The 57,671-nt window shown below is 39.5% G+C and carries 48 protein-coding genes (2 of these 48 cut by a window edge); 23 read left to right on the forward strand and 25 right to left on the reverse strand.

The window, feature by feature from the left end; all coding sequences use genetic code 11:
- From I5M19_RS13040 to I5M19_RS13055, 4 genes are all read left to right on the forward strand, one after another.
- Nucleotides 1-171 carry the 3' end of a 6-pyruvoyl trahydropterin synthase family protein gene (locus tag I5M19_RS13040; protein ID WP_200066934.1) on the forward strand. The gene continues 246 nt to the left of window position 1, outside the view, so the window shows 171 of its 417 coding nt (coding positions 247-417); its start codon lies beyond the left edge, outside the window; the stop codon is at nt 169-171.
- A gap of 9 nt (nt 172-180) precedes the next feature.
- Nucleotides 181-819: a GTP cyclohydrolase I FolE gene (gene folE / locus I5M19_RS13045; protein ID WP_200066770.1), complete on the forward strand. Its 639-nt coding sequence runs from the start codon at nt 181-183 to the stop codon at nt 817-819.
- A gap of 76 nt (nt 820-895) precedes the next feature.
- Nucleotides 896-1,780 (forward strand): ACP S-malonyltransferase, encoded by an 885-nt coding sequence (gene fabD / locus I5M19_RS13050; RefSeq protein WP_200066771.1) that lies wholly within the window; start codon nt 896-898, stop codon nt 1,778-1,780.
- Nucleotides 1,781-1,834: 54 nt separating this feature from the next.
- Nucleotides 1,835-5,581 (forward strand): ATP-binding protein, encoded by a 3,747-nt coding sequence (locus I5M19_RS13055; RefSeq protein ID WP_200066772.1) that lies wholly within the window; start codon nt 1,835-1,837, stop codon nt 5,579-5,581.
- 4 nt (nt 5,582-5,585) lie between these two features.
- On the opposite strand, the gene I5M19_RS13060 is transcribed toward I5M19_RS13055, so the two are convergent.
- Nucleotides 5,586-6,497 carry a coiled-coil domain-containing protein gene (locus I5M19_RS13060; protein ID WP_200066773.1) on the reverse strand — a complete coding sequence of 304 codons (912 nt, stop codon included), beginning with the start codon at nt 6,495-6,497 and terminating at the stop codon, nt 5,586-5,588.
- 262 nt (nt 6,498-6,759) lie between these two features.
- On the opposite strand from I5M19_RS13060, the gene I5M19_RS13065 reads away from it, so the two are divergent.
- On the forward strand, nt 6,760-8,319 hold the full coding sequence (locus I5M19_RS13065; RefSeq protein WP_200066774.1) for a glycoside hydrolase family 10 protein: 1,560 nt from the start codon (nt 6,760-6,762) through the stop codon (nt 8,317-8,319).
- Here I5M19_RS13065 and I5M19_RS13070 read toward each other — a convergent pair.
- The 6 genes from I5M19_RS13070 to I5M19_RS13095 form a co-directional block, all read right to left on the reverse strand.
- Nucleotides 8,309-9,112, reverse strand: coding sequence for a DUF1835 domain-containing protein (locus tag I5M19_RS13070; RefSeq protein ID WP_200066775.1), 804 nt, complete (start codon nt 9,110-9,112; stop codon nt 8,309-8,311). The two genes, I5M19_RS13065 and I5M19_RS13070, sit on opposite strands and share 11 nt — an antisense overlap.
- Nucleotides 9,105-10,721, reverse strand: a complete 1,617-nt coding sequence (locus tag I5M19_RS13075) for an ATP-dependent DNA ligase (protein ID WP_200066776.1) — start codon at nt 10,719-10,721, stop codon at nt 9,105-9,107. The genes I5M19_RS13070 and I5M19_RS13075 overlap by 8 nt, the downstream gene beginning before the upstream one ends.
- Entirely contained in the window at nt 10,718-11,863 is a 1,146-nt protein-coding gene (locus tag I5M19_RS13080; RefSeq protein ID WP_200066777.1) for a ligase-associated DNA damage response exonuclease, read from the reverse strand. The genes I5M19_RS13075 and I5M19_RS13080 overlap by 4 nt, the downstream gene beginning before the upstream one ends.
- A 92-nt stretch (nt 11,864-11,955) precedes the next feature.
- Complete coding sequence (locus tag I5M19_RS13085) at nt 11,956-14,079, reverse strand: carboxy terminal-processing peptidase (RefSeq protein ID WP_200066778.1); 2,124 nt, start codon at nt 14,077-14,079, stop codon at nt 11,956-11,958.
- 195 nt (nt 14,080-14,274) lie between these two features.
- Complete coding sequence (locus tag I5M19_RS13090; protein ID WP_200066779.1) at nt 14,275-14,892, reverse strand: hypothetical protein; 618 nt, start codon at nt 14,890-14,892, stop codon at nt 14,275-14,277.
- Between the two features lie 202 nt (nt 14,893-15,094).
- The gene (locus tag I5M19_RS13095) at nt 15,095-15,772 is read right to left on the reverse strand and encodes a metal-dependent transcriptional regulator (protein WP_200066780.1); all 678 of its coding nucleotides are present in this window, start codon (nt 15,770-15,772) and stop codon (nt 15,095-15,097) included.
- A gap of 111 nt (nt 15,773-15,883) precedes the next feature.
- On the opposite strand from I5M19_RS13095, the gene I5M19_RS13100 reads away from it, so the two are divergent.
- On the forward strand, nt 15,884-18,340 hold the full coding sequence (locus I5M19_RS13100; protein WP_200066781.1) for a TonB-dependent receptor: 2,457 nt from the start codon (nt 15,884-15,886) through the stop codon (nt 18,338-18,340).
- Between the two features lies 1 nt (nt 18,341).
- On the opposite strand, the gene I5M19_RS13105 is transcribed toward I5M19_RS13100, so the two are convergent.
- Nucleotides 18,342-19,871, reverse strand: a complete 1,530-nt coding sequence (locus tag I5M19_RS13105) for a serine hydrolase (RefSeq protein ID WP_200066782.1) — start codon at nt 19,869-19,871, stop codon at nt 18,342-18,344.
- Nucleotides 19,872-19,964: 93 nt separating this feature from the next.
- On the opposite strand from I5M19_RS13105, the gene I5M19_RS13110 reads away from it, so the two are divergent.
- Entirely contained in the window at nt 19,965-22,184 is a 2,220-nt protein-coding gene (locus I5M19_RS13110) for a S9 family peptidase (protein ID WP_200066783.1), read from the forward strand.
- Nucleotides 22,185-22,251: 67 nt separating this feature from the next.
- On the opposite strand, the gene I5M19_RS13115 is transcribed toward I5M19_RS13110, so the two are convergent.
- Nucleotides 22,252-22,680: a single-stranded DNA-binding protein gene (locus I5M19_RS13115; RefSeq protein WP_200066784.1), complete on the reverse strand. Its 429-nt coding sequence runs from the start codon at nt 22,678-22,680 to the stop codon at nt 22,252-22,254.
- A gap of 23 nt (nt 22,681-22,703) precedes the next feature.
- Complete coding sequence (gene mutY, locus I5M19_RS13120) at nt 22,704-23,747, reverse strand: A/G-specific adenine glycosylase (RefSeq protein ID WP_200066785.1); 1,044 nt, start codon at nt 23,745-23,747, stop codon at nt 22,704-22,706.
- 174 nt (nt 23,748-23,921) lie between these two features.
- Here mutY and I5M19_RS13125 point away from each other — a divergent pair, with 174 nt between their 5' ends.
- From I5M19_RS13125 to radA, 4 genes are all read left to right on the forward strand, one after another.
- Entirely contained in the window at nt 23,922-24,224 is a 303-nt protein-coding gene (locus I5M19_RS13125; RefSeq protein ID WP_138806273.1) for an HU family DNA-binding protein, read from the forward strand.
- Nucleotides 24,225-24,226: 2 nt separating this feature from the next.
- The gene (locus I5M19_RS13130; RefSeq protein ID WP_200066786.1) at nt 24,227-25,069 is read left to right on the forward strand and encodes a tetratricopeptide repeat protein; all 843 of its coding nucleotides are present in this window, start codon (nt 24,227-24,229) and stop codon (nt 25,067-25,069) included.
- A gap of 228 nt (nt 25,070-25,297) precedes the next feature.
- Nucleotides 25,298-26,848 (forward strand): Rne/Rng family ribonuclease, encoded by a 1,551-nt coding sequence (locus tag I5M19_RS13135; protein ID WP_200066787.1) that lies wholly within the window; start codon nt 25,298-25,300, stop codon nt 26,846-26,848.
- 161 nt (nt 26,849-27,009) lie between these two features.
- On the forward strand, nt 27,010-28,437 hold the full coding sequence (gene radA / locus I5M19_RS13140; protein ID WP_200066788.1) for a DNA repair protein RadA: 1,428 nt from the start codon (nt 27,010-27,012) through the stop codon (nt 28,435-28,437).
- Here the strand turns inward: radA and I5M19_RS13145 are convergent.
- From I5M19_RS13145 to dapF, 5 genes are all read right to left on the reverse strand, one after another.
- Nucleotides 28,434-29,672 carry a PP2C family protein-serine/threonine phosphatase gene (locus I5M19_RS13145; protein WP_200066789.1) on the reverse strand — a complete coding sequence of 413 codons (1,239 nt, stop codon included), beginning with the start codon at nt 29,670-29,672 and terminating at the stop codon, nt 28,434-28,436. The genes radA and I5M19_RS13145 overlap by 4 nt on opposite strands.
- A gap of 92 nt (nt 29,673-29,764) precedes the next feature.
- Nucleotides 29,765-30,895, reverse strand: a complete 1,131-nt coding sequence (locus I5M19_RS13150; protein WP_200066790.1) for a glycosyltransferase family 2 protein — start codon at nt 30,893-30,895, stop codon at nt 29,765-29,767.
- Nucleotides 30,879-31,853 (reverse strand): lysylphosphatidylglycerol synthase domain-containing protein, encoded by a 975-nt coding sequence (locus I5M19_RS13155; RefSeq protein ID WP_200066791.1) that lies wholly within the window; start codon nt 31,851-31,853, stop codon nt 30,879-30,881. Before I5M19_RS13155 ends, I5M19_RS13150 begins: the two co-directional genes overlap by 17 nt.
- 198 nt (nt 31,854-32,051) lie before the next feature.
- The gene (locus I5M19_RS13160) at nt 32,052-34,946 is read right to left on the reverse strand and encodes a DEAD/DEAH box helicase (protein ID WP_200066792.1); all 2,895 of its coding nucleotides are present in this window, start codon (nt 34,944-34,946) and stop codon (nt 32,052-32,054) included.
- Nucleotides 34,947-35,079: 133 nt separating this feature from the next.
- Nucleotides 35,080-35,871 (reverse strand): diaminopimelate epimerase, encoded by a 792-nt coding sequence (dapF, locus tag I5M19_RS13165; protein WP_200066793.1) that lies wholly within the window; start codon nt 35,869-35,871, stop codon nt 35,080-35,082.
- A gap of 194 nt (nt 35,872-36,065) precedes the next feature.
- Here dapF and I5M19_RS13170 point away from each other — a divergent pair, with 194 nt between their 5' ends.
- A complete protein-coding gene (locus I5M19_RS13170) occupies nt 36,066-37,601 on the forward strand; it encodes a Do family serine endopeptidase (protein WP_200066794.1) in 1,536 nt (511 codons plus the stop codon).
- Nucleotides 37,602-37,706: 105 nt separating this feature from the next.
- Nucleotides 37,707-38,366, forward strand: coding sequence for a ligase-associated DNA damage response endonuclease PdeM (pdeM, locus tag I5M19_RS13175; protein WP_200066935.1), 660 nt, complete (start codon nt 37,707-37,709; stop codon nt 38,364-38,366).
- Here the strand turns inward: pdeM and I5M19_RS13180 are convergent.
- Nucleotides 38,363-39,505, reverse strand: coding sequence for a peroxiredoxin family protein (locus I5M19_RS13180; RefSeq protein ID WP_200066795.1), 1,143 nt, complete (start codon nt 39,503-39,505; stop codon nt 38,363-38,365). The genes pdeM and I5M19_RS13180 overlap by 4 nt on opposite strands.
- A gap of 161 nt (nt 39,506-39,666) precedes the next feature.
- Here I5M19_RS13180 and I5M19_RS13185 point away from each other — a divergent pair, with 161 nt between their 5' ends.
- The 3 genes from I5M19_RS13185 (at nt 39,667) to I5M19_RS13195 (ending at nt 43,350) form a co-directional block, all read left to right on the forward strand.
- Nucleotides 39,667-40,449 carry a succinate dehydrogenase cytochrome b subunit gene (locus tag I5M19_RS13185; RefSeq protein WP_200066796.1) on the forward strand — a complete coding sequence of 261 codons (783 nt, stop codon included), beginning with the start codon at nt 39,667-39,669 and terminating at the stop codon, nt 40,447-40,449.
- A 93-nt stretch (nt 40,450-40,542) separates the two neighbouring features.
- Nucleotides 40,543-42,477 (forward strand): fumarate reductase/succinate dehydrogenase flavoprotein subunit, encoded by a 1,935-nt coding sequence (locus tag I5M19_RS13190; protein ID WP_200066797.1) that lies wholly within the window; start codon nt 40,543-40,545, stop codon nt 42,475-42,477.
- Between the two features lie 87 nt (nt 42,478-42,564).
- Nucleotides 42,565-43,350 carry a succinate dehydrogenase/fumarate reductase iron-sulfur subunit gene (locus I5M19_RS13195; protein WP_200066798.1) on the forward strand — a complete coding sequence of 262 codons (786 nt, stop codon included), beginning with the start codon at nt 42,565-42,567 and terminating at the stop codon, nt 43,348-43,350.
- 74 nt (nt 43,351-43,424) lie between these two features.
- On the opposite strand, the gene I5M19_RS13200 is transcribed toward I5M19_RS13195, so the two are convergent.
- From I5M19_RS13200 to I5M19_RS13210, 3 genes are all read right to left on the reverse strand, one after another.
- Nucleotides 43,425-43,913: a TlpA family protein disulfide reductase gene (locus I5M19_RS13200; RefSeq protein ID WP_200066799.1), complete on the reverse strand. Its 489-nt coding sequence runs from the start codon at nt 43,911-43,913 to the stop codon at nt 43,425-43,427.
- Between the two features lie 24 nt (nt 43,914-43,937).
- Nucleotides 43,938-44,954 (reverse strand): Gfo/Idh/MocA family oxidoreductase, encoded by a 1,017-nt coding sequence (locus tag I5M19_RS13205; RefSeq protein WP_200066800.1) that lies wholly within the window; start codon nt 44,952-44,954, stop codon nt 43,938-43,940.
- 98 nt (nt 44,955-45,052) lie between these two features.
- Nucleotides 45,053-45,634, reverse strand: coding sequence for a DUF4142 domain-containing protein (locus I5M19_RS13210; RefSeq protein WP_200066801.1), 582 nt, complete (start codon nt 45,632-45,634; stop codon nt 45,053-45,055).
- Nucleotides 45,635-45,769: 135 nt separating this feature from the next.
- Here I5M19_RS13210 and gcvH point away from each other — a divergent pair, with 135 nt between their 5' ends.
- The 5 genes from gcvH to I5M19_RS13235 all read left to right on the forward strand — a co-directional run bounded on the left by gcvH (nt 45,770) and on the right by I5M19_RS13235 (nt 49,794).
- Complete coding sequence (gcvH, locus tag I5M19_RS13215; protein WP_200066802.1) at nt 45,770-46,150, forward strand: glycine cleavage system protein GcvH; 381 nt, start codon at nt 45,770-45,772, stop codon at nt 46,148-46,150.
- The gene (locus I5M19_RS13220; RefSeq protein ID WP_200066803.1) at nt 46,150-46,545 is read left to right on the forward strand and encodes a VanZ family protein; all 396 of its coding nucleotides are present in this window, start codon (nt 46,150-46,152) and stop codon (nt 46,543-46,545) included. Before gcvH ends, I5M19_RS13220 begins: the two co-directional genes overlap by 1 nt.
- 223 nt (nt 46,546-46,768) lie before the next feature.
- Nucleotides 46,769-46,984 (forward strand): FeoA family protein, encoded by a 216-nt coding sequence (locus tag I5M19_RS13225; protein WP_200066936.1) that lies wholly within the window; start codon nt 46,769-46,771, stop codon nt 46,982-46,984.
- A 14-nt stretch (nt 46,985-46,998) separates the two neighbouring features.
- Nucleotides 46,999-49,113, forward strand: coding sequence for a ferrous iron transport protein B (feoB, locus tag I5M19_RS13230; protein WP_200066804.1), 2,115 nt, complete (start codon nt 46,999-47,001; stop codon nt 49,111-49,113).
- A 69-nt stretch (nt 49,114-49,182) separates the two neighbouring features.
- Complete coding sequence (locus I5M19_RS13235; protein ID WP_200066805.1) at nt 49,183-49,794, forward strand: SprT-like domain-containing protein; 612 nt, start codon at nt 49,183-49,185, stop codon at nt 49,792-49,794.
- A 5-nt stretch (nt 49,795-49,799) separates the two neighbouring features.
- Here I5M19_RS13235 and I5M19_RS13240 read toward each other — a convergent pair whose 3' ends face one another.
- Nucleotides 49,800-51,776 (reverse strand): alpha-ketoacid dehydrogenase subunit alpha/beta, encoded by a 1,977-nt coding sequence (locus tag I5M19_RS13240; protein WP_200066806.1) that lies wholly within the window; start codon nt 51,774-51,776, stop codon nt 49,800-49,802.
- Between the two features lie 59 nt (nt 51,777-51,835).
- Between I5M19_RS13240 and I5M19_RS13245 the strand changes: the two genes are divergently transcribed.
- The gene (locus I5M19_RS13245; protein ID WP_200066807.1) at nt 51,836-52,690 is read left to right on the forward strand and encodes a DUF4198 domain-containing protein; all 855 of its coding nucleotides are present in this window, start codon (nt 51,836-51,838) and stop codon (nt 52,688-52,690) included.
- Here I5M19_RS13245 and I5M19_RS13250 read toward each other — a convergent pair.
- Both I5M19_RS13250 and I5M19_RS13255 read right to left on the reverse strand, forming a co-directional pair.
- Complete coding sequence (locus tag I5M19_RS13250) at nt 52,687-53,226, reverse strand: dihydrofolate reductase family protein (RefSeq protein WP_200066808.1); 540 nt, start codon at nt 53,224-53,226, stop codon at nt 52,687-52,689. The genes I5M19_RS13245 and I5M19_RS13250 overlap by 4 nt on opposite strands.
- 10 nt (nt 53,227-53,236) lie before the next feature.
- Complete coding sequence (locus I5M19_RS13255) at nt 53,237-54,625, reverse strand: LutB/LldF family L-lactate oxidation iron-sulfur protein (RefSeq protein WP_200066809.1); 1,389 nt, start codon at nt 54,623-54,625, stop codon at nt 53,237-53,239.
- Between the two features lie 111 nt (nt 54,626-54,736).
- Between I5M19_RS13255 and I5M19_RS13260 the strand changes: the two genes are divergently transcribed.
- On the forward strand, nt 54,737-55,435 hold the full coding sequence (locus I5M19_RS13260) for a hypothetical protein (RefSeq protein ID WP_200066810.1): 699 nt from the start codon (nt 54,737-54,739) through the stop codon (nt 55,433-55,435).
- Between the two features lie 68 nt (nt 55,436-55,503).
- Here the strand turns inward: I5M19_RS13260 and I5M19_RS13265 are convergent, their stop codons facing one another.
- From I5M19_RS13265 to tatC, 3 genes are all read right to left on the reverse strand, one after another.
- On the reverse strand, nt 55,504-57,060 hold the full coding sequence (locus I5M19_RS13265) for a M28 family peptidase (protein WP_200066811.1): 1,557 nt from the start codon (nt 57,058-57,060) through the stop codon (nt 55,504-55,506).
- A 25-nt stretch (nt 57,061-57,085) separates the two neighbouring features.
- Entirely contained in the window at nt 57,086-57,520 is a 435-nt protein-coding gene (locus tag I5M19_RS13270; protein ID WP_200066812.1) for an RpiB/LacA/LacB family sugar-phosphate isomerase, read from the reverse strand.
- An 84-nt stretch (nt 57,521-57,604) separates the two neighbouring features.
- Nucleotides 57,605-57,671, reverse strand: partial view of a twin-arginine translocase subunit TatC gene (tatC, locus tag I5M19_RS13275; RefSeq protein ID WP_200066813.1) — the final stretch only. 800 nt of this gene lie beyond the right edge of the window; only the last 67 of its 867 coding nucleotides appear in the window; the start codon falls outside the window, past its right edge; it ends in the stop codon at nt 57,605-57,607.

A 57,671-nucleotide genomic window follows, 5' to 3' on the forward strand; every position in this document is an offset into this window, starting at 1 on the left:
CTTAATCTGGATGTAGATTTTATGGCGGGAAAAATGGCATCAACGGAATTGCTTTGTATTGAGATTTTCAATCAGCTAAAAGCTCCTATCGAGGCTTATCCCGGTGTTTATTTGCATTCAGTTAAGCTTTACGAAACCGAAAATAACTCTGCTGAATACTTTGGTGGATAAAATTTAATAATGAAGAACGAAGACGAAATTCCTGATCGTGATGAGGGGATTAACGGATATCAAAAGATCGACCGTTATAACCCGGAACTGATCAGCAACTTATCCGCGCATTACCATGATGTGCTGAAGCAAATCGGCGAAAATCCTGAGCGGGAAGGACTTTTAAAAACACCTGAACGTATTGCTAAGGCAATGCTTTACCTTACCCATGGGTATGAACTTGATGCTAAAGAGATACTGAACTCCGCTATGTTTAAAGAGGAGTATAGCCAAATGGTTATTGTAAAAGACATTGAGGTTTATTCCATGTGCGAGCATCATATGTTGCCTTTTTTTGGGAAGGCCCATATTGCCTACATACCAAACGGATATGTGGTTGGCCTTAGTAAGATACCTCGTATAGTTGATGTGTTTGCCCGTCGACTGCAGGTTCAGGAACGTCTGACTAACGAGATTCGTGATTGTATACAGGAGACATTACAACCAATAGGTGTTGGTGTGGTAATTGAATGCCGCCATTTGTGCATGAGTATGCGCGGCGTGCAAAAACAAAACTCCGTTACTACAACGTCGGCCTTTACGGGCGAGTTTTTGAAAGAGAAAACACGTACAGAGTTTTTAAATCTAATATCATCCAGGCTAAGTTAAACCTTTGTCTGAATTTTTATATAAAATATAGCGACATCCGTTTGCTATAAATAAGTAACCTTAAAAATCAATATAAATGAAAGCATATGTATTTCCCGGGCAGGGAGCACAGTTTCCGGGAATGGGTAAAGACCTTTACGAACAATCTGAACAGGCCCGTGAATTATTTGAACAGGCTAATGAAATTTTAGGTTTCCGGATAACTGATATCATGTTTGATGGTACAGAGGAAGATCTGAAACAAACCAATGTAACACAACCGGCTATTTTTATTCACTCGGTAATTGTAGCTAAAGTTTTGGCTGACGATTTTCAGCCAGATATGGTTGCGGGGCATTCTTTGGGAGAATTCTCGGCGTTGGTGGCAACCGGTGCGATTTCATTTGAAGATGGGTTACGCCTGGTATCCGCGCGTGCTAATGCCATGCAAAAGGCCTGCGAAATTCAACCGTCAGCTATGGCAGCTATATTAGGACTGGATGATTTTACAGTAGAAGATATTTGCCAGCAAATAAGTGACATTGTAGTACCCGCAAATTATAATTGCCCCGGACAGTTAGTGATCTCAGGCACTATTGCCGGGGTAGATCTGGCTTGCGAAAAAATGACTGCTGCAGGTGCCAAAAGAGCGTTGAAACTTAACGTTGGGGGGGCTTTTCATTCACCGCTGATGGAAGCAGCCCGGGTGGAGTTAGAGACCGCAATTCTAAACACTTCTTTTAACAAACCGGTATGCCCTGTTTACCAAAATATTGATGCCAAACCATATACTGAGGTGGAAAAAATAAAGCATAACCTGATAGCCCAGCTAACAGGCCCGGTAAGGTGGACGCAAACCATTGAACATATGATTGATGATGGAGCTACTTTGTTTACCGAAGTTGGCCCCGGAAAAGTGTTGCAGGGATTGGTTAAAAAGATAAATAAAACAGCAACAACAGCAGCAGCGATAATATTTTAAACAATTACGTAGTTAAATGCTTTGGTAGATATAATTTACTTTTAAAAAATCAGTTTGACCACCGCAGGGAAAATTCGTGGATTACTGGCACTTCTATTCGTCAGTTTATTAATTACAGCAATAGTTGTTGAGAGAACCTACACACCTGCTAACAATTTGGCTCAATCGGCAGGATTATTAGAAAATAATCTGCATAAAAGTGAAGGTTATATTTATGATGTAATAAACAATAAAGCATCATTTAACGAAATTAAAAAACTCGACTCTAATAATGCCACGGCACTTAATTACATTGATGATTTTACTATAAAAAAAAGAATATGGATTGTTACTTATAAAAACAAACATGTTAATTTTTGGAGCGGCATCAAGTTTATTCCAGGTAATCCCGATAAAATAAAAGAAGGCTGTTCGTTTTTAAGTTTATCAAATGCTTATTATGAAGTAATAAAAAAAAGCGAGGGAGATTTTATTGCTATATTCTTTATACCTGTAAAAAACCATTTCGCTTTTCAGAATAAATATCTTCAAAATATTTTTACGCCAGAGTTAAGCCCTAACAATAATATTGAAATAGCCGATTTTACTGATAAAAATATTTACAGTATACACGATTTGAATGGCACTTATCTTTTTTCAGTTAAACTGATTAAAGACAGAGTAAACGTTCGGTTTTTTTATTTCGAGCTAACTGTTTGGTTGCTGGCAATATTATCATTATGCATACTTGTACATGTTATAATAACTTATTTAGCCAATAAGGGGCTGGTATACTTGGCTTTATTAACACTTGCAGTGTTTATAGTGGCATTCAGATACATTAATTTACATTACGACTGGCCGAATTTCACTCAACCTTTAAAACTTTTTAATCCCATTTTTTATGCCTCAAGCGCTGTATATCCTTCTCTTGGGGATTTCTGTTTAAACATATTATCAATTTGCTGGTTTGTTTCCTTTCTTTATACACAGCGTAATAAATTTATTAAAGCAACTCCGGGGAAAGTTGTCGGTTGGTTAATCTTTTTTGCTTGTTTAATTGGACTGTTTGTAGTTTCAACCAGCCTGCTTAACGTCTTTTATGGCTTGGTAGTTAATTCAAAGATCAGTTTTGATGTAAACAATATTCTTAACCTTACAGGCTTTAGTATGCTTGGGGTATTAATGCTCTGTTTTAGCTTTCTTATTTTTTTATTATTTAATGAAGTTGCTTTAACTATATGCTTTAAACTCCGGATACCGGCAATTACTCAATTAGCAATATTTACAGTTGTAGTTTTAGTAGTTACAGGTATTGTGGCCTACTATCAGGAGTTTACTATTTTTTACGTGCTTTGGGGGATATTGGTAATTATAAGAGGATGCGCGTATTTGTATTATGATAGAAAATATACAGCATTCTCATTTATAAGCATTGTATTACTGTGTGCGCTTATAACTTCCGTAAAATTGCACTATTTTCAGTCAGTACGAGAACGCGAAACACGTAAAGTGCTTATTCAAAGGTTGGAGATACCTGATGATGTTACTGCCGATGTTTTATTTAAAAGCATCGAAAAGAAAATAATCACCGATCCAAATATTTCGCAGTATTATAATAGTACTGATCGGGCGGCTGATTACTTAAAAATCAGGTTACAAAAGCTATATTTCGACCGTTACCTCTCTAAATACAATTTTCAGGTACATGCTTTTGACGAGTTTAACAATCCCATATCCGGCGATAAAAATTATTCGCTGGATGTATTTAAGGATATGGTACTCTATAGCTCAATTAAGGTTTCCAATTACTTTTATCGTGAAAATGAATCGTTTGGATTTCAAAGTTACTTTGCCATATTGCCGGTAATTGATAACCAAAAAAAGCTGGGCACTATAGTCATAGAGCTTAAATCTAAGCCGTTATTGTATACTGATACTTTTCCTGAGTTACTTATTGATGAAGATATAAAGCGCGAGGATGCCTTTAAAGATTACTCATATGCATTTTATACCGACGATAAGCTGGTTGGTCAAAGTGGTTCTTATGTTTACAAAATTATTAATAATGACTTTAGAGGGAAATTAAAAAAGTATGTTTTTACACGCACAAATGATGTTGTTAATTCCGGGCCGTTTCAAAGCTTTACAACTTATAGCCATTTATTATATAAGCCAAGTGAAAGGAATTTAATAGTTGTAACTAAGGAAAAAAACATTGTTTTAGATTATTTAACATCTCTTACCTTCTTTTTTGTGGTTTTGCTGGCATTTAGTGCGCTGGTGATTCTTATCAGATTGTTATGGATAAAGGTTAAGATATTTAATTTTAATAATAACCGTATCAACTGGAACTTTAAAATAGGATTTGATAAAATTCTGTATAAAACCCGTATCCAGTTTTCTATGATATTTGCGGTAGTTATAACTTTAATATTAGTTGGATTTATAACATTTATTTCCATAAGCACGCAATATCAGCAGCAACAGGATAATATTATCAGGTCAAAAATAATGCAGATTTCCGCAAAATTAGAAAATGGCCCAATAGATAATTACGTACAACACATTACCGAAGAAAGCCGGGTTGATTTTGACAAAATGGCCGATACGTATTCCGCCGATCTTACATTGTTTGATCTTCAAGGCATTCCGCTGATAACAACCCAGCCAAAAATTTACGAATATGGTTTGTTGGCAAGGCGTATGAATGCAAGAGCATATATTGCTTTAAATGATAAACAACAATCCGAATTTGTAAACGACGAACGTATTGGTGGTTTGAGTTATAAAGCTGCATATGCACCGTTGCGCAACTTAAAACATGAAACCATCGCCTACTTGCAATTACCTTATTTTGCTAACGCTGCAGATTATACAGAGCGTGTAGGGTCGTTGCTAAACATCATGATAAATGTATATGCGCTGGTTTTTATAGCCATAGGTTTATTTGCAGTGATAATTGCCAGGCAAATAACTGCGCCGTTAAATTTTATCCAGTATAATTTAAGCAAAACCATGTATGGCAAAAAGAATGAGCCTATAAAGTGGGAACGCGACGATGAAATTGGAGCACTGGTAAAAGAGTATAATAATATGATCGCAGCTCTTGAGAACAGCGCAAATAAATTAGCACAGTCTGAACGGGAAACGGCCTGGCGTGAGATGGCAAAGCAGGTAGCTCATGAAATTAAAAACCCTTTAACACCACTTAAGCTTGGACTGCAATTACTTGATAAATCATGGAAAGATAAAGATCCTAAATTTGATCAGAAATTCGAACGTTTTAGTAAATCTTTTGTAGAACAGATAGAGAGTCTTGCCTCTATAGCTTCTGAATTTTCGGCCTTTGCTAAAATGCCGGATACCCGGATAGAGAAAATTAACATATTTGAGATGCTTGGGCAGGCGGTAACTATTTTTAAGCACATGGATAATGTGAAGATCGCACTTAAAATGCCCGAAACGCCTTTTTATATTAGTGCAGACCGCGACCAGCTTTTAAGGTGCTTTAATAATTTATTAAAAAATGCTATTGAAGCTACCCCTCAGGAAAAACAATGTATTATTGAGATCAACTTTTTAGTTACCAGTAAAAACGTATTAGTAACTATAAAAGATAATGGTAATGGCATACCCGAAGGTACACGCGAAAAAATATTTGAACCTAACTTTACCACCAAAAGCTCCGGAACGGGTTTAGGGCTCGCGTTTGTCAAAAACTCTATTGAGAATGCCAATGGTAAAATATGGTTTGAGACCAGTACAGGAGTGGGCACAACATTCTATTTAAACTTTCCCGTCGCTGATGAAAATGCTTAGGCTATTATTTCAAGCGTATTGATGTTTTACCCATAGTGTATCCATCAGCATATAGTAAAATAGTGTATAACCCTTTCTGAAAAGGTGCCGGATTCACCCAATCTATAGTGTACATGCTTCCGTCGTCTCTAAAATCAATAGCGGTCTTATATGTCGATTGCAGGTCCTGGCCATCAGCCATAAAAATTCCACTATCATTTGGAATGATCAGATTACCGGTAGGATCTATTACCCTTACATAAATATCGTGCAATCCTTTTTCAGCAACGGAATTGCCGGCGATAGTAAAATTTATCTTTATCTTTTCAGTGGGATTTGCTCTACTTACTTCAACTTCTTTGCCGCTGTTTTTTATTTTATAAGCCACTACATTGGCAGTTCCAATCTTTAAGGCTGACGCTACTTTAACCTTATTATCCAATTCCTGGTTTTGCTGTTCAAGTGTACTGGCCTTTTCACTAACAGTAGCTAAGTTACTTTTTAAAGTATCACGTTCAGTAGAAAGACTTGCATTTTGCTTTTTAAGCTCTTCAATATCAGCAGTGTATTTGGTTACAAAATAACGCAGTTGCTTAATATCTTCCTGTGCCTTGGTAAGCTCTGCAAAGGTGAGCTTACCTTTAGCAAGTTCGCTTCTTAAAGCTTTTATTTTGGTTTTCAGCGAATCGTTTTGAGCTTGCATCTCAGCAGTCATTTTTTCGCGACCTGCGTTAACCTGTTCTATTTGCGCTTCCAGGCTGTCGAGTTCTGTTTGCAATCTGGTTTTTTCATCATTTTGATATACGATCTTTTCGTCTGATTTATTCTTTTGGGTATACAGATACACATCAGTACCCAAAAGGGCAATTACTACAGCAATAAGGAAGTAAATTACGTTTGAATTCTTTTTCGAGGATTGTTCCGTTGGGTTTTCCATAGTAATTAATATTAAACGCTTAAATATAGTTTAAACACGTTATTAAGCTAATATTTTAAATATATGTCTTATTGATCCCTTAATAAATATACGTAAAAAAATTATGGTAAAAACCGGTTTTATATTACAATATATCGCGGCAGGGGCTAAAAATAAGTACAATATGATTAAAACACAAAACGCCTGCAATTATTATGCTAATAATAAATTTGCTAAACAAGGAGTTTATATCTTTGCACCTTTAATTAAAAAAACCCGTTTAATGCAATTATATAAATACTATTCTATTCTTATATTTTGTTTGTTCGTATTTTCTGAAATAAATGCCCAGCCTTTAACTTCTGATGAAACTGTTAAAATTGAGCCTAAACGTGAGTTCAGAGGTGTTTGGATAGCTACGGTGGTAAATCTGGATTGGCCATCAGAAGCAGGTGAGCCTGTTTATAAGCAAAAAAAAGAATTGATAGATCAACTTAACTCCCATCAGCAAACTGGTATAAATGCCGTTATGCTACAAGTTAGGCCCGCTGCTGATGCTTTTTATGCCAAAAGCCGCGAACCCTGGTCAAAATATTTAACAGGAAAGCAAGGTCAGGCACCATCACCTGCCTATGATCCGCTGGAATTTGCCGTGGAGGAAGCTCATAAACGTGGTATGGAGCTCCATGCCTGGTTTAATCCTTACCGTGCTACGTTTGATAATAAGTTCTCCACTCTTAGCGCCGATCACATCACCCGCACAAAACCTGAATGGTTTTTTACTTACGGTGGTATAAAATTATTTAACCCCGGTTTGCCCGAGGTGCGTGAATATATTGTACAGGTAATTTTAGATGTTGTTAAAAATTATGATGTAGATGGTATTCACATGGATGACTATTTTTATCCATACCAGATTAGAGGGCAAAGCATTGATGATGCCGACGCATATGCAAAATATGGCGGCGATTATGATGATATTCGAGATTGGCGCAGGCATAATGTTGACCTGTTGATACATATGCTGGCTGATAGTATACATGCGTATAAACCCCGTATGAAATTTGGGGTGAGCCCTTTCGGCATTTGGGCAAATAAAAGTCAAAACCCGGAAGGGTCTGAAACCCGTGGAGGATCCTCCTATTACGAAAACTATGCAGATACCCGTAAATGGATAAAAGAGGGTTGGGTAGATTATATAAGTCCGCAAATTTATTGGCAAATAGGCTACCGTTTGGCCGCCTTTGAAAAATTGCTTGACTGGTGGAGCAACAATACCTACAATAGGCATTTATACATAGGGCAGGCAGCATACAGATACTATGAATCGCGAAGCCCGGCATTTAAAAACCCGTCGGAGATACCTGATCAAATAAGATTGATACGCGAAAACCCACGAGTTCAGGGTAGTATATTTTTCAGATCGCAAACATTGGTTAATAATGCTAATCATTTAGCCGATTCCCTTAAAACTGACTTTTACAGATATCCGGCACTCCCGCCACAAATGCTTTGGCTCGACTCTGTTCCTCCAATGCCTCCTATCAACTTTAATGCAAAAATTCAGGGAAAAGGCGTGTTGTTAAACTGGCAGGCACCCGTAATGGCTGCTGATAGTGAAACAGCCTACGGATATGTAATTTATCGTTTTGAAGTGCATGATGAATTTAATCTTGCCGACCCCAAAAATATATTGCATATACAATATGATAATGGCACCATATACCACGATACCAATGTTAGGCCCGGCAAAACATATTTTTATGTAATTACGGCTATTGACAGGTTAAAGAATGAGAGTGACCGATCAGCAACGCTTACAGTAACCATTCCTAAATCTTAGCAGCATCAGGCATAAAACCTGATGCAACAAGCTGCCGGAGATAGAGGTTTATTTCCATATCGCCCATGCCGTAAATTTTTTCTGTTTTCAAAAATGCATGGTAAATTTCGTTGTTTGTATGTGCGCCGTTAATATAAATGTCAAGTAACGTTTGCTGGATATAATTCAGTCCCTTCTCGTTAATCTGCAAACGCTTTAAATGGGCTGCCATGGCGGCCTTCAATAGGTGCATGTTTCCCCAAAAGGTAGTTTGAAGCAGCCATTTTTCTAATAGAATAGCATCACCACTAATATAAATACCCCAGGCTTCGGTAGCCAAAGTAAAATCGAATTCACCTAACTGTACCCTAATATTATCAAACAAATATTCCTGCTGTTCGCCATTTAATTCTCCTAAACCACGAAAATCTTCAACTCCCGGAAATTCATTGGGGCATATTAGGTAAACCCCAGGTGCCGATAAATTAGTTTGCTGACTGATGAGCATCATTGCCCCCAATAAGTTCACTTGACAATTCAGGTCATACTCGAACCATAAATTTATCTCCTGAAAGGGCTCATGCAGCTTTTCTAACTGCACTATCATATTGTTATGGTAATTCTGCGGCGTTTCTTTAAAAAAAGAACATATCCATTCTGATCGTTGCTGCCAAAAGTCTGCTGATGCTACGTTTTTTAATAGCGGACCTTCAGATAATATTTCCCGCCATACCAGCACATCGCCTTCAAGCCTGGTTTCTCTAAAGCCGTTGAGAGTGGCATCGCCATTAAGAATATGCAGAATATTACTCATTTAATAATGCTTTTAAACTTTCTAAAGTATCGGCTTCTTCTTTTGGTTTATCATGCCGCCAGCGTAATATACGCGGAAATCGTAAAGCTATCCCTGATTTATGGCGTGTTGAGCGGTTAATCCCTTCAAATCCTATTTCAAATACCAATTCGGGTTTAACGGTACGTACCGGGCCAAATTTTTCTAAGGTGTTACGTTTTACAAAATAGTCCACCTTGTTTATTTCCTGGTCGGTAAGGCCTGAATAAGCTTTGGCAAAAGGGACTAATTTATCACCGTCCCAAACGGCAAAGGTATAATCAGTATAAAGATCAGCACGACGTCCGTGCCCTTTTTGCGCATATATCATTACAGCATCTACTGATAGTGGATCTATTTTCCATTTCCACCAATCGCCGCGCCGGCGGCCCACCTGATAGGTAGCGTTTTTACGTTTCAGCATGATGCCCTCGGCCATCATTTCACGCGATTTTTCTCTTATTTTTTCCAAGTCTGCCCAGTTATCAAAATTGATAAGGGCTGATATGCGAAATACCTCGGGATAAGGTGTTTGGTCTTGGAGGTTTTCCAGGATAATGCGCCTTTCCGATTGTGTTTTTTCTCGGATGTCCTCACCTTCGTATTCCAAACAATCATAAGCGATCACCGCAACCGGGCTTTCAGTCAATATTTTTTTACTGAGATTTTTACGTCCGATACGTGTTTGCAATACATTGAAGGGCATTGGCGAACCATCTGTAAAGCTTAATAACTCCCCATCTAATACCGTTCCATCAGGCAGTGCATTTAAAAAAGGATGTAGTTCAGGAAATTTTTCGGTAGCCAGATCCTCACCGCGACTCCAGATAAAAATCTTGCCACCACGTTTTATCATTTGGGCGCGTATGCCATCCCATTTCCATTCCGCCTGCCATTCTTCGGCATTACCTAATGCTGTTTCTATTTCCACTGCCGTTTTTTGTTTGTTCGAAGTTCCCTGTATAGGGTAAGCTAAAAAGAAGGGATAAGGACGTGATATGTCATCTGCAGTAGTTTGCTCTTGCACAAGCTCATTGTAAGTATAATCTTCCGGCATCCAGCTACCCATTATACGATGTGTTAGTGTAGCTGCAGTGATTCCCGTAATTTCCGACAACGCTTTTATTACCAGGTTTTGTGATACGCCGACTCTAAAACTACCTGTAAGCAGTTTGTTGAAAACAAAGCGCTCCTGACGGTCTAACATAGCCCATGATGCCGTTAGCCATGATTTTTTTTCTTCCTCGTTTTTATCCGCAAGATCGTTTATTTCTGCTATCCATTCAGTAAGCGTTTTACTACTTGTTGTAGTTGTTTCCGGCATTAATAACGACATTGTTTCAGCAAGGTCACCTACTACATGATAGCTTTCTTCAAACAACCAAACCGGTATGTTCGATGCTTCTATAGCCCATGTGCGTATAAGGGTAGAGTTGATCTGCCTTTTGGGACGCCTGCCGGTAAACAAAGCCAGCATATGCATTTTATCGGTATCGGGTACATTTGTAAAGTAGCTTTTAAGCACCTTAACCTTTTCGTTGGTTTTGTTAGTTTCATCAAGGGAAAGAAATAGTTGTGCAAAAGCCCTCATAATTCGCCCCCCTCTAAATCTTTTGCGGTTTTTTTGATGTCTCGCTTCTCTGATGATTCTTGTTTGCGGGAAACGGCCACTTTTAGTAATTGTTTATCGGCAGTTTTTTCGGCGCTAACCTCGGTAAATGTTTCCGGTTGCAGTGTGTCTTCTTCTTCATTGCCATATAGGGTGTGCACTTCGTGCGCATCAAACCCTATTTCATTTAAATACCTGCTAAACGTGGCAGTATAGCCATGTGTTAAATAGACCTTTTCGCACCCGGTAGCATCAATTGCGCTAATTAATCCATCCCAATCGGCATGGTCCGACAATACGAAGCCCCTGTCGGCAGCTCTCCGGCGTTTAGCTCCTCGCAAAGCCATCCAACCGGAGCAATAGCCAAAGCTGTAAGGTTGAAATTTACGCATCCAAGGTGTACCAACAGATGAGGGTGGAGCTAATATTATACCATTACGAACGTCATCTTTGGAACTATCAGCTGTTATCCGCGTAGTTGGATGTAATTCTACGCCGTTTCGACGCAGGGCTTCGTTGGTGTTTTCTATAACTCCATGAGTAAAAACTTTGCCGTTTCCGAGATCAAGGTTTTGCAAAATACGTTGTGATTTGCCCAATGAATAACCCACCAATACGGTTGCAATGCCATTTTGTAAATTGCTGCGCCACCAATTATTTACTTCATCAAAGATCAGCTGCTGTGGTTTCCATTGGTAAACGGGCATACCAAATGTACATTCAGATATAAAATGGTGACATTTAACCGGTTCAAACGGAGTGGAAATGCCATCATCTTCGACTTTGTAATCTCCGGATACCACCCACACTTCGCCTTTGTAACTAACGCGCACTTGGGCGGATCCTATAACATGCCCGGCGGGAAAAAGAGAGATCTCCACCCCGTTTTTTATGATTTTTTCACCATAAGCAACTGTTTGCAGGTTAATATCACCCAATCGGTAAATAAGTACCTGTTTTGATAAATGATGCGCCAAATAATGCTTATGCCCCCAATAAGCGTGGTCGGCATGTGCATGGGTAATTACGGCATCATCCACTGGTTTCCACGGATCGATATAAAATTTACCTTGTTTACAGTAAATCCCTTTATCCGTAAACTCGAGCAGCGATATTTTTGGCATCTATAAATAACCTTATTGCAGCAGATTGGTTTTAAACAAAAAAAGACCGGTAGTCTTAGTTACCGGTCTTTCCATTTATCAGCATTATAATACTAACGCAAAGTTATTTTATTATCCAGTGTTATATAATCCGTGAGTATCTGTCCGGCTTCACGTTTTAAAAAGTCTAAATCTTCTCCTTTAGGAGGTTGTTCACCTTTCTTTAAAGCCGGCAAACCCAATGCTACTCTGCGTTCGTTTGTGCGCTCGAATAGTTTTTGCTCATCTTCATCGCGCTGTTTTTTTAATTGAGCTTCATTTAAGGTAATGCTTTTTTCAGCGTCATGTTTCTTTATATCAGCTATATCGCTAAGTAAATATTTATAGCTCGCACTATTATTCATGCGTTGTTCGTGAAGTTTGGTAAGCTCAGGAATTACAGTTGAAAGATCGGCTACTTTAGTATAATCTGTTTTAGCTATAACATCGTAAGGCATTGCGGATGGTTCTGTATCTTCACCGTATTTATCCAACGGAATAAGTGAAGGGAATGTAATATCAGGTAAAACACCTTTGTGTTGAGTTGATCCTCCGCTGATACGATAGAATTTTCCTATAGTAAGGTTTAGCTGGCCAAATGTGTTTTGGCTGCCTGTAGCCACAGTTTTAGTTTTACCGGCCAAACGTGCTATCCTGTCGCGCAGTGATGGATTGATCACTTCATCTAAATCTATTATACGCTGTACTGAGCCTTTGCCATAAGTTTGGGTGCCTATAATTAGACCCCGGCCATAATCCTGAATAGCACCTGCAAATATTTCAGATGCCGAAGCGCTAAAGCGGTCAACTAAAACCGCTAAAGGTCCGCTATAAGTTACCGAAGGGTCATCATCTTTTTCCACATCTACCTGGTTACGGGTATCTCTTACCTGAACAACTGGCCCCGTTTTAATAAACAAACCGGCTAACTCGGTAGCTTCCATTAAAGAACCGCCACCATTTTGCCTCAGATCCATAACTACGCCGTCAACATGCTCATTTTTTAATGAATCTAAAATGAGCTTTACATCCCGGGTGGTGCTTTTATAGTTAGGATTGCCGGATTTATAGTCGGCAAAATCAAGGTAAAAAGCGGGTAAATTAATAATGCCTATTTTAATGATCTTTCCGTTATCATTATAAGTTCGAATTTCTTTTTTTGCTGAAATATCCTGAAGTATTATTTTTTCGCGAACCATCTCAACTACCTTTGGCTTACGGGTAGTACCGCCACCTTTAGGTAATATTTGCAACCGAACTACTGTTCCCTTTTTACCTCTTATAAGCGCAATAGCATTCTCGATACGCCAGCCTACAATATCCTGAAACTCGCCCGTTTTACCTTGAGCTACACCAATGATCTGATCATCGACATTTATCTGTTTGCTTTTGTCAGCAGGCCCGCCCGGCACTACCGAAGTAACAGTAATATAATCGTTTTGTGATTGTAGCGTAGCACCGATGCCCTCTAATGAGCGCGAAATGTCAATATTAAAATTAGCTGCTGCAGATGGTATAAAATAATTAGTATGCGGGTCAATGGCTATGGTAAAAGCATCCATAAATGCCTGAAAGACATCCTGACTGGAAAGTTTGTTCGATTGAGATAGTATATTAGTATATCGTTTTTTAAGCAGTGCTTTATTTTCAGCAAGTGTTTTGCCGTTTAATTCAAGGTTAAGCAGATCATATTTTACACGTTGTGCCCATAGCTGATGCAATTCACCCTCTGAAGCTGGCCATGGTAGTTTTTCCCTGTCATAAGTAAAGGTTTCGTTTTTAGTAAAATCAAAATTATGGCCAAGTTGTGCTACTGCAAAATTTACATATTCATTATATCTTTTCAGGAATACATTAAAAATATAGAATACATTATTAAGGTTACCACTTTTTATATCATCATCCAGCACTGTTTTGTACTGGTCAAAATCCTTAATATCGGATGCCAGTAAATAACTATGATTGTCATCTATCTTTTTTAGATATTCATTATAGATGATGGTAGAGATCGAATCATTCAGATCAACCTTTTTGTAGTTATGCTCAGAAATAAGTTGTGCTACGGAGCGGCAAACAATACTTTGTTGCTCATCCGGCTGCAGATCATTATCACCCACTTTCCTTGCAGGTGCAGAAGGAGCCGCGTTACAGGCCAGTGCTGCAGCTACAATTAATAATAAATATAATCTCTTAAACATGTTTTTTACACTCCTTAAATTGGTATCTACGTAAAACATCAATACTTGTGTTTTTAATTTTCGCAATATAAAAAAAAGACAGCCTGTTAAGCCGTCTTTATATCATATCAATAACAATATTACAATAATGATCGGATTGTTTTATATTACAACAACCATTTTACGTAAATGTTACAATTTTAGTACTTTATAAAATTATTTTGTTTTGTCAGCAAATCCGACAGCATCGGCATAACGTAACTCTGATTTTGGAAGCCAGCTTTTGTTGCTTTTTAAATACTTTATTTTTTCATCTATCAGCTTAATATCATTTGTACGACCGGTTGATGTGGCTATTCCCCGTGCCTCTGACAGATCCTGCTGCGCTTGAACAAGATCGCCCAGATCTGCTTTTACCATAGCCAGATTTATAAGGCTATTAATAGTGTGCTGATGATCGAACGTGTTTTTAGAGAGCATAATGCTTTGCAAATAATACCATTTAGCCTCTGATAAGCGATTTTCAAGAACGTAAAGTTTCGCCAACTCACTAAAATCATAACTGGCTGAGCCAAATTCGCGATAGCGCATATTGTGCTTTGCCGAATTCATGGCTATGTGTTCGGAGATTTTAATACTGTAAATACTCCGTGGCATTTTAAGCGGATTTATATCTGCTTTGATAAATTTGCCTACAGGATCATATTGCAGCGAATTGTCTTTTATCTGGGTTATTGCTGGAAGCCTTTCATGCTTTCTAAAACGGAGGCGCCACCACTGAGCCGATGCCGAGAGGTTTAAAGCGCATAGAATGATTATAAAAATATATCTCATTTAATATTTCGCCCGGGTATAGTTAAATTAACTGGTATGCAAATATAATAGATATTTATGTGATATACAATATTTTGGAATGGTGGAGAATGTAAAAATCAGACGCATTTGGACGTGCGAATGTAAACCAATGCGATAGAAGCAGTAAAAATATAGCGTTATTTATCATTCAAACTATTTTTTATATATAATAGGTTTTATTTCAGGCGTCTTCTGAGAATGAATCATCCACTAATATATTTTGCCCGAATTTTTGGGATACCGTAGTGTTTTCTTTCCCGTTAATGCTGATCACTAACGAATTATCAAAAGTTATTATTTCAACAAGCTTTATGGGAGTGCCTATGCCAATGTCAAGTTTTAGCAGATATTGTAAAAAATCACTATTAGTATCACGAACGGCAGCAACCCTGCAAATTGTGCTTGGTTTTAATTCAGCTAATGTTAATGAATAAGGTTTAGCCATTTTGCCGTTAGCTTGGGGAATAGGGTCGCCGTGGGGATCGTATTCCGGAAAGCCTAAAAATTTATCCAGGCGGTCTGCCAGTGTACTGTCTTTAATATGTTCAAGCTCTTCGGCTATATCGTGTATCTCGTCCCAGTCATATCCCAATTTTTCCAGCAAAAAGACCTCCCACAAGCGGTGGCGGCGTACTATTAGTGCGGCATCTTTTAACCCGATAACGGTTAACTCAACTCCTTTTTTCTTGTCGTAAGTAATTAACGTCTTATCGCTAAGCTTACGTATCATATCAACTACTGATGCCGGATTATTGCCCAGCATGTCGGCTATTGCAGTCGGAGTTATCTTTCGCACCTTGTCCAGGTAAAGGCGATAAATACATTTCAGGTAATTTTCTTCGGAAAGGGTATGTATCATAAATAGAGGCTTATGCAAACATAAACAAAAATGTATGGTTGTAAATAAAATTAGCCAAGACTAATTTTATTTTTTATATTAATAAAATAAAATTTATATGTTTGTTAAAACATGCGTATAATAACTACTTTAATGTATTTGCTTTTTGGCCCGATTGTATTCGCTCAAAATATCAGTATAATCGGGACAGTTAGCTCTGATAATATAACACTCTCCAATGTTTCAGTTAGTTTGATAGGAACTCAAACAGGAACAACTACAAATGGTAAGGGTTATTATCAAATATCGGATTTAAAGCCGGGTACTTACAAGGTGGAGTTTACCTGTGTCGGCTATCAAACAGAAAAAATAACGGTTGTATTTTCTAATATGCTATTGGTGGTAGATATTAATCTGAAAACAAGTAATTCAAAACTAAATGAAGTAGTAGTAACAGGGGTATCGCATGCTACAGAGTTGCGCAGTAATCCGGTACCAATAGCTGTAATAACAAAAACCGAGATAGAAAAAAACATTAATAATAACATAATTGATGCTATTACTAAAGGTGTAACCGGTGTAACAGCGGTAACTACCGGCCCCAATATTTCTAAACCTTTTATACGTGGTTTAGGCTATAATCGTGTGCTTACCTTATATGATGGCATAAGGCAGGAAGGACAGCAATGGGGCGATGAACATGGCATAGAGATAGACCAATATGGCATAAGTCGCGCGGAAGTTATAAAGGGGCCTGCGAGTTTAACATACGGTTCGGATGCATTGGCCGGAGTTATCAACCTGATACCCTATATACCTAAGGGTGCTGAAGGTAAACTTAATGGCGACTGGATAAATGACTATCATACTAACAATGGGATGTTTGGTTCATCTGTTGGACTATGGTACCGTAAAAACACATGGAAATACGCTTTTAGGGCCACGGGTAAATTGGCGCGTGATTATCAGAACAGGGTGGATGGCTTGGTATATAATTCCGCCTTCCGGGAGTACATAATATCGGGAATAATACGCACAGATAAGAAGTGGGGGTACTCACAAATAGCTGCCACTGTATATAACAATCAGCAGGAAATACCCGACGGGAGCCGCGATTCCCTTAGCCGCAAATTTACACGCCAAATAGCTGAAGGTGCTAATGATGATATTAAAAGCCGTCCAGTTGTGCCTGATGATGTTTTACACTCCTACCATATCAGTCCGCTGCATCAACATATACAACATTTTCGTTTATATAATAAAACCGAGTTAAAAATCGGCGACGGATTTATAGATGCTGCTTTGGGTGCACAGCAAAGTGTACGGCAGGAATATAATCACCCCACTTTACCGCGGCAGGCAGGTTTATATGTTACACTTAATACCTTGAATTACGATTTGCGATACAGCCCTCCTGTAATTGCAGGATTAGAAACCTCCTTTGGAGTAAACGGAATTTATCAAACCAACCACAGTAAAGCTGCAACAGATTTTCCCATTCCCGATTATGATCTGTTTGATGCAGGCGCATTTGTGTTCGCTAAAAAGTCAATAGGTAAGACGGCTATATCCGGTGGAGTAAGATATGATACAAGGCATATTAGCTGGAATGATTTTTTTGTAGGGCCGAACAATGCAAGCGGTTTTGAACAACAGGTGAACGAGAGTGCAACCGGTGCAAAATTGCAATTTCCGTTTTTCGACCATCATTACCATGGCATATCAGGCAGTTTGGGTGTAACTTGCAATATCAACGATAGGCTATTACTAAAAGCTAACATTGCACGTGGTTATCGTGCTCCAAATATTACGGAAATTGGCAGTAACGGGCTCGATCCCGGGGCGCATATTGTTTATCTCGGTAACCGCAATTTTGTACCTGAATTTAACCTGCAGGAAGATTTAGGTTTTATTGCTTATCTGAAAGATATTGATATTATACTGGAGTTATTTAACAACCAGTTACAGAATTATATTTATCAGGCCCGGCTGGATGATGATAATGGCAACCCGGTGATTATAGTTCCCGGCAATGCTACTTATCAATACCAGCAATCAAGAGCGAGGTTATATGGTTTTGAGGCAACCATTAACTTGCATCCCCATAATTTAAAATGGATCAATTTGAATAATAGCGTAGTTTATGTGACCGGGATTAATGAAAATCAGCAATTAATAGCTCAATCAAACGGTGCGGCAAAATATCTGCCGTTTATTCCGCCCCTGCATATTCGTTCACAAGTTGTATTAAAAATACCCGGAAGTCTTGATGTATTTTCAAAAGTCAGCCTACAGGCCGAAGTAGATACTTATGCAGCGCAGAATCGTTTCTACGCGTTAAACAATACCGAAACCTCTACTCCCGGCTATACCCTTATTAATTGTGGTATAAATGCAACACTTACTAAAAAAAGCGGCAAAACCATCTGCGAGCTTTTTATCCAGGCCGATAATTTATTTAATGTGGCGTATCAGTCTAACCTTAGCAGGTTAAAGTATTTTGAATACTATAAAAGCTCCCCCAACGGCTATTCAGGAATATATAATATTGGCCGTAATCTTAGTTTTAAGGTTATTGTTCCGTTTTAAATTATTGCACCTTTTTAAAATCGTAAGGGGTATATTCCACAAAATCCGCCACCTTTACTCTTACTCCGGTAACCTTACCGTTTTGTACAGTGAACGGAAAAACCGCTTTACCATAAACCGGGTCAGAGAAGGTTACATAAAAGCGATTGCCACCAAGCGGTTGTAATTTAGCAAACATGCGCGGGTGGTGTTCAAATCGTATTTCAAGATCATTCTGTTCTCCTTGAGTAATAGTTAAATTTCCGTACAGATCATTAATATATTTACCGGTGTACATGCCTGAGGGCAAAGCCGGCTGGGGATTGGACGCAACTGTATCCCGGAGTTTTTTATCTGCCTGCATTTCGTTATTGGCATTTGCTTTAAAATAGCTTAAATAAGTATCGCTGTAATTGCGGTATTTTAATTTAAAATAAGCATCCAGAATTTCCCAGCGTAAGGCCTCATACAAAGCATTTTGATCAGTATTTGTTAATATGATAATACCCAGATGCTCTTTGGGTACCAGCGTAACTGATGATACATAACCGTTAACGCCACCATCGTGCATTACTAACCTATGCCCCGAGTAGTCCTGCAAAAACCAACCCAGACCGTATAATTCATAATTGGTCTCGCCGTTTAAGTGCCCTACGCTGCCCACTATATCCTGAGGTTCACGGGTAGCAGATATGGCTTCTGCCGGAATTACCTGTCTGGTACCCACTTTGCCATTATTTAATAAAGCCAGCACCCATTTACTCATGTCATTAACCGATGAACTTATTGATCCTGCAGGCGCGAGTCCGTCGATATTACAATAAGGTATAGCAGTAAGGCGGCCATTTACAAGGGTATGCGGCACCGTACGGTTAATTGATTTAGGCATATCGGCGGTTAACGCAAGTGTGTTCCCCATTCCTAATGGAGCAAAAATGTGAAGCTTTAAATATTGCTCCCATGTTTGATCGGTAACCTTCGGGATGATTTGCCCGGCGGTTAAAAATGCAGAATTGGTATATCCCCATTTTGTACGGAATGGGTACACCGCTTTTACTTTCGCCATTTTTTCTATGATCTGCTGGCGGGTAAGGTCGGTATTATAAAATGTAAAATCACCCTGAAAAGTTTGGAAGCCTAACCGGTGGCAAAGCAGATCCCTGATGATGGCTTGTTCCCCGGCTAATTTATTATCTAACTTAAATTCAGGTAAATATTTAGTTACCTTATCATCAAGCGATAGTTTTCCCTCGGCTTGCAGCATGGCCAGTGCAGTAGCTGTAAATGCTTTAGTATTGCTGCCAATCATGAATAGTGTATTTTCGTCCACCTTATTCTGAATGCCCAGCTCTTTTATACCGTAGCCCTTCATCATCACCACTTTATTATCTTTTACTATACACACCGCGGCACCGGGAATGCGCCAGTTGGTGAGCGCGCGGTTGATATAATTATCCAGGCTATCGGTAATGAATTTACTCCGATCAATTTGTTGGGCTTTTACATTAAAACCTATAATAAAGCTTAAAAAAATCAATGTAATCTTTTTCATATCGGGATGATTTATTTTAAAATGCTAATTTAACGCAAAATTTATGGCAGCGTTATTTATTAAAAAATTAGCGTACAAACAAATTAAACATTCATGAACATGAAAATTTACCGTTCGGGGTTATTATCCCTGATATTATTATTCCTGCTGTTTGCCTCAAAGGCAGTATTTGCGCAAATACCATCAACGCATTGGGCAGCAGATGGCTATCAGTATTACAGGACACAGGGTGGCGAAATTGTAATATTGGATACCCGTGATGCAACTAAAAAAACCGTATTACTTAGCACCGAAATGCTTACCCCTGCAGGACAAAAACCATTAGCTGTACGCAATTTTTATCTTTCAGCCAATGGGCAAAAGGTTTTGCTATATACCAATGCCAAAAAAGTTTGGCGCTATGCTACCCGGGGCGATTATTGGGTGTATGATATGGGTACCAAAAAGCTCACCAAATTAGGTAGCGGTTTGCCTGAATCATCACTGATGTTCGCAAAGTTCTCGCCAGATGGAAGTAAAGTAGCATATGTGAGCGGGCATAATATTTATGTACAAACTTTGGCAGGCAACACTATAAAACAACTAACAACAGATGGTACAGATAAGATCATAAACGGTACGTTCGATTGGGCTTACGAAGAAGAGTTTTTCTGTCGTGACGGATTCCGCTGGAGCCCGGATAGTAAGCAGATAGCTTACTGGCAAATTGATGCCAGTAACACCAAAAACTATCTGATGCTCAACACAACAGATTCTATTTATCCCTTTGTTAAGCCCGTAGAGTATCCAGTAGCAGGAGAGAAGCCATCGCCTTACAAAATAGGGGTAATTAGTGCCGATGGCGGTAATATCACCTGGATGACAGGTATTCCTGACGACCCAAAGTTGGGATCATATGTACCAAGAATGGAATGGGCGGATAATAATAAGGAACTGATCATTCAGCACTTGAACAGGGCGCAAAATGAAACTGATGTAATGATTTGTGATGTAGTGAGCGGTAAATCTAAAAGTATTTATCATGAATCTGACCCTGCCTGGATAGATATTTTACCCGAATGGGAAGAGCATTATTATTATGGAGGATGGGATTGGTTTAAAAAAGGTGCTGATTTTTTGTGGGCAAGCGAAAAGGACGGATGGCGTCATTTGTATCGTATTAGCCGCGATGGCAAGAAACAAACATTGATCACCAAAGGCGACTATGATGTAATGCAAATTAACGCAGTTGATGAAAAATCCGGCTATGTTTATTTCTCAGCCTCTCCGGATAATGCCACTCAAAAATATCTGTATCGCACCAAACTTGATGGTAGCGGAAAGGCTGAGCGTATAACGCCAATGAACGAACCGGGCACACATGATTATGATGTGTCGCCAAACGGAAATGCGGCAATGCACTCTTTCTCAAACTACTATACACCCCGGGTAAGTGAAGTGGTTTCCTTACCGGAGCATAAAGCGTTCAATGGCGATGATAAAGTGGCTACATCAATTTTAGCCGAGAATAAGGCTAAATCGAATGTGGAGTTTTTTAAGGTGAAAACCGAGGAAGGTGTAGAGATGGACGGCTGGATGCAAAAACCCGACAATTTTGATCCGTCGAAAAAATATCCTGTTGTGTTATATGTTTACGGAGAACCTTGGGGCCAAAACGTAAAAGACGAATACGGTACAAGTTATAATTTCCTGTATGCAGGTGACATGGCAAAAGATGGTTACATCTACATGTCTATCGATAATCGCGGAACTCCGGTGCCTAAAGGTCGCGAATGGCGCAAATCGATATATAAAGGAATAGGAACACTAAATATCCGCGATCTGGCACTTGGAACAAAAGAAATGTTGAAAAGGCCATATATGGATACTTCAAGGGTTGCCGTATGGGGATGGAGCGGAGGTGGATCATCAACACTTAACCTGATGTTCCAATACCCGCAGATATTTAAAACCGGAATAGCCATTGCTGCGGTGGGCAATCAATTATCATATGATAATATTTATCAGGAACGTTACACAGGCGTTCCAATTGATGAGGCAAGTCGGGAGGTATATTTAAAAGGATCACCTATTACATACGCTAAAAATTTACAGGGTAACTTGCTTTATATACACGGTACCGGTGATGATAACGTACATTATCAGAACGCGGAATTGCTGATAAACCAGTTGGTTAAATATAATAGACAATTCCAGTTAATGATATATCCTAACCGTACGCATAGTATATCCGAAGGTGCCGGAACAACAACCCATTTAAGAACATTATATACACAGTATTTACGAGAGCATTGTACTCCGGGAGCAAAATAGAAAAGTGCTCTTAAATAGAAAGCCCTTGATTTCGATCAAGGGCTTTCTATTTTTAATTTATAATTAGTTAATAAGCGTCATCACTGGCCTCTTCGTTATTATTCCTGTAATTGTCAATATCGTTTGATCTTGCAGATTGACGATGAGAGTTTTCAGTTTCAAAATCAGTTTTACGGCCCAGCATAGTAAAGTTTTCGGCAACCACTTCAGTAGTGTATTTTTTTATACCTTCTTTATCTTCAAAAGAACGGGTGCGCAATTTTCCTTCAATATAAACCAGTTTGCCTTTTTGTAAAAATTTGGCAGCCACATCCGCAAGACCTCGCCACATAACAATGTTATGCCACTCGGTTTGTTCAACTTTGCGTCCATCTTTATTAAACGTTTCAGAAGTAGCTAAAGGGAAACTCGCCACAGCTACGCCACCATCTAAATGCCGCATTTCAGGATCTTTCCCCAGATGACCTACCAGTATTACTTTATTAATTCCAGCCATGCCATAAAATAACGGAGAATTATTTAGAAATTAAAAAATTTTTTTATAAATATAAAAATGCTTCTCGGTAGCGCTAATTTATCCAGATTATTAACATCTGTATAAAACCATCCTTTTTGTAAGTTTTCAGGAAAATCCCTCAATTCAATAAATCTTATATATAAATGCTGATGGGTGAGTACGTGTTTAATTATAGTAGTATGACCTTTAATGGCCATTTTATCCCCTAATTGTTGTAGTTGTGGTAACTTTACAAGTTCATCAATTTCAAGTAGCGTATTTGTTTCCACCAATGGCATTTCGTACATATTTGCCCATATATCATTTTCACCGCGTTTATTCATTAATATTTTTTCGCCATCTGTTATTAACAGATAGTTAAAAAAGCGTTCTCGTATCTTAACTTTTTTAAGCTTCACGGGTAAATATTTAATGGCATTTGTTTTAAAGGCTACGCAATCAAGTCTTAATACGCAGGTTCCACATGCAGGATTTTTTGGCTTGCAAATTATAGCGCCAAACTCCATTATAGCCTGGTTGTGTGTAGCGGGGTCATTGAGGTCAAGCAACTCATCTGCTATATTCTGAAATATTTTTTTTCCTTTAGTTGAGTTAATCGGCTCATCTATGCCCAAATAGCGGGCTAAAACACGACTTACATTGCCATCCACTACCGCACGAGTTTCATTGGCCGCAAATGACGATATTGCTGCAGCGGTGTATTCTCCTATCCCTTTTAACTTTATCAGGTCGTCATATTTAACCGGAAAAACCCCATTATACTGATCCTGTATAAGTTGAGCTGTTTTAAGCATGTTTCGTCCGCGAGAGTAATAACCCAATCCCTGCCATAAATTCAATATTTCATCCTCGCGGGCATTAGCGAAACTGCTTATGTCCGGGAAGCGCTCTAAAAAGCGATAAAAATAAGGCAACCCTTGTTCAACTCTGGTTTGCTGTAAAATTATTTCTGATAACCATATAATATAAGCATCAGTGGTATTGCGCCATGGCAGTTCGCGTTTATTATCATTATACCAGCTGATAATTTGTTCCGAAAAATTCATTTAATGCAAATTAACATTATATAATATCTGTATCATAATACAGACCTATAAATGAAGTTTTTAGCGTGTGTCAAAAAAAAAATATTAATTATTTTAAAGTATCGCATTAAAGCAATACTTTTGCAACCCCAAAAGAGTTAAGTATTTATATATTAAAATAAAAGAAAACAGGATATGACCAAGGCAGAAATTATAGCTGAAATCTCATCTAAGACAGGTATCGAAAAAGTTGACGTACAAGAAACAGTTGAGGCGTTTTTTAAAGTGGTTAAAAGTTCAATGGTTGGCGGCGAAAACGTATATGTAAGAGGTTTCGGAAGCTTTGTAGTAAAGAAAAGGGCTAAAAAAACTGCTCGTAATATTTCAAAAAATACTGCCATAATTATCCCGGAGCATTTTGTACCAAGCTTTAAACCTGCTAAAACCTTTGTTGAAAAGGTACGTACAGGTAATAAAACAGCTAAAGCAAGCAAATAACTATGAGGAAGAAACAAATAGTTGTAAGTGTAATAGTAATTGCTGTTATGGGCTATTTGTATTCTTTACCTGTGAAAGGGCTTGTAAAGCCGCCTGAAGCCGCCGGTACTAATGAGGCTGCTTCTGCCGAAAAACCAGCGGCTAATATTACTCAGGCGACGGTATCAACATCGGCAAAAAAGCTTATTGATCCAAGCATTGCTCAAAAAATAGATGGGCTGGAAAGTAAATTAGGGGGTTCGAATGAAGCAGAGAAAGCTGATTTGCAGCGAACTTTAGCTACCGAATGGGATAATGTTGGCCAGCCGGCACCTGCAGCTTTTTACTATCTGGCACTTGCTAAACAAAATAACACAATGGCGGATTGGTTAAATGCGGGTAACCGTTTTAATGAAGCCTACAAAGTAACTCAGGATGCATCTGAGCAATCAGCTTTTACTGCTAATGCAGTTGAGGCGTTTGAAAATGCTGCAAAATTACAACCGGATAACCTGGAGGCGAAAACAGGTTTAGGTACAGCCTATGTAAACGGCGGTGCTACACCAATGCAGGGCATTGCGCTTTTGCTGGAAGTAGTGAAAAAGGACCCGAATAATTGGAATGCAAATCTTAACCTGGGTTTGTTCTCTATGAAATCAGGTCAGTTTGAAAAAGCTGTACAACGGTTTAAAACACTTATTTCACAGAAAGAGGCGGTTGAACCATACTTTTATCTGGCCGAAAGCTATAAACAGCTGGGGCAAAAGAAAGAAGCTATCGCAGCTTATGAAAGATGTAAACAACTAATGGGCGATCCTGTTGCAGGGCAGCGCATAGATGAATACATAAAGGAATTAAAAAAATAAAGTAACACTTAAAAATTATTATTATGCCGAGCGGTAAAAAACGTAAGAGACACAAAATGGCTACCCATAAACGTAAAAAACGTTTAAGAAAAAACAGACATAAGAAGAAATAAGCTGCTATATAGCGGCTTATGCCTGCTTGTAGCAGGTTGGTTTATGTGTGTATTTTTACTCACTTATTAACATGCGGCATATAAATGTATGCCGTTTTAAGAAATGGAGTAGCAGTTGATAAAAGAATTAATTATCGATTCATCCCCCAACGGGGCTACCATTGCATTATTACAGGACAAACAACTTGTAGAACTCCACAAAGAGCAAATCACCAATAATTATACCGTTGGGGATATTTATCTGGGGCGCATAAAAAAAATTATGCCCAGTTTAAATGCTGCGTTTGTGGATGTTGGTTATGAGAAAGATGCCTTTTTGCATTACCTTGATTTGGGGCCACAGGTACAAAGCCTGCTTAAGCTTACCAAACAAGTACGTAGCGGGGGATACCAATCAAAGCTTTTAAATAATTTTAAGCTTGATGCTGATATAAACAAGGGAGGCAAAATCTCCGATGTTTTATCAAAGGGTTGGCTTGTGCCTGTACAAATAGCTAAGGAACCTATATCTACAAAAGGTCCGAGGCTTAGTTCCGATCTTTCAATAGCGGGTCGCTATGTGGTGCTGGTACCTTTTTCTGAGGTGATATCTATCTCAAAAAAGATAAAAAGCAATACTGAGCGCAACCGTTTACGCAAAGTAGTAGAAAGCATAAAACCTAAACACTTCGGCGTAATTATACGTACGGTATCCGAAGGTAAAGGCGTAACCGAACTGCAAAAGGACTTGCTTGATCTGATATCAAAATGGGAAACCTTTGTGACCAAACTGCACGGTACTGAACCATCAAGGAAGGTATTAGGTGAAATTGGCCGTACGTCAACTATTTTAAGAGATATATTAAGTCCGGATTTTCAACATATTTATGTGAATGAAAGCAGCATGTATGAGGAAATAAAATCTTACATACATGAGATATCTCCTGAGATGGAAAACATAGTTCGGCTGCATAAGCATAAGGAGCCTTTGTTTGAACATTATGGTGTAGATAAACAAATTAAAGGGGCTTTCGGCAAAACGGTAAATCTTGCAGGCGGCGCTTATTTAGTTATTGAACATACGGAAGCCCTACATGTTATTGATGTAAACAGTGGTAACCGTACCGCCAGCAAGGAAAATCAGGAAGAAAATGCTTTTCAGGTAAACAAAGAGGCTGCACGAGAAATTGCACGTCAGCTGCGCCTGCGCGATATGGGTGGTATTGTGGTGGTTGATTTTATTGACATGCACAAGCCCACTAACCGTAAAGAACTTTTTGATTATTTGAAAATAGAGATGGCGCATGACAGGGCCAAGCATACTATTTTGCCTCCAAGTAAATTTGGTTTGGTGCAAATTACCCGCCAGCGTGTGCGCCCTGAAATGAATATTGTTACCACCGAGGTTTGCCCAACCTGTAAAGGCACCGGTACAATAAGGCCAACCATTTTGCTGTTAGATGATATTGAAAATAATTTCAATTATATTCTGGAAGAGCAAAACGAGAAAAATATTACGCTTTGTGTACACCCATACATCGAAGCATACATTAAAAAGGGCATATTTAATCGCCAGTTTAAATGGTACTTTAAATATAACCAATGGATAAAGGTCAAAAGCAACCCCGCTTACCAGATCACCGAATTCCACTTCTTTTCCGCTAAGGACGAGGAAATAAAGTTATAGAAGTGTAGAGATTATAGATATGGAATGTGCAGATGTTGGTAAACAGCTGCACATTTTTTGTTAGCAGATGCTGCGGAGGAGTTATTTAATGCTAAAAAAATTAGTATCCGGCTTTTTTAGATGCTGTAAATTCCGCACATTTGCAAATATCACATCAACACATGGCTAAAACCAAGATCGCATATTTCTGTCAAAGCTGTGGCTTTGAATCCCCTAAATGGTTGGGTAAGTGTCCAAGTTGCCAGCAATGGAATACCTTTGTGGAAGAGGTATTGGAAAAAAATAATGCTTCCGTACCTAACTGGAAAGCCAGCCCGGCCTCTTCCGTGCGTTCTAATAAACCTGTACAGGTTGCTGATATCACTTTTAAAGAAGAACACCGGCTACTAACTCCGGATAAAGAATTTAACCGTGTTTTAGGCGGAGGAATAGTTGCCGGCTCTTTAGTGCTTATTGGTGGAGAACCGGGGATTGGTAAATCGACCCTAATGCTGCAACTGGCATTAAATATGCCGAATATTAAGGTGTTGTATGTATCAGGAGAGGAAAGTGACCATCAGATAAAAATGCGCGCGGAACGCCTGACTGCGGATGAAAGGTCAACAGGTAAAAATCAGGAAGGAAATAAAGGGTGTTTTATATTAACGGAGACATCAACCCAAAATATTTTTAAACAGATAGAAGAGTTGCAGCCCGATCTGGTAGTGATTGATTCTATACAAACGCTTCATTCTTCACATATCGAATCAACACCCGGTAGTGTATCGCAAGTGCGCGAATGTACTGCCGAGTTATTACGTTTTGCAAAGGAAACAGCAACTCCGGTATTTTTGATCGGTCATATAACCAAAGATGGAATGATAGCAGGGCCGAAGATACTGGAGCACATGGTAGATACCGTTTTGCAGTTTGAGGGCGACAGGCATCATGTGTATCGCATTTTACGTACAATAAAAAATCGTTTTGGTTCCGCATCAGAATTGGGGATATATGAAATGCTTGGCGAAGGTTTACGCGAAGTTTCTAACCCATCCGAGATTTTATTATCTCAGCGCGATGAGCCGTTAAGTGGCATTACCATATCTGCTACTTTAGAGGGTATGCGCCCTATGCTTATAGAAACACAGGCACTGGTTAGTGCATCTGCTTATGGTACCCCACAGCGTACCGCAACGGGTTTTGATACCAAACGTATGAGTATGTTATTAGCAGTATTAGAAAAACGTTGTGGATTTCGCCTGGGCACGCAGGATGTTTTCTTAAATATTACGGGCGGTATCCGGGTTGAGGATCCGGCAATTGACTTAGGGTTGGCTGCGGCCATCATCTCATCTCATGAAGATATTCCTATTCCTGCAAAAACCTGCTTCGCAGGTGAAATTGGCCTGTCCGGAGAGATAAGAGCTGTTAACAGGGTTGAGCAACGCATTGCCGAGGCGCAAAAATTGGGATTTGAACAAATATTCATCTCCAAATACAATATGCCGTCCGGTACAAAGGATAAAAAAAGACTTGATCTTTCCCGCTATAATATCGACGTTAAAACCGTGGGCCGTATAGAGGAGGTATTTGGTTTGTTGTTCGGTTAAACTATACGCAGTGTCAACAAGGTGATATCATCAATAGGTTTACCCTTAATCACATTATTAATGTGATCCATCAGTTTCTGATTAAAATCATCGGGCAACAACTCGCCATTGCTTTCAACAAACTGTAATAACTTATCCTCGTTCCAGGTTTTTAAATTCTGTTGTTCATGATCCATCAGACCATCGGTGTAGTTAAATAATAAACTTTCTGGTTCAATATCAATTTCACCCTCATTTAAAAAAGGCAATTCTTCAAAAGCACCAATCATGGTCGTACCCAGCTTTAGCGGAAATGCTTCGCCACCGGAGTAAAGTATACTGGGGTTATGGCCGGCATTTATATAATTAAGTTTACGTGTGTTTTCATTATATCGAGCCAAAAACAAGGTGATAAAACGTTCACCTTTAGTATTATTAATAACAATTTTGTTTAGGCGCTCTACAATGTTGGTAAGATTATCTTCAATAGAGGCAAGTCCTTGCAAACTGGCCTGGAAGTTTGCCATTAACAATGCCGCCGATATTCCTTTACCGGATACATCGGCTATACACCACATAAACTCATTTTGATTGAGGCGGAAGAAGTCAAAATAATCACCTCCAATATTTTGATGAGGCAAATATTTCGCACCTACCTCAATACCTGTTTCTTTATAAATTCTTACCGGTATCAACATGTTCTGTACTTCAACCGCAAGTTCCATCTCGCGCTGAAATCTTTCTGCCAACAGCCGCTCCCTGAAAAGTTTTTTATTTTCCAGCGCCACCACAATTACGTTTATAAGCGTTTGTATAAAGTTCAGGTCATTGTTGAGCATGTCCCCGGAGGTTTTAAATTCGCCTATCAGGGCAAAAGCCAGTGCCTTATTTTTATGGTAAATGGGAATAAAATATTCATAGCCGGCTAATACAGAGTTAGCGTGCCCTTCCAATGGTGCCGGAGTTTTTATTCTATTTAGATGTCGCCAGAGTTTATTTAATATTGCCGCACTCTCCAATTGGCCGCCGTATTTTGATATGCAATTATACACCCCATCTTTTTCTATAAGGAAACGAAATTTCCCCACCTGTAAGTAATTTTGCATGATTACCTCCAGCATTTGTATAAGTACTGCAGTTGGTGTGTTTTTGTTAATAGCGCGCGTAATTTCGAGCAGGGAATTAAGCTCCGATTGCCTTTTAAGCAATAGGCGAATCAATTCATCTTCACCGGAACTGTCGTCGATATTTTGCATTATTTGGTTTAGGCAGCCTAAAATAATGATTTATCTTTTTAAACAGGAACAGTTTACTGTTTAATAATTAAGTTTTTTATATATGGGTTTTATCATCGTACAGTGCGACCCTTCCAGGTGTATTTTCGAGTATTACCCATAAATCCCACATATACAAAGTAAATAATATGAATAGGTGATAAAATAACTAATAGCGATACCAGATTGGCCCTTTTAAAAAAGGTAGTTATTGGCAACAAAAAGGCAACTTCAAATAGATATTTAAGCAGGAACTGAAGAAGGAACAGCTCAAAAAAGTACAAACGATAAAATGAGAGCAACCCGTTTACCAATAACGACAAATTAAATAACCATATGCCCACCGCAAGTGCTACTACCTTTTTATCTTTATACCGGGTAGATTTTGATGCCCAGCGACGGCGTTGCTGTAAAAACTCCTGCAAGGTATGTTTGGCATGAGTATAAACTACCGCATCCGGATTCTTGAGGAAGCCTATCCGGTTTGGATAATTAACAGCTACTTTCTGCAATAATAATTCATCATCTCCGGATGCTAGATCGTCAATACCCTTAAATCCACCTACTTCATAAAAAACGTCTTTACGGTAAGCAAGATTCGCCCCATTACAGGTAGAAGCCCTGCCGTTACCAATAAAAGCTGCACCAATGCCAATAAGATAAGAGAATTCCAGCGTTTGCAAACGTTCAAATAACGATCGCTCTTCAAAATAAGTTACCGGTGAAGATATCATTACAGGCTGATGCGCTTCATAATAACCAACTATGCACGAAAGCCAGGATTTGCCCATTCTGCAGTCAGCATCGGTAGCCACCATAAGCTCGCCGGATGACAAAGCAATAGCTTCGGCAATTGCTTTTTTCTTATAGGAGTTAAGGGGTTTGTCTTCGGTAAGCTGCATTAATTTTATCCCTTGGTTTGCATAGCTGCGAATAATATCCGCTGTACTATCGGTCGAGTGATCGTCAACAATAATAACTTCGGTTAAATGCCTTGGATAATCCTGCGCTATAATATCATCAATAGTGTAGCGTATACGCTCCTCCTCATCCCGGGCAGCAATTAGTATAGTCACCCTGGTATTAAACGTTGCGCCTGTGGTGTCAGAACGTTTCAGGGCCGTCCATCCCCTGATAAGGTAGATAATTACTAACAGATACAAGCCGGTTAGTAATAAAGAGATAATGTTATACAGTACGATCAAAGAATTTTAATTTTAAAACAAATACAGAGCCCAAAATAGCCGGAATAATCAGGTTGATGAGCCATATTGACGAAACAGCTGCAATTATAGCTATTTGCTGGTTGGTAACATACAAAAACAAATGTGCCGCAGTAAAACTGCGTACGCCAATATCAAGCAGATCAAGTGACGGAAGTGCGGATTGAATAAATATAAATACAATAACTGTCATCATCATACTGAAAAACGGGATATTTGGTAGCAGCAGATGAATGACTAAATAATACTGGAACGAAAATACAAAGAAACGAGCAAGGCTATATAGCATAACCAGTAAAAGCTCTTTGAAATTATAACGGCCCATAATGTCAAAAAAGCGGTGGTATTTTTTCAAAAAGGATATGCGGTCTAAAAAACCTACCAGCCATTTAATATTAAAGTAGAATATTAACAGTAAACACAGAAACAGTAATACCAACACCATTATACCGATGTACAACCATATATTAATATTCAAAAAATAGTAAACAAACCATAAGCCGGCCAGCAAACCAGTTACATTGGTAATCACGTTTTGAGCAAACGAGCCTACAGCCATGGCGAAAATACCATGTATGCGCTTTCGGTTTGGTAAGAACATTACACGCCCACCGTATTCGCCAATACGGTTTGGGGTAAATATGGCCCAGGTAAGGCCACAAAACACCGCCTCAATAGCTGCCCATATTGATATATCAACCAGCCTGCGCGACAAAAATTGCCATTTTAGGCTCTCCAGAAGCCAGTTCAAAAACATGAGCAGCACAATTGCCGATAAAATATAAATAACCTGCTGCCTGCTTATTTGCGCTATCAGGCGCTCAAACTGTTTCAGGTTATCATTCTTATTTAAAAACTGATGATAAATAAATAAGAATGCTAAAATCAGGATGGCTGCTTTTAACAAGTAGGAGAATATTTTTTTGGCTGCGGCTGTCAATAATAAAAATTTGTGCAATGTTACAAAAAGCAGAAGCAAGCATTAAGCCCGCAAGCAAAATTATTTTAAGATTATTTGGCTAAGTAACAAATTTGCTGATCAGATAATTAACCGGAATTTTCAAAATGAAATATTTAATATGCTAATACAAAAAGTAAGTTGTTTGGTTTTGCCAGAGGGTTATTATAAGTTAATTACTTAACCTAATATCTCTTTAATATCATCTGGCGTGAGTGATTTAATAAAGCTTTCTTCTGTAGTTATCAGCGAGCGGGCAACGCTTAATTTGCGTTGTTGCAGGGCAAGTATTTTCTCTTCTACGGTATCCTTAGTGATGAATTTGTAGATAAATACATTTTTTGTTTGGCCAATGCGATGTGTGCGATCAATAGCTTGCTGCTCCACAGCGGGGTTCCACCATGGGTCTAAAATGAAAACATAATCAGCTTCGGTAAGATTTAAGCCTACTCCCCCGGCTTTTATAGAGATCAGAAAAACCCGGGTTTTAGAATCCTCCTGGAATTTTTTTACTACATCGCCGCGGTTTTGAGTGCTGCCGTCCAAATAAACATAAGGTATTCCCTCTGCGTCAAAATATTCGCGGTAAATACTAAGTTGCTTTACAAATTGCGAAAACACTAATACTTTGTGCCCGCCATCCAGTACGTTGGCCAGTGTATGTAACACGTTCTCGAATTTACCGGAGTCGCCTTCGTAATCCTGGTCTATCATGTAGGGATGATTGGCAATTTGCCTTAACTTAATAAGTCCCTGTAAAACCTGCATTTGCGTTTGCGCGTAAGTGCCATCTTCAAGGCTCCTTAACAGCTCATTACGGTACTCAGATTTTACCTTATCGTAAACCTCGGCCTGCTCTTCACTCATCTGGCAGTAAAATAAATTTTCTGTTTTAGGGGGGAGTTCTGTAGCCACCTGTTCTTTGGTGCGGCGTAAAACAAAAGGTTTAATAATGGCCTGTAACTTACGGGCTTTTTCTTCATCCTTCTTTTTCTCAATTGGCGTTACAAACTCGTTTTGGAAAAACTGCTGTGCACCAAGTAAGCCTGGGTTGATAAATGACATCTGTGTCCAAAGGTCATTAACCGAATTTTCTACAGGTGTTCCGCTCAATATCAACTTAAATCTTGATTTAAGCAAGCGTACAGACTGGAACGATTTTGACGATGCATTTTTAATGTTTTGACTTTCATCTAATATGATATAGTCGAAAAAGTATTCCTTAAGTAAGTCTATATCTATACGGCTTATACCATATGTGGTTATTACCACATCATAATTATTAAATACCTCTGCAGATTTATAACGGAATGCACCCGTATGTACCATCATTTTTAATTGAGGTGCGAATTTTTTAGCCTCGTTGAGCCAGTTATAGATCAACGATGTGGGCATAATAATAAGCGAAGTACTTTTACTACCCGCCGCTTCAGTATCTTCTTTATGTTTTTGGAGCAGAGCCAGGGTTTGTATAGTTTTACCTAAGCCCATATCATCAGCCAGGCAGCCGCCAAAATGGTAATCCTTTAAAAAGTGAAACCAGTTATATCCGGCTTTTTGGTAATGTCTTAAACTGCCGTTAAAGTTTAATGGCATTGGCACCTCGGCGGGTGTTTCAAAGTCGCTTAGCTTTTGCAGTTTGCGGCTCATGGCTATGCCTGCCATTTCACCTTCGGCCAAATTAGTTACCAAACCTATGTGGTGCCTGCGTAATTTAAGCTGATCGCCGGATTCTGAAAAATGCAGCAGGTTGCCAAACTGCGAGAACCATTTTTCAGGTATCACGGCTATCTCGCCGGAAGGTAGCAGGAATTCTTTTTTATGATTGAGGATATGGTTTTTTAACTGTATAAAAGGGATACGGTATGTTCCGAAGTATACTACCGCGTTTATGTCGAACCAGTCGTTATTTTCGCTAACCTCCAGATTTATCTTTGTAGTACCAAAAACATAGCGTTTTTGTCCCTCGGGTTGTTCCAGCTCAAAACCCATTTGCAGAAGTTCGTCGTGATACTGGTTAAGCCACTCAAACACCGGGAAGGATTGATCAGCATCTTCATCGCTTACAGCAACCTCCAGATTTTGAAATAAGGAAGAAACGGTTTTTAATCCCAGTTGCTCCAATTGATGCAGCTTTCCTTTTTCCCAGCTTACCGAACGTTTAATGCGATGAAAAAAGTAATCATCCCCTTTACGTTCCATTCGTACAGATACGTGCCTGCCATCGCCATAAGGGAAAATGTATCCTGCGTATTTAAAAAGCAACTGCAGTTGTGAAGTGCCACCCTCAATATAAATAGGTTTTAAAATGGGCGTGGCTTCATGTTTTTCGGTATTTATGCTAAAGCCATCGGCATATACGTTGTGCTTTTCTATGAGTGGTGCAACAAATTTCTCGAAGTAGGATTGCTCTGATGAGCGGGGTATGGCAATATATCTTTTATTTAAAAAGGGCACAAGTTTTTTGCCCTCTATCTCTTTTTCAAAATAGTATAGAGTGTCGTCTAATAGCATCCATGCCGGTTGGTTACAAATGATCTCGGCATTTTTGAACATAAATTCAATCCGCATTCCCTGGTATTTAATAGTAGGAAAGTAACGGATTTCTTCTTCGTTCCTGCGGAAATGAAAAAGTACCGAAGCTGCTTCGGTAGCAATCTGGAGTTCGCGGCCAGCCGGATACCCTTCCTTACTCATTAAAAATATTCGTTTGTTACCTAAAAGTCCCATCGCTTCCGCAATGCGCTTTTCAATTTTAGGGCGAATGGTCTCAAAAAGTTTGTCGTTAAATATTTTAGAGAAAAACTCAAATGGGCGTATGGTTTTTTTATAATATTTTTTAATGACGTTACCCTGCTCCATATCTTCCAATAGCCTTATCAGCTTACGGTCGGTATCATCAATGCAATGAGCAAATTCCTCGGCGGTGTTTGAGAAGAGGCGTTGATGTGTAAGGGAGAATTCTCCGTTTGGGTTAAGTTGGACTATGTGTGGCTCAATAACGTACGACAAGTAATCATGCCTTGCAATGGCATAAATTATTTGGCAAGGCTTGCTGCTGTCTACGCGTAACATTAACTGATTGATAAAAAATTAATGAAAGCTACAACAACAAAAAATTCAAACGTAATTAGAATTTGCAGGAAGTGGAAATGTTTTTTGCTAAATAATTATTAACAAAGCTTTATAGAAATTTTAATGAAAGTAATTATAACTCCACTTCACCCTCAAAAACCAGCTTTGCCGGGCCTTCTAAAAAAATATTGCTGAATTTTTTACCATCGAAATTAAAGCGAATGTTCAAATCACCGCCTAACACTTTTATAGGTGTGCTAATAGTGCCGAATGTTTTGTTGTGTTTGGCCATGGCCAATGCTACGGCTGTAACGCCGGTACCACATGCATAAGTTTCGTTTTCTACTCCGCGTTCAAATGTGCGTACAAAATAACCTTCAGTTTCTTTACTTTTTTCTACAAAATTAACGTTTATACCTTCAGTTTTATACTTCGTGTTATTTCGAATGGCATAGCCTTCATTATAAACGTTTTTAGCCTCAAGATTGGTAGTTAACTTAACGTAATGCGGCGAGCCGGTGTTTAAAACATATGCGTCATTGTCTTTTTCAATAACCTCAACATCAATCATTTGCAGGCTAACCCAATCGCCTTCAGCTGAAATTTTGGCATAGTGTACACCATCCACCGCCTGAAAAGTTGTCGTATCAGTAATCACACCTAAGTGTTTTGCAAAAGCTACAATACACCGCCCGCCATTGCCGCACATGCTACCCTCTTTACCATCGGCATTATAATAGATCATTCTAAAGTCATATCCTGGTTCGGTTTGCAGCAACATAAGCCCATCTGCGCCAATACCAAATCGCCTGTCGCATATTTGTGCAACAAGCTTATTGTCAAGGCTTTTAATGGTAGCCTCGCGATTGTCAATTAATACGAAATCGTTGCCAGCTCCCTGATATTTAAAGAATTTTATATGCACAATTACGGATTGATTTTATTATATTACCTAACACATTAAATAATAGGTAGGCAACAAATATATCAGCACTCATTAATATTATTTAACATTTTTTAACAAAATTACTTATACCTTATAATTGATTATATCGTCTATATGGTATTAAATTTGATTTATTGAGATCAGTAAACATAAAAAGAGGAAAAAAAATAGATATGAAAAAAATTGGTTTAACATTATTAACCGCGTTTGTAGGCGGTGCAATGGCGTTAGGCGTCTACAAACTTGCAGAAAACAAGTACGCCGACAACATGAGTTTCGAGGATAAACAAAAAGTTTATTTCGCAAGCAATCCTTCTACTTCTCCAACTGTTTCATCAGCAGGGCAGGTTGATCTGACCCAGGCAGCGGCCGAGGTTACTCCGGCGGTTGTTTATATCCGTACTACTTACTCAAGCAAGCAAAGCGATAGTCAGGATCAGTTTGAGCAAATGTTTGGCGAAATGTTCGGACAGCGCATGCGCCCCCAGGGTCCGCAAATGGCATCCGGCTCGGGTGTTATTATTTCACCTGATGGCTATATAGTAACTAATAACCACGTGGTGGAAAACGCAGAAAAAATTGACATTGTTACAAATGATCACCATCAGTATGAGGCAAAAGTAATAGGTACTGATCCTAATACCGACCTGGCATTGATAAAAATTGAAGCTACTAATTTACCTATTGTAAAATTAGGCAATTCTGATGCAGTACGTGTTGGTGAATGGGTATTAGCAGTAGGTAATCCTTTTAAACTTACCTCAACAGTTACTGCCGGTATTGTAAGTGCCAAAGGCCGTAGCATAGGTATAATTGGCAGCGAGGATCAGCCAAATCAAAATCCGTTTGGCCCGGTAAATCAAAAAACTCCAAGCCTGCGTACAGGTATAGAATCATTTATACAAACAGATGCGGCTATTAACCCGGGTAACAGTGGTGGTGCCTTGGTAAATTCAAATGGCGAGCTAATAGGTATTAACGCGGCAATTGCTTCACATACGGGTTCTTATGAAGGGTATGGTTTTGCTATTCCGGTTAACCTGGCAAAAAAGGTGTTGAACGATATTAAGAAATATGGCAAAGTTAAACGTGGTTATGTAGGTATCAGCTTTGCTGATTTGAGCGTTCCGGATGCGGCAAGAAGTGTTAACAGCGATAAAACCAACGGATTATATATCAGCGGCCTGATGAAAGGTGGCGGTGCGGAAGCTGCAGGTTTAAAAGAAGGTGATATTATTACTAAAGTTGATGGTAATACCGTTTACGAATCATCTGATCTGCAGGAACGCGTGGCACGCTTACAACCCGGCGATAAGATCAATTTAACTGTAATGCGAGATGGCAAAGAAAAAGACTTTAATGTAACGCTTAAAGCAGATAGTCCAGAACCAAGAATTGCAGGCTCTGTTTCAAAATCAGCGGCTGAATTATTTAACAAATTAGGCGCAAGTTTTGTTCCGGTTAATAGTGATCAAAAAACTAAATTCCATATTAATGGAGGTTTGGTAGTAAGTCAGGTACGTCCCGGTGGTATATTTGATGACACTGATATACCTGTTGGATCGGTAATCACTTCGATTAACAAGCAATCTATCAACAGTATAGATGATATGGATAAAGCGATAACTAACCTGCGTAATGGCAGATTAATGATAACAGGCTTTTACCCGAATGGTGGCCGTTTTACTAATATATTTGATGTTCGATAATAATAAGTGATTTAATATAGTTAAGACCCGGTCGTTTGGCCGGGTCTTTTTGTTTTGATTTACTTACTACTTATACAAACCTATATATTTGTACCTGCTATGACCATGAGTACCGGTACCCCGTTTACTTTCTTAGATCAGGATCTGTTATTGTTACCACAAAAAGCTATTTACTGGAAACAGGAAAAAGCGCTGATTGCAGCGGACGTACATCTTGGAAAGGTGGGGCATTTTCGTAAAGCGGGGATAGCTATCCCCCGAGATATGGAGCAGGATGATCTGGCCATGCTTTCTGACCTGATACATGAATACCAGCCGGAAAAACTAATATTTCTGGGCGATCTGTTTCACAGCGATATGAATGCAGATTGGAATTGGTTCGTTTTATGGCGCAGGCAATTTCCAAAATTGCAGATCATACTAATAAAGGGGAACCATGATATTATTCATGACAAGCACTACTTACAACAAAATGTAACTCTGTACACCCAACTCGTTATTGGTCCATTTCAGTTACTTCATCATCCGCTGCCAGATGCAGCCGTACCCCACGCGGGGGGCTATGTACTATGCGGGCATATACATCCCGGAGTTAGTTTAAGCGGTAGGGGGCGGCAGCATATTACATTGCCATGTTTTGCATTTGGCAAAAATCAGGCAATATTACCATCGTTTGGTAAGTTTACGGGCAAAGTGGCTATCCGTAACCTAAAAACCGACAAGATATTCGGCGTATTAAAAGATAAGGTTATCCTTATTGGTTAAGGATGTGCTTTAAGATAATCATGTACTTCGCTATCCACCTCTATCAGATCAATATCTGCTTTTATGATGTGCCAATTTTCGTCGATTAAAAAGTAGGTGGGTAATTTGGTGATGTTCCAATTACTCACGTTTGGCGATTCGTCACCTTTAAGATCCGAAACCTGAAGCCAATTTAACTTATCTTGCTGTATCACGCTTTTCCAATCTGTGGCCGAGGTGTCCAGCGAAACACTCAGGATACCAAATTTTTTACGGTCGTAATCGCTGATGATTAGTCCGTTAAGCATTTTTTGATGGTCGAGCTTACTCACCTGGTGTGATGATCGCCAAAACTCCACAAGAGTAACCTTATTTTTGACCATGTTTTTATCAAATGCCTTGCCCTCAGGCGTATTGCCTGTAATGTCCGGTGCAACAGCATCGGGCATTACACCCAGCATCGCGTTAAGTTTATTGCTTATTTTAAGCCCGTCATCTGTGGTTTGTACTTCAGGACTGAACTTTTCAAAAATATGGTGGTAAGCAATCGGGTATTCAAAATAAGCTTGTTGGGCCATAATATGAGCACCGATCAGACTTTTGGGATTTTTTTCGGTGTATGTTTTTAATATTTCCAGATCAAGTTGTCGCCTTTTCTGTTGCACCTTTCGTGTATCTTCGTATAATTTTGCTCTTTTTACACTGGACAAAGCTGCTACTTCCTTTGATTCCAGAGTTTTCTTAAGAGAATCTATCTCACGGTCCATTGAATAAGCCATCTTATCTGACAATTTATAATAGGCCGATAGTTGTTTTTGAATTTCCGATGAGGAAGCTATTTCCGGATATTTTTCAAGGGCTGCTGAATTCACTTGTATATTATAATCACCATTTTCAAGATATATATCATAAGCTATTTTGGTACCCAACGGTTCATCAGTATTAAGTATACTCATGCTGTAATATCCGGGTGCTTCCAGCCGATCTTTTAACTTCATTTCACCATTCTTAATATCGTGGCTTAATACTATTTCGTTATGCTGTTTTAAAATTACAGTGCCATTTTTTATGCCATTTGCGGTAACGGTCATATCAAGCACAGACGCGTTATTACAGGCTGCCAATAATAAACAAATGCTGAATAGGTAAAGTATTTTCATTATGGATGGTTTGGAGCACCTAATTAAATAATAATTATTAATAATTTCACTTTATATCAACTTAGATTGTTTCTAAATAACCTTAATAACCAGCTAAAGCCAAAACCATTTCTATCTTTTAGCTTTAAATAAATACTTTTGCCTAATAAATCTGAACAATAATGAGCGAATTCAAACAAACCTTTAACTCATCACTGGGAAAAAAGCTTATCATGGCTTTAACAGGCTTGTTTTTGTGTACTTTTTTAATTGTACACCTTGGTGGTAATCTGTTGTTATTTAAAAACGACGACGGCTACTCCTTTAATGCCTACGCAAACTTTTTAACGCATTTTCCGCCGATAGAGGTAATAGCCTATCTTTTGTATTTGTGCATATTGGTACATACCATATATGCTATAATCTTAACAACACGAAACCGCAGGGCAAGGCCTGTAGGTTATGCTGTACAAACTAAATCGCCTGCCTCCTGGTCATCAAAAAACATGGGGATTTTGGGTGCCATACTTTTTTTGTTTATTGTGATACACATGGGCGATTTTTGGTTCACCTATAAATACAATAACATATTAGGTTTTAAAGAGTATCGTACCAACCTGGTGACAGGGGAGCGTACCGTTACCGACTTTAAGCCGGAGTATGCCGATTTTGAAAACTCGGTTGCTACCGAAAATAATGTAGAAATAGTAAGGGTAAAAGACCTGCATGCACGTGTTGCATTCAGCTTTAGCCATTTATGGTATGTTATATTTTACGTGATAGCGATGGGGGCGGTAGCGTTCCATTTACTGCATGGTTTTCAGAGTGCCTTCCGCACGTTGGGCTGGGTGCACCGTAGGTACACGCCGATAGTTTATTTTATTGGCACCTGGCTTTTTGCAGTAATTATTCCGTTGGGCTTTGCCGCTATGCCGGTTGTATATTTTATACAAAGTTTAAAGTAGTTGATGTAAGTTAGAACAGGTTGATCAAACAGAGTTATTCCGTTAGGATAAACCGCTCAAACATCAGCCGCTCAAAAATAAAACAAGAAAATAATGAGTTTAGATGCTAAAATTCCTCAGGGCCCATTAGCCGAAAAATGGAGCAAGCATAAATTTAACTTAAAGCTGGTTAATCCGGCTAATAAGCGTAAGTACGATATTATTGTTGTAGGTACCGGCCTGGCAGGTGCTTCGGCAGCGGCTTCACTGGCCGAATTAGGGTACAATGTTAAGTCATTTTGTTTTCAGGATAGCCCCCGTCGCGCGCACTCCATTGCTGCGCAGGGGGGTATAAATGCTGCAAAAAACTATCGTAATGATGGCGACAGCGTTTATCGTTTATTTTATGACACTATAAAGGGTGGCGATTACCGCTCACGCGAAGGCAACGTTTACCGCCTTGCAGAGGTATCGGTAAATATTATTGACCAGTGTGTCGCCCAGGGTGTGCCGTTTGCGCGTGAGTATGGTGGCTTGCTGGACAATCGTTCTTTTGGCGGGGCACAAGTGTCACGTACATTTTACGCCCGCGGGCAAACCGGACAGCAGCTTTTATTAGGTGCTTATTCGGCCCTTAACAGGCAAATACACCTGGGCAAAGTAAAAATGTACACTCGTACCGAAATGCTTGACCTGGTGGTAATTGACGGACAGGCAAAAGGTATTGTTACCCGTAACCTTAAAACAGGTGAAATAGATACGCACGAAGGGCACGCCGTATTATTATGTACTGGTGGCTACGGTAACGTATTCTATCTGTCAACCAATGCCATTGGTTCAAATGTAACAGCGGCATGGCGTGCACATAAACGTGGCGCTTTCTTCGCTAATCCTTGTTATACACAAATACACCCAACCTGTATACCTGTTACAGGAGATCATCAGAGTAAGCTTACGCTGATGTCTGAATCATTACGTAACGATGGCAGGGTTTGGGCTCCAAAAACCGTTGAAACAGCCGAAAAGCTGCGGAAAAAGCAAATCTCCGCTGCTGAAGTAAAAGAAGAAGACAGAGACTATTTTTTGGAAAGAAAATATCCGTCTTTCGGTAACCTTGTTCCGCGTGATGTGGCTTCACGTAATGCTAAAGAGATGGTTGATGAAGGTCGTGGTGTAGGTGGTTCCGGCTTTGCTGTTTTTCTTGATTTTGCCGATGCTATTAAGCGTTTGGGTGAAGATACGGTAAGGGCAAAATACGGTAACCTGTTTGATATGTATTATCAGATAACCGACGAAAACCCATACAAACAACCTATGCGTATTTATCCTGCGGTACATTATACCATGGGTGGCCTTTGGGTTGATTATAATTTAAGTACAAATGTACCGGGCCTGTATGCTTTGGGTGAATGTAACTTCTCTGACCATGGTGCAAACCGCTTAGGCGCTTCGGCATTAATGCAGGGCCTTGCAGACGGATACTTTGTTATCCCATACACTTTGGGCGATTATTTGGCTACTATCGGTCCAAAACCTGTTGATAAGAATCATCAGGCATTTGAACAGGCAAAACAGGATGCAATTGCGCATATCAATAAATTATTGGCCTTAAAAGGTACTAAAACTGTAAGTGAATATCACCGCGACCTGGGTCATATTATGTGGGAGTATTGCGGCATGGCACGTACAGAAGAAGGATTGACAAAAGCTAAGGGATTAATACAGCAGCTTAAAGCGGATTTTTGGACGAATGCTATTGTTACCGGTGAAAACGAAGAAATAAATGCCGCACTGGAAAGAGCCGGCCGTGTAGCCGATTTTATTGAATTGGGTGAATTAATGGTGACTGATGCATTAATGCGTCGCGAATCATGCGGTGGGCACTTCAGGCTGGAGTCACAAACTCCGGAAGGTGAAGCCCTTCGTAATGATGACGAATTTGCATTTGTTGCAGCATGGGAGTACAAAGGTGAAAACCAGCCCGAACAGTTGAATAAAGAAGAGCTGGTGTTTGAAAATGTTAAGTTAACACAACGTAGTTATAAATAAGGGTTGCAGGCTGTAAGTGGTGGTTACAACTATAAAAAAATAACCGATTATACAACTTACAACCCCGTAACTCACAACTCAAAAAATATGAGTGGAAATATGAACCTGACGCTTAAAGTATGGCGTCAAAAAAATTCACAGGCAGCAGGGAAATTTGTGACCTACAAGGCAGAAGGTATCTCGCCAGATATGTCATTCCTGGAAATGCTGGATGTGGTAAATGAAAGCCTTACACTAAAGGGTGATGAGCCAATTCATTTTGACCACGATTGCCGCGAAGGTATTTGCGGTATGTGCTCTTTATATATCAATGGCAGGCCTCATGGCCCTAAAAAGGCAATAACCACTTGCCAGTTACACATGCGTAGTTTTAGTGATGGAGAAACTATCACCATTGAACCGTGGAGGTCAGCAGCATTCCCTGTGGTAAAAGACCTGGCAACGGATCGTTCGGCTTTTGACCGGATACAACAAGCTGGAGGTTATATTTCTGTGAATACCGGCGGCGTGCCTGATGCTAACGAGATTCCTATCCCTAAGGTAATTGCCGATGAAGCCTTTAACTCAGCTACCTGTATTGGTTGCGGGGCATGTGTTGCCGCATGTAAAAATGCATCAGCTATGTTATTTGTTTCCGCTAAGGTTTCGCAGTTAGGCATGTTACCGCAAGGGCAGCCGGAACGTTATAGCCGGGTACAATCAATGGTAGCACAAATGGATGCAGAAGGCTTTGGTAACTGTACCAATACAGGCGCTTGCGAGGCAGAGTGCCCTAAAGAGATAACGCTTACCAATATATCGCGTATGAACAATGATTATTTTAGTGCCAAATTGTTCAGGGAAGAACATGCCCACGATCAGAACGGCGATTAAAACAAAATATAAAGCGCAAAAAAAATCCCGGGACAGTAAAGTCGCCGGGATTTTTAATATAAAAACTAATTATTTTAAGATGCTTTTTGTACGGCATCAGCCAGATCTGAAATTTCAGGAACTTTATCAAAAGATTTTACCAGTCTTCCGCTACGGTCATATATCGCAATATAAGGTGTTGTTCTTATATGGTAATACTTTTGCACCTCTGCACCATAGCCTTCTGTACCCAGGGTAAAATTAGGATATGCTGACAGGTTAAAATCATGATTAAATCCCTTTACCATTTTAATGTCAGTAAAAGTTATCATTACCACCTGTATGTTCTTAAACTTGCTCATTTGCGGTTTCATATCATAAACCAGCTTTTGGCAATGGCCGCAATCCGGAGCGAAATAGATTAGCATCACTGGTTTGTTTTTTTTAAGGTCGGCAGGTGTGCTATATGTATTATCCATTTTTTGGATGCGGTAAGGCGCTATAGTTGGTGGTATAGAATTAGTTTGGGCGTTACTGCATCCGGCAATAATAAATAAGCTGAGCGCTAATAGTATTTTTTTCATTTTTTCTATAATATTCATTAATGGTTAAGCTTCAAGCATTTCCAGTTGCCAGGCAATATGTTCTTCTGTTATAGGGAATAACGCATTATTACGTATTGTATGATATACCGCCTCAAATATTTCATTATAATCACCTTTATTCGAAGGTATCCACTCAATGTTCTTTTTATTACCTATTTCCATTATTACTAATTTACCTTCGCTTCCTTCAGGTTCAACACCATAAGCGCTATTTGTAGGCATCATTCCTTTATCCAGTTGAGCTTCCTGCACATCAGTACGTTGTTTAACCCAGCTTCCGGCAGTGCCATTTACTATAAATCCGGGTTGCTCTTCGGCTATTAGTAATCCCGATGTAAGGTATACATTTAGTTGATTAGGATAAGTTAAATGAAAATGAAAATAATCTGGTACCTCGGACCCTTCCCGGTGTATAGCAGTAGTTTTTTTAAATGATAATGGCCTGCCAAAAAGTGCTATGGCATTATCAATTAAATGCGGCCCCAGGTCATAAACAAGTCCGTTGGCGGGAGTGTCTTTTTTTTCTTTAAAAATTTTTGGGCTCAGGGCTGTTTTGTAACGATCCATCCGGAAGATAACTTCTATTAATTCTCCCAATCTACCACTTTCAATAATCTCTTTGGTTGCAAGGTACCCGCTGTCATATCTACGGTTTTGGTAGATCATCACGTGCCGATTAAGTTTCCGACCCAAATCAAACAGTTCCTTAACTCCAGCAGATGTTGCCGCTGCAGGTTTTTCTACTAAAACATGTTTACCTGCCATTAAAGCCTTTTTTGCATAGTCCAGATGTGTGTTACTGGGCGTATTTACTATAATCAGTTCTAGCTCCTCATCGTTAAGCAAATCATCCACAGCATCGTAACTTATAATATCCGGATAAATTTTGGATGCCTTTTTTTCGTGACGCTCCACTATCGCTTTTAAACTAAAATGCGGGTTGGTATGAATAAACGGAGCATGAAAAACCCTGCCCGACATACCATAGGCCATTAATCCTGTAATAATTGGTGCTGACATAGTGGTAAATTTATCATATTAAATGCATCAAGCTAAATTTAAAAATAAAAAAGGGACAAGCGTTTACCTGTCCCTTTCATTTATTTATCAATCAGCAATTATTTCATACTGCTTTGTATCTCTTTTATTTTTTCTAAATGACCTTTAACTGTAGGTAGTATTTTTGCTGCAAAAGCCTTTAAGTCAGCATCTTTACAGTTTTGAGCACCATCTTCTAATAATGATACTGTTTTTTCGTGACCATCTACCATAGCGTCAACGTAAGCTTTGTCAAAATCAGTACCGGTTTTTGCAGACAAATCGTTGATCATTTTTTGATGTTCATCATCAGGTGTTGCGGGTAGTGTAATATTTTTTGCTTTTGCAATAGCCATTAACTCATCATTAGCTTTTGAATGGTCGGTTACCATCATACTGCCAAAATCTTTAACTTTTTGACTGGTACCTTTTTCCTGTGCTATTTTGCCTAAAGCAACTTCCGTCATGCCTCCATTGGCAAGTTTGGTTGCAAATTCGGCATCATCACTGGTTACCGCAATACCGTTCATTCCGGTAGTAGAGGTGTCTTTTGCCATGTTAAGACTGTCAGCAGTTTCTTTGCTGTCTTTTGAAGCATTGTTACAAGCCTGGAATGATAAAGCTGCAAGCCCTATCATTGCTATTAAACTAAATTTTTTCATTTTACGTTTATTATATTGTTTTTAAGCTTAACAGTTTTTGTATGTTTTAGTTTTACTTGTATTAAATACATGTACTTAAATTACTGTTGTTATACCTTAAAGTTTTATTATTTTTGAGCACACAAATTAAATGATATGAATTTTCCGGCAGAGTTAAAATATACAAAAGACCACGAGTGGATTAGGGTAGAAGGCAATGATGCCTATATTGGTATTACCGAGTTTGCTCAGGGTGAGCTGGGTGATATTGTTTATGTTGATATTAGTACCGTTGGGCAGGACGTGGATAAAGAAGACGTATTTGGCACAGTTGAAGCTGTAAAAACAGTTTCCGATTTGTTTATGCCTGTAGATGGCAGAATTTTGGAAGTGAACCCAAAGCTGGATAATGAGCCTGAGTTGGTGAATACCGATCCTTATGGCGAAGGCTGGATGGTTAAAATAAGTCTGCATGACGTAGCTGATATTGACACACTTTTATCTGTAGATGATTATAAAGGAGTCATTGGCGTTTAATGAAAATATTATTTAAATATTACGGGCCCGCAGTTTTGTGGGCCTTATTTATTTTAATAATATGTAACATGCCAATGGGTGCTATTAGCGAATCGCCCAGATTTTTCCCGGGGTTTGATAAGCTGGTGCATTGCGGTTTGTTTTTTGTATTCGTAGTTTTATATTATAATGGATATATCCGCCAAAACGGAATTAAACGCGTGCCATATACTGCGTTAGTTTGGCTAACTTTATTAGCTACTGCTTACGGAGGCTTAATAGAGTTATTACAGTTATATGTTTTTACATGGCGGGATGGAGAATGGAACGATTTATTTGCAGATGCTGTTGGGGTTGGAATGGGTACATTTAGTATGCTATTAATTGGAAACGCTATTGATCATGAAGAAATTTAAATACCTGATTATTTTACTATTAACTTCAGTAACCCTGTCCTCATGTGGCATTTTTAAAAAAGACTGCAATTGCCCGCATTTTGGGAAAGCCGGAAATATTTCTATTATGGTTAGATATCTGGCATAATCCATTCTTAAAATAGTTTAAAAAGCAATAAATTCTTCAGCCTTTATTTGGATTTAATTTAAATAAGCTTAAATTTGTAGTCTAATATATATGCAGATGACGCTTTCGCAGCTTGAAATAGGAGAAACAGGAATAGTAAAAGAGTTTACTGACCTTGAAATGTCTGTAAAGTTGATGGAAATGGGTTGCCTTCCGGGTGAGGAGATCAAAGTTTCGCGTATTGCCCCTCTTGGCGATCCGATAGCTATACATGTATCAGGCTATCAGCTAAGTTTGCGAAAATTTGAGGCATCAACCATAATACTGCAATAGTACCTCGTTGGCAATTGAAAGCTGATATAAGAGTAGCACTTGTAGGCAATCCCAATACTGGCAAATCAACACTTTTTAATGCCTTAACAGGCCTTAATCAAAAAATAGGTAACTTCCCCGGGGTTACAGTTGATAAAAAAGTTGGCTTTACCCAACTCCCTGATGGCCGTCGAGCCGAGATCATCGACCTTCCCGGAACGTATAGTTTATATCCTAAAAGTAAGGATGAATCTATCGTATTTTCTATTCTTGCCGAAAAGACTGATGGCCTTAGTCCGGATCTGGTGGTTGTTATATTGGATGCCACTAACCTGAAAAGAAATCTTTTATTATATACACAGGTAGCCGATCTTAAAATTCCGGTTATCATCGCCCTTAACATGTCCGATCTGGCTAAAAAAGCCGGGATAAGCATTAATGTTAATGAAATAGCCAAAAAACTTGGGGTGCCCGTAGTACCTGTTTCAGCTCGTAAATCCGAAGGAATAACACAATTAAAAGATGCTATATCTTACGCCAACAAGGTAACATTACAACAAGATACCATTGATGTTAAAGCAATAGCGCCGGAGTTGATAGATGCTATAAGCAAAGAGATAGATAGTAATAACCCTTATTTTGCCCTGCAACTGGCTCATCAACATGAAACTTTAAAGTTCCTGACACCACAGCAAAGCGAGCGTATTGAAGAATTAGAGCAGAAGTTTTCTTTTCATTCACAAAAAGCACAGGGTGCCGAAACCATAGCCCGTTACAGTTTTATAAATGATCTGCTGTATGATACGGTAAAAACACCCGAAACCGCGCAGGATGAATCCTATAGTAATAAAATTGATAAGATACTTACCCACCGCGTATTTGGCTTTATCATTTTTTTAGGCATACTGCTTTTTATGTTTCAGGCCATATTTGCGTGGTCAGAGTATCCCATGTCGCTTATAGAAAGTTTGTTTGTTTGGATACAAGGCGGACTCCGTGATATTTTACCAGCCGGTCCGCTCGCCGATCTGCTGATTGATGGTGTAGTAGCCGGTTTAAGCGGTGTAATGGTATTTATCCCTCAAATAGCTATTCTGTTTGCATTCATCTCTATTTTGGAAGATACCGGCTACATGGCGCGGGTAACCTTTATGATGGATAAGATCATGAGAAAGGTGGGGCTCAACGGTAAATCGGTAGTGCCGCTTATTGGTGGATTTGCATGCGCTGTACCCTCTATTATGAGTACGCGGACTATTGAGAACTGGAAAGACCGTATGATAACCATTATGGTTACCCCATTGGTTACCTGCTCGGCACGCTTACCGGTTTATACCCTGTTAATTGCATTAGTGGTACCCAACCGCAATATATGGTGGGTGTTTAATTTGCAGGGACTTGCATTAACAGGTATGTATTTACTGAGCCTGGTATCAGCTGTAATTGTAGCATGGGTATTTAAATTTGTATTAAAAGCCCGTGAGCGGGGTTATTTTATCATGGAACTTCCGGTTTACCGCATGCCACGCTGGAATAACGTAATATACTCTATGTATGAGCGGGCGAAAACATTTGTATTGGAAGCCGGGAAAGTAATTATTGCAGTGTCGGTAATATTATGGGTATTATCGTCATACGCGCCGGGAGATCGTTTTGAGCGGATAGAAAAAAAGTATAATCAGCCGGAATATACTAATAATATCAAACCCGCCGATCTGGAGCGGGTGGTAGCTTCTCAAAAACTGGAAAACTCCTACGCCGGAATACTTGGGCATGCTATTGAGCCTGTAATAAGGCCATTGGGTTTTGACTGGAAAATTGGCATCGCTCTTATTACTTCGTTTGCTGCCCGCGAAGTATTTGTGGGTACCATGGCTACTATTTATAGCGTAGACGGTGATGCCGATCGTATTGAATCGGTACAACAAAAAATGCGGAATGCCAAAAACCCGCAAACAGGCCAGCCTGTATTTACCTTAGCGGTAGCTTTTTCGTTGATGATGTTTTACGCCTTTGCTATGCAGTGTGCCAGCACTGTGGCCGTAGTTTACCGCGAAACCAAAGACTGGCGCTGGCCCGCCGCCCAGTTCGCTTACATGACTGTGTTGGCGTATGCTGCAGCATTTTTGGTATATCACCTGTTAAAGTAATTATAAGCTTTAGTTTCACCTTTCTATCCTTTATCTGTAAAACATCTATATTTGTAGCAGAGGTGAAAATTGGATAAAGTAAAAATTTTAGAGAGGTATCTTCCGCCCGATGCAGCTCCGCTTATTGGCCGCTGGATAGATTACTTTAAGTGTGAGTTTAAAATATCCCGCAACCGGGGAACCAAATTTGGCGACTATCGTGCACCGCATGATGGTAAAGGACATCGCATCTCTGTAAATTACGATCTTAACCCTTATGCATTTTTGGTTACTACGGTACATGAGTTTGCACATCTGCATACCTGGAACGAGCATAAGCATAAAGCAAAGCCGCATGGCGCGGAATGGAAGAATAATTTCAAGAAAATGATGCAGCCTTTTTTTGAAAAAGAAGTCTTTCCGCCCGATGTTAAACAGGCTATACATAGCTACTTAAGCAATCCGGCGGCGTCCAGTTGCTCCGATCTTAATCTGTACCGTTCTCTGCGCAAGTATGATCCGCAGAAGGAATTTGTTTTTACGGTGGAAAAGATACCAGCAAAAGCTTTATTCAAAATTAAAGACGGACGTGTCTTTCGTAAAGAGGAGAAGCTGCGTAAACGTTACAAATGCATCGAGGTGAAAAGCAAAAGGATTTATTTGTTCAGTCCGGTAGCCGAAGTGGAATTGGTCGAGGAATAGAATATTTAATACTTCAATAATTTATCCATCATCTCTCCCAGGCGTGCCTTTGCTAAAAACTGGTCTTCAAGCGCTTTGTTCATAGGTATCGCGGTATCTAAACTGGCGCAGCGCATAACTGGTCCATCCAGATATTTAAAACAGTGCTCGCCAATGTACGCGGCAATTTCACCCCCAAAACCGCTGGTCATGGTATCTTCATGTAAAACAAGCACCTTTGATGTTTTCTTAACGGTTTTAATAACTGCTTCTTTATCCCAGGGTTGCAGGCTCCGCAGGTCAAGTATCTCTATGGAATGCTGCGGGTTTTTTTCGGCGTATTCAATGGCCCAGTGTACACCAAGTCCGTAAGTGATGATGCTGGCCTTAGTTCCCTCCCGTACAATGTTCGCCTTACCTATCTCCACATAATAATCATCGGCAGGTACGTTGCCCGATATATTACGGTAAAGGTACTTATGTTCAAAAAACATTACCGGATTGGGATCATCAATGGCAGCCATTAACAACCCCTTGGCATCATCAGGGAAAGCGGGATAAACTACCTTTAAACCCGGTGTTTTGGTGAACCATGCCTCGTTAGTTTGTGAATGAAAGGGCCCCGCCCCCGTGCCGGCTCCTGCAGGCATGCGTATCACTACATCAATAGGCTGGCCCCATCTGTAATAGGTTTTGGCAACATTATTCACTATCTGGGTAAACCCGCAGCTAACAAAATCAGCAAACTGCATTTCAACAACAGCCTTATAGCCGTTTAACGCCAGGCCAACAGCAGCACCCACAATGCCCGATTCACAAATAGGGGTATTGCGTACACGCTCTTTGCCAAACTCTTCTACAAACCCCTGGGTTATTTTAAAAACACCGCCGTATTCGGCTATATCCTGCCCCATCATTATCAGGTTACTGTGTTTTTGCATGCTTTGCTGCAAGGCATCAGTTATGGCATCAATATATCTTCTGTTGCTAAGTACCTCATACGGCACATGTTCCGGCATTCGGTATAACCGGTACATGCTGTCTGTTTCAGTTTGGGCATGCGGCACAATATTAGGTTCGCTAAAAACTTTTTCTATCTCGGTATCTATAAGACCAGTAAATTCGTTTTTAAGATAAGGCACCCACTCGGGCCTTAATATCCGTTCGTCAAGTAAATACTTTTCAAAAGTATCAATCGGATCTTTTTTCTTCCACTCATCAAGTAAATGCTGCGGTACATATTTAGTTCCCGATGCTTCTTCATGTCCCCGCATCCTGAATGTCATACATTCCAGCAATACCGGCCTCGGATTTTCGCGTATGCTTTTAGCCAGCTCGCTAACAGTATGATAAACTTCTAAAACATTATTCCCGTTAATCCGCTTACCTTCAATTCCGTAACCAATGGCTTTGTCAATGATGGATTCGCATCGGTATTGTTCATTAACCGGAGTTGATAGCGCATACCCGTTATTCTCTACCAAAAAAATAACCGGGAGATCCCAAACCGCGGCTATATTTAATGCTTCATGAAAATCACCTTCGCTGGTAGCGCCCTCTCCGGTAAAAACAAGTGTCGCTTTCTTCTTTTTACTAAGTTTATCAGCCAAAGCAATTCCATCAGCAATAGCGAGCTGCGGGCCAAGATGTGATATCATCCCAATGATCTTATACTCCTGTGTGCCGAAATGGAAAGATCTGTCGCGGCCTCGGGTAAAGCCAGATGCCTTTCCCTGCCATTGTGCCATAAGGCGCGCTACGGGAATATTACGTGCTGTGAATACGCCAAGATTGCGGTGCATAGGTAAAATATATTCATTGGCTTCCATAGCCAGTGTACTGCCTACGGCTATAGCCTCCTGCCCAATTCCCGAAAACCATTTGCTTATTCTGCCCTGTCGTAATAAAATAAGCATCTTTTCTTCCACGAGGCGCGGGAGCAGTAATTTTTTGTAAAATGTTATTAAACCGTCATTATCAATATTTTTCCGGTCAAAAATCATACGGGTAAAGCTAATAAGTTTTTAAAACTTTGTATGTTTGAACATTCCTCTATCCTGCTATGAAACACTTTTACGTTATTTTATCTATAATGTTTATCCTTTTTGGATTATCATCTTTTGCACCCGATCATTTTTTGATGCCACAAAGCTTTTATTTGCACAAAGGAGATAAACTGGATCTGCATTTATTAACAGGTGACAATTTTAATAAAGACGGAGAAGTTAAGTATAATTCTTTAAATACGGCATCATTTATTTTATATGAAGGCTCCAAGGGAACCGACCTTACCACTATGGTAAAAGACAGTGCTGCTCCTGTATTGAATTATACCATGGATAACAGCGGATTGGCATTAATAGCAATGAATACCAAACCCGAAATAAACGATGTGCCGAGGGAGGAGTTTTTATCCTATCTGAAAGATCAGGGCTATGAAGATTTGGCAGATAAGGCGCAAAGCGGCAACAAACTAAACTTTGCCGAAAAAACGCACTATTATTTAAAAACACTGGTTTCGGTTGATGATAACGGAGGCAAGGTTTACGATAAAGAGTTAAAAAGCGACTTCGAAATTATATTAAAGCAAAATCCTTACAAAAAAAACTACGGGGATGATGTTACAGTTTTAATAAAGTACAAAGGCGAACCTTTAAAAAGGGCTAATGCATATATATATGTAAAAACTGAATCGGGGAATGTATACCCGCATAAATTAGGTACTGATGATTCCGGCCAGATATATTTTACGCTAACCCGTGACGCTATTTATATGATACGTTGCGTGCATATTGAGCCTTTAAAAAACGGTGATGCCGATTTTGAGACCTGGAGCGCCACCTATACCTTTGCTTTTAGCAACCAAAGCATTATGCCCAATACATACCGCGAATTCGGCTTTGGCGATAAGCACTAAAGCATTTTAAGCATTTCCATATCAAACTTGGGCTTTAGGGCATACTTTACCTGTAACAAGCCACTGTCAAAAGCTTGTTGGTCAATAAGCAATAGATCAATCCTGCTTTTTATATCGTGAAATAAAGGTTTACCTCCGCCCAAAATTACCGGATGTATAGAAAGAATTAATTCTGTTACCAGATTTTTATTGATGAAGGCTGATACCAGATTTGCTCCGCCAAATAACCATATATTTTTGCCTGATTGAGACAGTATGTGTTGTACAGTCTCATCAAAATCAGCTGAGTTTATAATATTTAACTCATTATTGTTTTTCATCGTATCCGAGAAAATATATACTGTTTTTTCCGGAAAAGTATCGGCGTTATTGCCTATCAGTTCAAAACTCTTACGACCAATAAACAGTGTGTCGGTATCATTAAAAAATGCCGTCATGCCATAATCATCATCGGTAAAACACCAGTCGTACTCACCGTTAGGCCCTTCAATAAATCCATCCAGACTTACCGCGAGGTTTAAAATAATTTTACGCATCAAATATTGTTTATTCCTCAGGTTTATTTTGCTCCTCCTGCCATTGCGCGCTAAATGATTTTTCTGCAACGGGTGGCATTTCTCTTAAGCGTCCCCAGGTTTTTTTGAAAAATGTTTTAAGAAAAAAGTTTTTTGCTTTTCCGCTAAAAAAATCGGTTAGCTTTCTTTTCAGCATTCCTTTTTTCCATAACGCCCAGCCCCATTTTTCTTTTTTGGCATTAAGGCCCTCCGTAACCGAATCTCTGCGATTGAGCAATAACATTTTATGGATGTCAATTTTAACCGGGCAAACTTCGGTACACCTGCCGCAAAGGCTTGACGCATAACTGAGGTGCTTAAATTTATCCATACCTCGCATATGTGGTGTTATAATGGAGCCGATAGGTCCGCTATAGGTAGTATCATAAGTATGGCCGCCAATGTTTTTATAAATAGGGCATACGTTAAGGCACGCACCGCAGCGTATGCAATACAAACCCTGCCGCTGGTCTTTTTGTGCCAGCAGGTTAGTGCGCCCATTATCCAGCAGTATTACATACATTTCTTCCGGGCCGTCGCTTTCGTTGGTTTGCCTGGGTCCGCTCAATATGGTGTTATATACAGTAAGGTTTTGGCCTGTGCCGTGGGTAGAAAGCATTGGCCAAAAAAGATCAAGGTCGGTTATGGAAGGGATCATTTTTTCAATCCCTACTATACTGATCTGTATCTTAGGAAAGGTGGTGGTTAATCGTGCGTTACCCTCATTTTCGCTTATGGCGATGCTTCCTGTATCAGCTATTATAAAGTTTGCACCTGTTATGCCTATATCAGCTTTAAGATATTTTTCGCGTAACAACTCGCGGGCCTTTAAAGTGAGTTGTTCGGGTGTGGCATCAACGGCGGTGCCAAAACGTTCGTGAAATAATTTAGCAATATCCTCTTTGGATAAGTGCATGGCCGGGGTAACAATATGATAGGGTTTTTGGCCAAGCAACTGAACAATATACTCGCCCAGATCGCTCTCTAATGATTCTATTTGGTGGCTATTCAAAAATTCATTCAAATGAATTTCTTCGGTAGCCATTGATTTTGATTTGATAACCGTTTTGGCATTTGCCCGGGTAATGATATTCAGTATTTCGCGCTGTGCTTCCGCAACATCATTTGCCCATATTACCTTGCCGCCATTTTTCTGAAAATTGGATTCAAACTCCGGCAAAAATTTGTCCAGGTTCTCCATCACCTTCCACTTTATGGCATGTCCCTTTTTTTTAGCTTGATCAAGATTGATCAGGCGCGATAACCCACGGTCAACCGAATGTTGATATTTATCAATATTGTAGTTAATTATCTTACGATGCTCAGTATCAAACGCTTTTTCTGCCGAAACGGCCAAAAATTCTTCCGCGGTGCTTCCCATAACTGCGAAATTAAACAAAAGCCACCAACTGTTTTACATCGTGTTAATAATCAGCGCAATTTTTTTATATAACTGTAACATTTCATAGTAGAGCACCGTCTTTACGCTATCATGAAAACAAAGACCTTTACCCTTATCGCAAGCGTTGTTTTACTGGCATCGTCTTGTTCAAAAGAAGTTTATAATAATAAGCACTATCTGGCGCAGCATAATCTTGAAGGAAAAACGCTGGCCATTTTGCCTGTGGAGGTTTATTACACCGGTAATAAACCCAAAAACAGCGACTGGTATGCCGAAGAGCAGGCCATCAGCCTTCAGATCCAGACTGCCCTTGAACAAGCTTACCTGTTACATGCCGGTGAGCATAAACCTGGAAAACATCAGTTTAATATTAAACTGATGGATGTAAACACAGTAAATAAAAAGTTATTGCAAAATATGACCGACCTGCGAACTGCCTGGAAAATGCCGGCAGACAGTGTTGGCCGCATGATAGATGCCGATATTGTTTTTAAACTACACATGAATAAGGAACGTTATATGTCTAAAAATTTAGCAAAAAGCATAAACACCGGAGCATTTTTTTTGGAGAGCCTTTTAAATACATCTGATAAAGGGGGTGATTTTGTAGCGTTACCCCGTGTACAAGCCGAAGATGTAGGTTATGAAATAAGCCTGATAGATGCTCATAGTGGTGAAGTTATTTCCAGCTATGTTAAAGACCCGGAAAAAGATCGCAGCAAAAAGGTCCGGAAAATAAATAAAACTATGGTAGCAAAATCAGTAGTGTTCGCTGCAAACTATCGTTAATAATCTAATCCTTATAAAATAAGAAAAGCGGCCCGTGAGCCGCTTTCTTTCTTGCTTTATAGTGTTTGTTAATTTTTACCGTCTACAACTGGGCGTTTGTCGCGGTTGGCCAATTCCCATCCGGTATAAAATACCAGTTGAGCCCGTTTAGCCAATAACGGGAAGTTAATTTTGCTAACCTCATCTCCGGGTTGGTGATAATCGGCATGTACCCCGTTAAAATAAAAAATAATAGGTACACCATAACGGGCAAAGTTATAATGGTCTGAGCGGTAATAGAACCGGTTAGGATCATTAATATCATCATACTTATAGTCTAATTTAAGGTGGGTATAAGTATTATTAGCATCCTCGCCAATTTTATGCAGATCAGAACTTAGCATTGCCGAGCCGATAGGGTAAACATAGTTAGCCGAGTCGGGACTGTTCAAATATTCTTCACCTACACGGCCTATCATATCAATGTTAAGATCCGTAATGGTATTAGCTAAGGGATATAAAGGATGATCAGTGTAGTATTTAGAACCCAGCAATCCTTTTTCTTCACCTACATTTCCTAAAAATAAAATACTTCGGCGGGGGCCGTGTCCGTCTTTTTTAGCCTGAGAAAATGCACGTGCTATTTCCAATATACCTGTAGTGCCCGATCCGTCGTCATCTGCACCGTTATTTACCTTATCGGTCGCGCCCGGGCGTGTATTAAGGCCGATATGATCATAATGAGCGGAAAACACCAATACTTCATCCTTAAGTTTAGTGTCTGACCCCGGCATAAAACCAACTACATCTACCGCTTTAACATCCTTCATTTCGGTAGTATAAGCAATATTGGTGCTGGTTTTTATAGTTTGTGTTTGTTTAGCTGTTGCAGCGGCAGTTTTAAGTTCATTATACGTTTTGCCCGAAGATTTTACCAGGGCATCGGCTACAGTATCATCAACATTAAAAACCGGTGCCAGGTCATTTGACTTTTCATTCGGATCTTTTATGGTTAACCTTGCCTCCGGGGCGCTACCGCCAAAACGTTTCATTATCGCCGAAACGCCGGGGTTGGCCGCCATAACAGCAGCAGGGTTTTTCTCCTGAATAGCTTGTAAAATAGCCATACGGGCATTTGACATCCGGTAGCTGGTGTTCGTTTTTTTACCTTCTTCCGGCTTATCCTCATTTATCCATAGAACAACTTTTCCGGTAATATCTGTTCCGGCTAATTCATCGGCAGTGCCGTAGCCTATAAATACTACATCGTTGGTATTAATGGTTTTATCAGGATATGATCCGGCCAGATAAAAATCTTTCCAGTTCTCAAAAGCCTGCCTGTTAACTGTAAATTTACTTACTGTTAAAGAGTTTTGTGTTAAAGGCACATTAAAGAAATAAGAGCCATTTACAGGAGCTTGCAAGCCGAGTCTTTTAAATTCTGCCGCTATATAATTTGCAGCTTTTTCGGCACCGGGTTTCCCGGTTTCGCGGCCCTCAAATTCATCTGATGCTAAAATGCTTAAATGCTTTTTAGCATCTTCGGCAGTAATAAGCTTGCCGTATTTAACTGCCGTGGAGTTTTGTTGTGCACATGCACTTGCTGATATAGCCAGTGCAGAGATAAAAAGGGATACTTTTCTCATTAAATATGTTTTATGTTTTTTTGATTTAGCAGCTTATTTTGTCAACACGACGGGCATGCCGGCCGCCTTCAAATTCTTCAGTAAAAAATGTTATGAGTGTTTCCTTTACTTCGTCAATACTCATGTGGCGGGCCGGGATGCAAATAATATTGGCGTTATTATGCGTTCTGGCAGGTATGGCTAATTCCGGTTTCCAGCAAATGGCGGCGCGTATACCCTGGTGTTTATTGGCCGTCATGGCTACGCCGTTAGCACTGCCGCATATCAATATGCCAAAGTCAAATTCGCCATTTTCCACTCCGCTGGCAACCAGGTGCGCAAAATCAGGATAATCAGCTGATTCGGCAGAATATGTTCCGAAATCTTTAAAAGTAAGATCGTTAAACATGCCCAATATAGCCTGTTTGTATTCAAAGCCGGCATGGTCAGCACCTATAGCTATTTTTAATCCTTTTTTCATATGCTCAAATTTATGATAATAATCAGAGCCTGAAAGTAAAGAATTTGATGCTTAACAAGAAATCAGGTGATCAAATAATTGCTGTTATGATTCCATCAGATCATCATGTTTTTTAACACGACGTTTTTCTACAACGGCAGATACTAAAATA

The sequence above is a fragment of the Mucilaginibacter segetis genome (genome assembly GCF_016522075.1).
In the GTDB taxonomy this organism is placed as follows: Bacteria; Bacteroidota; Bacteroidia; order Sphingobacteriales; family Sphingobacteriaceae; genus Mucilaginibacter; species Mucilaginibacter segetis.

What these genes read in the sequence shown, in the direction of transcription:
- I5M19_RS13070 (WP_200066775.1), bottom strand. Translation starts at nt 9,112, where the DNA reads ATGAGTAATATTCTGCATATTCTTAATGGCGATGCCACTCTCAACGGC.
- I5M19_RS13245 (WP_200066807.1), top strand. Translation starts at nt 51,836, where the DNA reads ATGAAACACTTTTACGTTATTTTATCTATAATGTTTATCCTTTTTGGA.
- I5M19_RS13265 (WP_200066811.1), bottom strand. Translation starts at nt 57,060, where the DNA reads ATGAGAAAAGTATCCCTTTTTATCTCTGCACTGGCTATATCAGCAAGT.
- I5M19_RS13205 (WP_200066800.1), bottom strand. Translation starts at nt 44,954, where the DNA reads ATGTCAGCACCAATTATTACAGGATTAATGGCCTATGGTATGTCGGGC.
- I5M19_RS13115 (WP_200066784.1), bottom strand. Translation starts at nt 22,680, where the DNA reads ATGGCTGGAATTAATAAAGTAATACTGGTAGGTCATCTGGGGAAAGAT.
- I5M19_RS13160 (WP_200066792.1), bottom strand. Translation starts at nt 34,946, where the DNA reads ATGTTACGCGTAGACAGCAGCAAGCCTTGCCAAATAATTTATGCCATT.
- fabD (WP_200066771.1), top strand. Translation starts at nt 896, where the DNA reads ATGAAAGCATATGTATTTCCCGGGCAGGGAGCACAGTTTCCGGGAATG.
- I5M19_RS13220 (WP_200066803.1), top strand. Translation starts at nt 46,150, where the DNA reads ATGAAAATATTATTTAAATATTACGGGCCCGCAGTTTTGTGGGCCTTA.
- I5M19_RS13130 (WP_200066786.1), top strand. Translation starts at nt 24,227, where the DNA reads ATGAGGAAGAAACAAATAGTTGTAAGTGTAATAGTAATTGCTGTTATG.
- I5M19_RS13195 (WP_200066798.1), top strand. Translation starts at nt 42,565, where the DNA reads ATGAGTGGAAATATGAACCTGACGCTTAAAGTATGGCGTCAAAAAAAT.
- I5M19_RS13080 (WP_200066777.1), bottom strand. Translation starts at nt 11,863, where the DNA reads ATGCCAAAAATATCGCTGCTCGAGTTTACGGATAAAGGGATTTACTGT.
- I5M19_RS13185 (WP_200066796.1), top strand. Translation starts at nt 39,667, where the DNA reads ATGAGCGAATTCAAACAAACCTTTAACTCATCACTGGGAAAAAAGCTT.
- I5M19_RS13110 (WP_200066783.1), top strand. Translation starts at nt 19,965, where the DNA reads ATGAACATGAAAATTTACCGTTCGGGGTTATTATCCCTGATATTATTA.
- I5M19_RS13125 (WP_138806273.1), top strand. Translation starts at nt 23,922, where the DNA reads ATGACCAAGGCAGAAATTATAGCTGAAATCTCATCTAAGACAGGTATC.
- I5M19_RS13250 (WP_200066808.1), bottom strand. Translation starts at nt 53,226, where the DNA reads ATGCGTAAAATTATTTTAAACCTCGCGGTAAGTCTGGATGGATTTATT.
- I5M19_RS13170 (WP_200066794.1), top strand. Translation starts at nt 36,066, where the DNA reads ATGAAAAAAATTGGTTTAACATTATTAACCGCGTTTGTAGGCGGTGCA.
- I5M19_RS13210 (WP_200066801.1), bottom strand. Translation starts at nt 45,634, where the DNA reads ATGAAAAAATTTAGTTTAATAGCAATGATAGGGCTTGCAGCTTTATCA.
- I5M19_RS13095 (WP_200066780.1), bottom strand. Translation starts at nt 15,772, where the DNA reads ATGATACATACCCTTTCCGAAGAAAATTACCTGAAATGTATTTATCGC.
- I5M19_RS13065 (WP_200066774.1), top strand. Translation starts at nt 6,760, where the DNA reads ATGCAATTATATAAATACTATTCTATTCTTATATTTTGTTTGTTCGTA.
- I5M19_RS13260 (WP_200066810.1), top strand. Translation starts at nt 54,737, where the DNA reads ATGAAAACAAAGACCTTTACCCTTATCGCAAGCGTTGTTTTACTGGCA.
- I5M19_RS13075 (WP_200066776.1), bottom strand. Translation starts at nt 10,721, where the DNA reads ATGAGGGCTTTTGCACAACTATTTCTTTCCCTTGATGAAACTAACAAA.
- gcvH (WP_200066802.1), top strand. Translation starts at nt 45,770, where the DNA reads ATGAATTTTCCGGCAGAGTTAAAATATACAAAAGACCACGAGTGGATT.
- mutY (WP_200066785.1), bottom strand. Translation starts at nt 23,747, where the DNA reads ATGAATTTTTCGGAACAAATTATCAGCTGGTATAATGATAATAAACGC.
- I5M19_RS13255 (WP_200066809.1), bottom strand. Translation starts at nt 54,625, where the DNA reads ATGGGAAGCACCGCGGAAGAATTTTTGGCCGTTTCGGCAGAAAAAGCG.
- I5M19_RS13270 (WP_200066812.1), bottom strand. Translation starts at nt 57,520, where the DNA reads ATGAAAAAAGGATTAAAAATAGCTATAGGTGCTGACCATGCCGGCTTT.
- I5M19_RS13190 (WP_200066797.1), top strand. Translation starts at nt 40,543, where the DNA reads ATGAGTTTAGATGCTAAAATTCCTCAGGGCCCATTAGCCGAAAAATGG.
- I5M19_RS13145 (WP_200066789.1), bottom strand. Translation starts at nt 29,672, where the DNA reads ATGCAAAATATCGACGACAGTTCCGGTGAAGATGAATTGATTCGCCTA.
- I5M19_RS13180 (WP_200066795.1), bottom strand. Translation starts at nt 39,505, where the DNA reads ATGAAAATACTTTACCTATTCAGCATTTGTTTATTATTGGCAGCCTGT.
- radA (WP_200066788.1), top strand. Translation starts at nt 27,010, where the DNA reads ATGGCTAAAACCAAGATCGCATATTTCTGTCAAAGCTGTGGCTTTGAA.
- I5M19_RS13225 (WP_200066936.1), top strand. Translation starts at nt 46,769, where the DNA reads ATGACGCTTTCGCAGCTTGAAATAGGAGAAACAGGAATAGTAAAAGAG.
- I5M19_RS13085 (WP_200066778.1), bottom strand. Translation starts at nt 14,079, where the DNA reads ATGTTTAAGAGATTATATTTATTATTAATTGTAGCTGCAGCACTGGCC.
- pdeM (WP_200066935.1), top strand. Translation starts at nt 37,707, where the DNA reads ATGAGTACCGGTACCCCGTTTACTTTCTTAGATCAGGATCTGTTATTG.
- I5M19_RS13100 (WP_200066781.1), top strand. Translation starts at nt 15,884, where the DNA reads ATGCGTATAATAACTACTTTAATGTATTTGCTTTTTGGCCCGATTGTA.
- I5M19_RS13060 (WP_200066773.1), bottom strand. Translation starts at nt 6,497, where the DNA reads ATGGAAAACCCAACGGAACAATCCTCGAAAAAGAATTCAAACGTAATT.
- I5M19_RS13105 (WP_200066782.1), bottom strand. Translation starts at nt 19,871, where the DNA reads ATGAAAAAGATTACATTGATTTTTTTAAGCTTTATTATAGGTTTTAAT.
- folE (WP_200066770.1), top strand. Translation starts at nt 181, where the DNA reads ATGAAGAACGAAGACGAAATTCCTGATCGTGATGAGGGGATTAACGGA.
- I5M19_RS13090 (WP_200066779.1), bottom strand. Translation starts at nt 14,892, where the DNA reads ATGAGATATATTTTTATAATCATTCTATGCGCTTTAAACCTCTCGGCA.
- I5M19_RS13240 (WP_200066806.1), bottom strand. Translation starts at nt 51,776, where the DNA reads ATGATTTTTGACCGGAAAAATATTGATAATGACGGTTTAATAACATTT.
- I5M19_RS13200 (WP_200066799.1), bottom strand. Translation starts at nt 43,913, where the DNA reads ATGAAAAAAATACTATTAGCGCTCAGCTTATTTATTATTGCCGGATGC.